Annotated in this window: 48 protein-coding genes (2 of these 48 running past the window's edge); 17 read left to right on the top strand and 31 right to left on the bottom strand. The window is 48.9% G+C overall.

The genetic code is table 11. The features are described 5' to 3' along the window. A protein-coding gene (locus tag ACO0LI_RS12310; protein ID WP_423032781.1) for an error-prone DNA polymerase crosses the window boundary here: on the top strand, positions 1-1,912 show its 3' portion. It extends 1,253 nt beyond the left edge of the window; only the last 1,912 of its 3,165 coding nucleotides appear in the window; the start codon falls outside the window, past its left edge; it ends in the stop codon at positions 1,910-1,912. A 37-nt stretch (positions 1,913-1,949) separates the two neighbouring features. Here the strand turns inward: ACO0LI_RS12310 and ACO0LI_RS12305 are convergent, their stop codons facing one another. From ACO0LI_RS12305 to rpsB, 18 genes are all read right to left on the bottom strand, one after another. Further along, a complete protein-coding gene (locus ACO0LI_RS12305) occupies positions 1,950-3,251 on the bottom strand; it encodes an AAA-associated domain-containing protein (RefSeq protein ID WP_423032780.1) in 1,302 nt (433 codons plus the stop codon). A 42-nt stretch (positions 3,252-3,293) separates the two neighbouring features. Next, entirely contained in the window at positions 3,294-5,027 is a 1,734-nt protein-coding gene (locus ACO0LI_RS12300) for an ABC transporter permease (protein WP_423032779.1), read from the bottom strand. A 351-nt stretch (positions 5,028-5,378) separates the two neighbouring features. Next, on the bottom strand, positions 5,379-6,065 hold the full coding sequence (locus ACO0LI_RS12295) for an ankyrin repeat domain-containing protein (RefSeq protein ID WP_423032778.1): 687 nt from the start codon (positions 6,063-6,065) through the stop codon (positions 5,379-5,381). Positions 6,066-6,073: 8 nt separating this feature from the next. Continuing rightward, entirely contained in the window at positions 6,074-6,853 is a 780-nt protein-coding gene (locus ACO0LI_RS12290; protein ID WP_423032777.1) for a TatD family hydrolase, read from the bottom strand. A 62-nt stretch (positions 6,854-6,915) separates the two neighbouring features. Next, positions 6,916-8,076: a lipid-A-disaccharide synthase gene (lpxB, locus tag ACO0LI_RS12285; protein ID WP_423032776.1), complete on the bottom strand. Its 1,161-nt coding sequence runs from the start codon at positions 8,074-8,076 to the stop codon at positions 6,916-6,918. 6 nt (positions 8,077-8,082) lie between these two features. Next, entirely contained in the window at positions 8,083-8,871 is a 789-nt protein-coding gene (gene lpxA, locus ACO0LI_RS12280) for an acyl-ACP--UDP-N-acetylglucosamine O-acyltransferase (RefSeq protein ID WP_422949883.1), read from the bottom strand. A gap of 3 nt (positions 8,872-8,874) precedes the next feature. Next, entirely contained in the window at positions 8,875-9,336 is a 462-nt protein-coding gene (fabZ, locus tag ACO0LI_RS12275) for a 3-hydroxyacyl-ACP dehydratase FabZ (RefSeq protein ID WP_422949882.1), read from the bottom strand. Beyond that, entirely contained in the window at positions 9,329-10,390 is a 1,062-nt protein-coding gene (gene lpxD, locus ACO0LI_RS12270) for a UDP-3-O-(3-hydroxymyristoyl)glucosamine N-acyltransferase (RefSeq protein WP_422949881.1), read from the bottom strand. The genes fabZ and lpxD overlap by 8 nt, the downstream gene beginning before the upstream one ends. A gap of 5 nt (positions 10,391-10,395) precedes the next feature. Next, complete coding sequence (locus tag ACO0LI_RS12265) at positions 10,396-10,872, bottom strand: OmpH family outer membrane protein (protein ID WP_422950015.1); 477 nt, start codon at positions 10,870-10,872, stop codon at positions 10,396-10,398. A 91-nt stretch (positions 10,873-10,963) separates the two neighbouring features. After that, entirely contained in the window at positions 10,964-13,312 is a 2,349-nt protein-coding gene (bamA, locus tag ACO0LI_RS12260; RefSeq protein ID WP_423032775.1) for an outer membrane protein assembly factor BamA, read from the bottom strand. 69 nt (positions 13,313-13,381) lie between these two features. Continuing rightward, a complete protein-coding gene (gene rseP, locus ACO0LI_RS12255) occupies positions 13,382-14,755 on the bottom strand; it encodes an RIP metalloprotease RseP (protein WP_423032774.1) in 1,374 nt (457 codons plus the stop codon). Then, a complete protein-coding gene (gene ispC, locus ACO0LI_RS12250) occupies positions 14,752-15,936 on the bottom strand; it encodes a 1-deoxy-D-xylulose-5-phosphate reductoisomerase (protein ID WP_423032773.1) in 1,185 nt (394 codons plus the stop codon). The genes rseP and ispC overlap by 4 nt, the downstream gene beginning before the upstream one ends. Positions 15,937-15,941: 5 nt before the next feature. Beyond that, positions 15,942-16,760 carry a phosphatidate cytidylyltransferase gene (locus ACO0LI_RS12245; RefSeq protein ID WP_423032772.1) on the bottom strand — a complete coding sequence of 273 codons (819 nt, stop codon included), beginning with the start codon at positions 16,758-16,760 and terminating at the stop codon, positions 15,942-15,944. Then, a complete protein-coding gene (locus ACO0LI_RS12240) occupies positions 16,760-17,539 on the bottom strand; it encodes an isoprenyl transferase (protein WP_423032771.1) in 780 nt (259 codons plus the stop codon). The genes ACO0LI_RS12245 and ACO0LI_RS12240 overlap by 1 nt, the downstream gene beginning before the upstream one ends. A 34-nt stretch (positions 17,540-17,573) precedes the next feature. Then, entirely contained in the window at positions 17,574-18,134 is a 561-nt protein-coding gene (gene frr / locus ACO0LI_RS12235) for a ribosome recycling factor (RefSeq protein ID WP_110253515.1), read from the bottom strand. A gap of 85 nt (positions 18,135-18,219) precedes the next feature. Next, on the bottom strand, positions 18,220-18,936 hold the full coding sequence (pyrH, locus tag ACO0LI_RS12230) for a UMP kinase (protein WP_422949875.1): 717 nt from the start codon (positions 18,934-18,936) through the stop codon (positions 18,220-18,222). 253 nt (positions 18,937-19,189) lie between these two features. Further along, positions 19,190-20,071: a translation elongation factor Ts gene (gene tsf / locus ACO0LI_RS12225; protein WP_422949874.1), complete on the bottom strand. Its 882-nt coding sequence runs from the start codon at positions 20,069-20,071 to the stop codon at positions 19,190-19,192. Between the two features lie 136 nt (positions 20,072-20,207). After that, the gene (rpsB, locus tag ACO0LI_RS12220; RefSeq protein ID WP_110253518.1) at positions 20,208-20,954 is read right to left on the bottom strand and encodes a 30S ribosomal protein S2; all 747 of its coding nucleotides are present in this window, start codon (positions 20,952-20,954) and stop codon (positions 20,208-20,210) included. Between the two features lie 397 nt (positions 20,955-21,351). Between rpsB and map the strand changes: the two genes are divergently transcribed. From map to ACO0LI_RS12205, 3 genes are all read left to right on the top strand, one after another. Then, entirely contained in the window at positions 21,352-22,161 is an 810-nt protein-coding gene (gene map, locus ACO0LI_RS12215; protein WP_422949873.1) for a type I methionyl aminopeptidase, read from the top strand. 49 nt (positions 22,162-22,210) lie between these two features. Then, positions 22,211-24,763, top strand: a complete 2,553-nt coding sequence (locus tag ACO0LI_RS12210) for a [protein-PII] uridylyltransferase (RefSeq protein ID WP_422949872.1) — start codon at positions 22,211-22,213, stop codon at positions 24,761-24,763. Between the two features lie 87 nt (positions 24,764-24,850). Then, complete coding sequence (locus ACO0LI_RS12205; protein ID WP_423032770.1) at positions 24,851-25,597, top strand: pseudouridine synthase; 747 nt, start codon at positions 24,851-24,853, stop codon at positions 25,595-25,597. 78 nt (positions 25,598-25,675) lie between these two features. Here ACO0LI_RS12205 and def read toward each other — a convergent pair whose 3' ends face one another. The 5 genes from def to smc all read right to left on the bottom strand — a co-directional run bounded on the left by def (position 25,676) and on the right by smc (position 33,836). Beyond that, positions 25,676-26,209: a peptide deformylase gene (gene def / locus ACO0LI_RS12200; RefSeq protein WP_423032769.1), complete on the bottom strand. Its 534-nt coding sequence runs from the start codon at positions 26,207-26,209 to the stop codon at positions 25,676-25,678. A gap of 73 nt (positions 26,210-26,282) precedes the next feature. Continuing rightward, complete coding sequence (galU, locus tag ACO0LI_RS12195; protein WP_422949869.1) at positions 26,283-27,161, bottom strand: UTP--glucose-1-phosphate uridylyltransferase GalU; 879 nt, start codon at positions 27,159-27,161, stop codon at positions 26,283-26,285. Between the two features lies 1 nt (position 27,162). Beyond that, entirely contained in the window at positions 27,163-29,220 is a 2,058-nt protein-coding gene (ligA, locus tag ACO0LI_RS12190) for an NAD-dependent DNA ligase LigA (RefSeq protein WP_423032768.1), read from the bottom strand. Positions 29,221-29,232: 12 nt separating this feature from the next. Beyond that, a complete protein-coding gene (locus tag ACO0LI_RS12185; RefSeq protein WP_422949867.1) occupies positions 29,233-30,315 on the bottom strand; it encodes a cell division protein ZipA C-terminal FtsZ-binding domain-containing protein in 1,083 nt (360 codons plus the stop codon). Further along, positions 30,312-33,836 (bottom strand): chromosome segregation protein SMC, encoded by a 3,525-nt coding sequence (gene smc / locus ACO0LI_RS12180; protein WP_422949866.1) that lies wholly within the window; start codon positions 33,834-33,836, stop codon positions 30,312-30,314. The genes ACO0LI_RS12185 and smc overlap by 4 nt, the downstream gene beginning before the upstream one ends. Positions 33,837-34,140: 304 nt before the next feature. On the opposite strand from smc, the gene dapC reads away from it, so the two are divergent. The 7 genes from dapC (at position 34,141) to ACO0LI_RS12145 (ending at position 42,013) form a co-directional block, all read left to right on the top strand. Further along, positions 34,141-35,373, top strand: a complete 1,233-nt coding sequence (gene dapC / locus ACO0LI_RS12175) for a succinyldiaminopimelate transaminase (RefSeq protein WP_423032767.1) — start codon at positions 34,141-34,143, stop codon at positions 35,371-35,373. A 77-nt stretch (positions 35,374-35,450) separates the two neighbouring features. Continuing rightward, the gene (gene dapD / locus ACO0LI_RS12170) at positions 35,451-36,278 is read left to right on the top strand and encodes a 2,3,4,5-tetrahydropyridine-2,6-dicarboxylate N-succinyltransferase (protein ID WP_110253528.1); all 828 of its coding nucleotides are present in this window, start codon (positions 35,451-35,453) and stop codon (positions 36,276-36,278) included. Positions 36,279-36,337: 59 nt separating this feature from the next. Continuing rightward, positions 36,338-37,480 (top strand): PilT/PilU family type 4a pilus ATPase, encoded by a 1,143-nt coding sequence (locus ACO0LI_RS12165; RefSeq protein ID WP_422949864.1) that lies wholly within the window; start codon positions 36,338-36,340, stop codon positions 37,478-37,480. Positions 37,481-37,483: 3 nt separating this feature from the next. Then, complete coding sequence (locus ACO0LI_RS12160) at positions 37,484-37,855, top strand: ArsC family reductase (protein ID WP_423032766.1); 372 nt, start codon at positions 37,484-37,486, stop codon at positions 37,853-37,855. Between the two features lie 2 nt (positions 37,856-37,857). Next, a complete protein-coding gene (gene dapE / locus ACO0LI_RS12155) occupies positions 37,858-38,985 on the top strand; it encodes a succinyl-diaminopimelate desuccinylase (protein ID WP_423032765.1) in 1,128 nt (375 codons plus the stop codon). A 31-nt stretch (positions 38,986-39,016) separates the two neighbouring features. Continuing rightward, positions 39,017-39,919: a 50S ribosomal protein L3 N(5)-glutamine methyltransferase gene (gene prmB / locus ACO0LI_RS12150; protein WP_423032764.1), complete on the top strand. Its 903-nt coding sequence runs from the start codon at positions 39,017-39,019 to the stop codon at positions 39,917-39,919. A 108-nt stretch (positions 39,920-40,027) separates the two neighbouring features. Next, entirely contained in the window at positions 40,028-42,013 is a 1,986-nt protein-coding gene (locus tag ACO0LI_RS12145; protein WP_422949860.1) for an ATP-binding cassette domain-containing protein, read from the top strand. A 44-nt stretch (positions 42,014-42,057) separates the two neighbouring features. Here ACO0LI_RS12145 and ACO0LI_RS12140 read toward each other — a convergent pair whose 3' ends face one another. After that, complete coding sequence (locus ACO0LI_RS12140) at positions 42,058-42,864, bottom strand: zinc-dependent peptidase (protein WP_423032763.1); 807 nt, start codon at positions 42,862-42,864, stop codon at positions 42,058-42,060. A 221-nt stretch (positions 42,865-43,085) separates the two neighbouring features. Between ACO0LI_RS12140 and ACO0LI_RS12135 the strand changes: the two genes are divergently transcribed. The 3 genes from ACO0LI_RS12135 to ACO0LI_RS12125 all read left to right on the top strand — a co-directional run bounded on the left by ACO0LI_RS12135 (position 43,086) and on the right by ACO0LI_RS12125 (position 45,064). Beyond that, positions 43,086-43,637, top strand: a complete 552-nt coding sequence (locus tag ACO0LI_RS12135; RefSeq protein ID WP_423032762.1) for an NUDIX hydrolase — start codon at positions 43,086-43,088, stop codon at positions 43,635-43,637. Next, on the top strand, positions 43,637-43,861 hold the full coding sequence (locus ACO0LI_RS12130) for a DUF6500 family protein (protein ID WP_110254221.1): 225 nt from the start codon (positions 43,637-43,639) through the stop codon (positions 43,859-43,861). Before ACO0LI_RS12135 ends, ACO0LI_RS12130 begins: the two co-directional genes overlap by 1 nt. 87 nt (positions 43,862-43,948) lie before the next feature. Further along, a complete protein-coding gene (locus ACO0LI_RS12125; protein WP_423032761.1) occupies positions 43,949-45,064 on the top strand; it encodes an NADH:flavin oxidoreductase/NADH oxidase in 1,116 nt (371 codons plus the stop codon). Positions 45,065-45,118: 54 nt separating this feature from the next. Here ACO0LI_RS12125 and ACO0LI_RS12120 read toward each other — a convergent pair whose 3' ends face one another. From ACO0LI_RS12120 to ACO0LI_RS12110, 3 genes are all read right to left on the bottom strand, one after another. Next, a complete protein-coding gene (locus ACO0LI_RS12120; RefSeq protein WP_423032760.1) occupies positions 45,119-45,589 on the bottom strand; it encodes a DUF1870 family protein in 471 nt (156 codons plus the stop codon). Positions 45,590-45,634: 45 nt separating this feature from the next. Continuing rightward, the gene (locus ACO0LI_RS12115; protein WP_423032759.1) at positions 45,635-48,307 is read right to left on the bottom strand and encodes a polysaccharide deacetylase family protein; all 2,673 of its coding nucleotides are present in this window, start codon (positions 48,305-48,307) and stop codon (positions 45,635-45,637) included. A gap of 111 nt (positions 48,308-48,418) precedes the next feature. Then, positions 48,419-49,111, bottom strand: coding sequence for a DNA alkylation repair protein (locus ACO0LI_RS12110; RefSeq protein WP_423032758.1), 693 nt, complete (start codon positions 49,109-49,111; stop codon positions 48,419-48,421). A gap of 185 nt (positions 49,112-49,296) precedes the next feature. On the opposite strand from ACO0LI_RS12110, the gene ACO0LI_RS12105 reads away from it, so the two are divergent. Genes ACO0LI_RS12105 through ACO0LI_RS12095 form a run of 3 tightly spaced genes read left to right on the top strand, consistent with a single transcriptional unit; the run spans position 49,297 to position 53,222 of the window. Further along, positions 49,297-51,387, top strand: a complete 2,091-nt coding sequence (locus ACO0LI_RS12105) for a ferritin-like domain-containing protein (protein ID WP_423032757.1) — start codon at positions 49,297-49,299, stop codon at positions 51,385-51,387. 27 nt (positions 51,388-51,414) lie between these two features. Beyond that, positions 51,415-52,335 (top strand): DUF692 domain-containing protein, encoded by a 921-nt coding sequence (locus ACO0LI_RS12100; RefSeq protein WP_423032756.1) that lies wholly within the window; start codon positions 51,415-51,417, stop codon positions 52,333-52,335. Continuing rightward, on the top strand, positions 52,332-53,222 hold the full coding sequence (locus ACO0LI_RS12095) for a DNA-binding domain-containing protein (protein ID WP_423032755.1): 891 nt from the start codon (positions 52,332-52,334) through the stop codon (positions 53,220-53,222). Before ACO0LI_RS12100 ends, ACO0LI_RS12095 begins: the two co-directional genes overlap by 4 nt. Positions 53,223-53,247: 25 nt before the next feature. Here the strand turns inward: ACO0LI_RS12095 and ACO0LI_RS12090 are convergent, their stop codons facing one another. The 4 genes from ACO0LI_RS12090 to ppsA all read right to left on the bottom strand — a co-directional run. Continuing rightward, on the bottom strand, positions 53,248-55,191 hold the full coding sequence (locus ACO0LI_RS12090; protein WP_423032754.1) for an SPFH domain-containing protein: 1,944 nt from the start codon (positions 55,189-55,191) through the stop codon (positions 53,248-53,250). Positions 55,192-55,333: 142 nt separating this feature from the next. Continuing rightward, entirely contained in the window at positions 55,334-56,284 is a 951-nt protein-coding gene (locus ACO0LI_RS12085; RefSeq protein ID WP_110253544.1) for an SPFH domain-containing protein, read from the bottom strand. A 60-nt stretch (positions 56,285-56,344) separates the two neighbouring features. Next, positions 56,345-56,839 carry an NfeD family protein gene (locus ACO0LI_RS12080; protein ID WP_423032753.1) on the bottom strand — a complete coding sequence of 165 codons (495 nt, stop codon included), beginning with the start codon at positions 56,837-56,839 and terminating at the stop codon, positions 56,345-56,347. A gap of 262 nt (positions 56,840-57,101) precedes the next feature. Next, on the bottom strand, positions 57,102-57,671 hold the final stretch of the coding sequence (gene ppsA, locus ACO0LI_RS12075) for a phosphoenolpyruvate synthase (protein ID WP_423032752.1). 1,848 nt of this gene lie beyond the right edge of the window; only the last 570 of its 2,418 coding nucleotides appear in the window; the start codon falls outside the window, past its right edge; its stop codon occupies positions 57,102-57,104.

Genomic DNA, 57,671 nt, shown 5'->3' with positions numbered 1-57,671 from the left:
TGCCATAGCTGCGGCAGTGCACACTTACCACCCGCGTGGCGCCTTGCGTGATGTGGGGAAAGCTCTGGGCGTAGATCTGGCCATCGTCGATGCCGTGGCAAAATCGCATCGCTGGTTTGATAGCAAACAAGAATTATTCAAGCGATTCACTGAATGTGGCCTGGACACCAACTCTCCTATCGCCCAGCAATGGGCATTATTAACAGGAAAATTATTGCGCTTCCCACGTCACCTATCCCAGCATAGCGGTGGCTTCGTCATCGCACGCGGCAAATTATCCAGGCTGGTGCCGATAGAAAATGCAGCAATGGAAAAGCGCAATGTGATTCAATGGGATAAGGATGATCTTGAATCTTTGGGCTTGCTCAAGGTCGATGTGCTGGCCCTTGGCATGCTGTCTGCATTACGGCGGGCTTTTGACTTGATGGCCACCTTGCCAGGCAAACCTAAGTGCATGCAGGATGTGCCACGCGAAGATCCGCTGACTTACGACATGATCTGCAAGGCAGACACCGTCGGGGTGTTCCAGATAGAATCCCGGGCGCAGATGAGTATGCTCCCACGCTTGAGGCCCAGAGAATTCTATGATCTGGTAATACAAATTGCCATTGTGCGGCCCGGCCCTATACAAGGCGGCATGGTGCACCCTTATTTACAAAGACGCCAGGGTAAGCAGCCTGTAGAAATACATGAAAATCCGGGAATGCGGGCTGCGCTGCAACGCACTCTGGGGATACCTATTTTCCAGGAACAGGTCATGCAGATTGCCATGCATGCGGCAGATTTTACGGCGGGAGAAGCGGACGGCTTGCGCCGTGCAATGGCAGCCTGGAAACGGAAAGGCGGCCTGGAGGGGTATAAGGAGAAAATCGTGAACGGTATGCTTAAGAATGGTTATGAAGAAATTTTTGCTAAAGCGATTTTTGAGCAAATGAAGGGTTTTGGTGATTACGGCTTCCCTGAAAGCCATTCAGCCAGCTTTGCCATCCTCGCGTACTTCAGTAGCTGGATCAAGCGTCATGAGCCTGCGGTGTTTTTATGCTCGTTATTGAATTCCCAACCCTTGGGGTTTTATTCACCTTCCCAATTGATACAGGATGCCCGTCGCCACGATGTGCAAGTCAGTGCCATCGACGTGACTTGTAGCGACTGGGATTCTTCACTTGAGACAGAGATGAAACTCAATAGATTTACCGAAACTCTGCAACCCACCGTGCGCATGGGTTTCTCTTTGTTATATGGCATGTCCAAGGAAGCTGCCATACGTATCATGCAGGCGCGCCAGCAGCAGGCTTTTATTGATGTACATGATCTGGCAAAGCGCGCGCAGTTGAGCCAGCATGATTTGCATGTACTGGCTGCCGGCAATGCCTTGTCAGCGCTGGCCGGACATAGAAGGCAGGCTTTGTGGCAAGCAGTAGGTGCCATGCCGGACAAGGATTTGTTGCGTGTTACCAGCATACAGGAGCAAGTGCCGCAACTGAAAGCCCCTTCAGAAGCACAGGAAATTTATAGCGATTACCATGCCACAGGATTCAGTCTGCAGCGCCATCCTCTTGCTTTGCTACGACCACAATTGCTGGCCAAGCGTTTTTTGCCCGCAGAAATGCTGAATACTTTTCAGCAAGGGCAATTTGCGCGCGGCTGCGGCCTGGTCACGGTAAGGCAAAGACCGCAGACGGCCAAGGGCGTCATCTTCATCACCATAGAGGATGAAACCGGCCCGGTGAATGTGATTATCTGGCCAAATGTACTGGAAAAACAGCGCAGTGAAGTCTTGAGTGCGCCACTGCTGGGCGTATATGGTATCTGGCAATGCGAAGCCGAAGTCAGGCATCTGGTTGCCAAACGCCTGGTGGATATGTCGCATCTTCTGGGGCAGCTGGAAGTGGGCAGCAGGAACTTTTGCTAAGTTCCCCTGCCCTGCTCCAGATAGAAATATGCAGCAATTACTCTGGATTCCCTTCAGGCAAAGTCAGGCGACCAGTGTGATAATCATATTCATACACCTCGCCGTAACGTCCCCACTCAATGGCAACCTCAAGTACGCGTTTTGCTTCGTCAGATTTCAAAAACTCTTCCAGCAAATCTATCAGTGGTTCTTCAGACAAGCTGCCACTGGTTTCCGTTTCCAGATTACGACGTATATGTGCCGCCAAGGGGACATGAGTCAGCAGTTGCTGGCCAAACAATTCCTGCTTTTGCGCCTGCTCTGCTTCTACATATTTTTTACCCAGTAGCGTCAGCATGATGTCGCCTTTTTCCAGTACGGCAAAACCCAACAGGCTCAGGGCTTCATAGGTCGGGAATAATTCTTCATCCGACAATTCAGCTTCTTCTGCCAGTTGCGGCAAGTCGGCACGGCCATTGAATGGTGCCTCTGCCAGCAAATCGAGAATACCTTCAATACGGCTGACATCCGTCTCAGGCAGGCGATAACCCAGGTGGCGCGTATTGGGTGTATCCGCCGCAGCTTCATGCGTCGCGCGCATGGTCATCAAGCCATATACTTCATCAATCAAGGCGCGCACTTCCAGCGAATCGACATTACGCGGCCTCGGTAGGTCTATCTTGATCTCACATCTGACCGAGCCTGGGTCGCTGGACAGGATAATGATGCGGTCTGCCATCATGACGGCTTCTTCAATATTATGAGAAACGATGAGGATGCCCTTGGTGGATATACGGTCTTCTTCCCACAATTCCAGCATGTCATTACGCAGGGTTTCACCTGTCAGCACATCTAGGGCAGAAAAAGCTTCATCCATGAGCAGCACATCAGGATTGGTGACCAGTGCCCTGGCTATACCAACACGTTGTTTCATGCCGCCAGAAAGCTCACGTGGCAAGGCACCGCCAAAACCAGCCAGGCCTATCAATTCGAGAACTGCATCGGCTCTTTGCTCGCGTTCTGCTGCTGGTACACCCTGGGCTTCGAGCCCCAGTTCCACATTCTGCTGCACAGTCAACCATGGGAATAAGGCAAAGGACTGGAACACCATGGCTATGCCTGCCACTGGCCCACCAATTGCCTTGTCGCGATAAGCCACTTTGCCTGCATCAGCCGGTATCAAACCAGCCATGATGCGCAATAAGGTGGATTTGCCAGAACCGGATTTGCCCAGCAAGGCGACGATTTCGCCATCTTTGAGTTGAAAATCAACCTTGTCCAGTATCAGGCGCGATTTACCATCTGCTGCTTTAAAGGATTTTGCGACCTGATTCAGATCGAGTAATAAATTTTGAGTCATCTTGAACTCCTTGATGAATAATCCAGGCGTAAGCGCTATGGCTCAACGCAGATGGTCTTCGGCCAGCAAATACAATTTGCGCCAGAAAAAACGGTTCAGCAGCATGACGAATATGCACATCACGCCTATGCCCAAGGCGATACGGTGAAAGTCCCCCGTCTCCGTCATTTGCTTGATATAACTACCCAGGCCATCGGCCACCAGCGTAGTTTTACCCCAGGTGACATACTCAGCCACGATACTCGCATTCCATGAGCCGCCACTGGCTGTGATTGCACCCGTGATATAGCTGGGGAAAACAGCAGGCAAATATACGCGCTTCCACTTCAGCCAGCCTTTCAACCCCAGATTGTCTGCAGCCAACCGCAGTTCATTGGGAATGGTGGCAGCACCAGCCACGACATTGAACAGGATGTACCACTGCGTACCAAACACCATCAAGGGGCTGAGCCAGATATTTGGTGTCAGGTTGAAAGTCACCATGGCAAATACCACCAGGGGGAACATCAGATTGACAGGAAATGCCGCCAAAAACTGCGCCATTGCCTGCACTTTTTGCGAATACTGTGGGCGCAAACCTATCCAGACTGCCACCGGCACCCAGAACAATGAAGCGAGGGCAATCAACAACATGACGCGCACCAGGGTAATCAAGCCCAGACCAAGCACATGCGCCACTTCAGCCCAACCCACCACACTGTGTATGAAAATGAACAGGCTGTACATGGCAAAAACAGAGGCCAGCAACAAAACGGCATCCAGGACTTTAGGCCAGGCAGGATGGGTGAAACGCTGATTTACCTGTACGGTAGTACCATCACCTTGCACACTAAACCATGACAAGCCGCGCCCAAGGAAGAGCCAGAACCTGGCTATCCAGGCGCGGAATAAACGGCTGCTGCGCATCCAGTCCAGCAACCATGATTGCTGCGCAGTGTCACCCTGGGTCTCTTCAAAGCGGAACTTGTCGGCCCAGGCCAGCAAAGGACGGAAAAACAACTGGTCATACAGCAAAATGCCTATCAGCATGGCAGCAATTGCCCAGGTGATGGCCAGGCCGTCCCTGGCTTCAATCGCTACAGCAATATACGAACCTATACCCGGCAATTTAATGTCTTGCCCAGCCACAGAAATTGCCTCGGCAGCGACAAGGAAAAACCAGCCACCGGACATGGACATCATCATATTCCAGAGCAGGCCTGGCATGGCGAATGGCAATTCCAGACGCCAGAACCGCTGCCAACCAGACAGCCTGAATATCTGCGCCGCTTCTTTCAATTCAGGTGGAACATTGCGTATGGATTGATACAGGCTGAATGCCATATTCCATGCCTGGGAAGTGAAAATTGCAAAAATAGCTGCGCACTCCACACCCAGCAAATTACCGGGGAACAAGGCAATAAAAGGGGCAATCGCAATCGCCTGAAAACCGAGAATAGGCACAGATTGCAAGATATCCAGCGCCGGTATCATGACTTTTTCAGCAGCGGCATATTTGGCAGCGATGGCTGCAAATATCAGGCTGAAGACCAGGGAAAAAGCCAATGCCGTAAACATGCGCAAAATGGTGCGCAATAAATAGTAAGGCAGATAGGCAGGATCAAGACTGATCTGCAAAGCCTCGCCCACGGCGAAAGGACGGCTCATCTGCATGGCGGCAAATGCAAAAATACCCAATACAGCCAAAACCAAAGGGAGCAGAGCCCAGTCCCAGCGATTTGGGCCTTTACTTTCAGTGACTACATCACGTGCCTGGAAACGGAACAATTCAAACATGAATACTCCTCAGATCAAGCGAAGTGATAACAAAAAAACGGCACATAGCATACCTCCTGTCACAAACATCAAGTCTGGACAAAGATGAACTGCGCGGCTGCGCACATGCATACTGGCTATAGCCAGCGCCACGCAAGATTTAAAACAGGGGTAAAAGTAGAGAGCAGCATGACTGCTGCGAAAGACTACTACCCGCCAAATGGCAAGGTAGCAAGAGAAAATCTGTGCTTACATTGCCAAGTTGAGTGATGATCGACAACTATAACTGTCCACAGATGTGCTCCGAAAATGAGATGCGCGAACTTTAACATAGACTTTGTTTTGCAAGCAAGATGTTGCAGCGCAAAAAACTTATTTTTTTGTAGCTTGCATACGTTCTCTCAGAACAGCAGCAATTTCTCTTTGCTCAACTTCAACCGCAAAATCAAGAGCGGTTAAACCCAGATCATTCTTGAGAAATGGGTCCGCCCCCTCTTCCAGCAAGAGATTGACGATAAGATGCTTGCCCGTACGGGCAGCCATCATCAACGGGGTGGTTTTGTTGGGGGATTCAGCGTCTATATAGGCCGATTTTTCCAGTAACAAGGCAACAATATCCTTATTGCCGCCAGCAGCAGCATAGTGCAAGGCACACCAGCCAACTTGATTGATCTCTGCATCATGATCGACCACTGCTTTAACGAAGGGAAAATTTCCAAGATAGCTGGCCAACATCAAAATAGTGTCGCCATTACTGGCCCTGGCTTCGAGTTTGATATCTTTGCGATCAAGCAAGAATTGGAAAACTTTTTTTGAATCTTCGCGCAAAGCAATCATTAACAGGGTTTCGCCACGAATTGCCTCTGTGATATTGACACTCACACCACGTTGCAATAACTCATTCACCTTATCAACCTGATCAAAGCGTACAGCAAAAATCAAATCTTCCTGTTCATCAGCAAAAGCGCAGGTAAAAGATAGCCACAATAACAAACAAGCCAGGCAACGCAGATGAAATTTTCTTGATAAAAACAATGCAGATGGCAGGGCTGTTTGCATATCAGACCTTAATGGGCAAATTGAAACAGTTGGAAGAAATTTCTGGTCGTGGTCTCTTGCACTTCTTTGACAGAGATACCTCTCAAATCTGCCAGGAATTCACCCACATGCCGCACAAAACCAGGTTCATTCGTTTTGCCGCGATGTGGCGCTGGTGCCAGATAAGGTGAGTCAGTTTCTATCAAAATGCGGTCCAGCGGCAAAGCTTTTGCTACTGCCTGCAAATCTTTGGCACTTTTGAAAGTCAGAATGCCGGAGAATGAAATATAAAATCCAAGCTCCACTGCTGCCTGCGCAACTTCCAGCGACTCAGTAAAGCAATGCATAACACCGGCCACACCACCCTGCCCTGTGCCTGCGCCCTCTTCTTTCAGTATGCGTATAGTATCTTCAGAGGCTGCACGGGTATGAATAATCAGTGGTTTGCGGCAAATACGCGAGGCACGGATATGCTGCCTGAAACGTTCACGCTGCCATTCAAGGTCACCCTTCAAGCGAAAGTAGTCAAGCCCGGTTTCACCGATGGCGATAATTTTGTCGTGATCTGCCAATTGGACTAATTGCTCTGCCGTTGGTTCTTCTGTTTCTTCATAATCAGGATGCACACCTACGGATGCATAGATGTGCGGATATTGTTCAGCCAGTGCCAGCACCTGAGGAAAATCTGGCAGGTCAACCGAAACGCACAACGCATGGGTCACGCCATTTTCCTGCATCTTGCCCAATATCTCCGGCAAACGCTCAGCCAGCTCGGGAAAATTGATATGACAATGAGAATCAACGTACATGCTTGCTACTCTTAAAGAAATTGGGTGCAGTGATAGTCAGTAAATACCTGAGGCAAACTGCCTCAGGATGCTGAGATCAATTGTAATACGGCTTGCGCCGAGACGTTGGCAGTGTCGCGCAAGAGGGAATGATGCATATCGACGAAGCGTTGTTTCAGGCGTTCCTGCAAGGCTTCGTCACTTAACTGCTGCCACAATGCATCTGCCATTGCATCTGGTCTGGCGGCTGATTGCAAAAATTCTGGCACCAGGAATTCTCGTGCGAGGATATTCGGCAAACCTATCCACGGCTGGTAACCCATGTGCCGCAAAATCTGCCATGAAGCTTCCATCATCTTGTAGGCAATCACCATGGGCTTTTTGAACAGCGCCACTTCCAGTGATGCAGTGCCTGAAGCAACCAGTACCGTATCCGCTGCCGCAATGGCGGTGTGTGAACGGCCATCAATCAGCAGCACTGGCACGTTATCGAGCTTGGCATCAACCACCAGCTTGATGTAATAACTGCGCTGCTTTTCGCCGGCCATGGGCACGACGATTTGCAAATGCGGGTCACGCTGGCACAATATCTTGGCAGTCTGGATAAAGGCTTCAGTATTGTATTTGATCTCGGACATGCGGCTGCCCGGCAAGATCGTTACCACCCTGGCATTCTTGTCCAACCCCAGCTCATCCCTGGCAGCTGCCATGTCGGTTTCCATGGGAATAACCTGGGCCAGTGGATGGCCCACATAAGTCACAGGTATGCCAGCCTTGCGGTAAATCTCTTCTTCAAAGGGAAACACCACCAGCATGTGGGAAACTGCTTCAGCGATCTTTTTGATACGCCCACCACGCCAGGCCCAGATCGATGGGCTGATGTAATGCATGGTAGGAATACCAGCACGCTTTAACTGGATTTCCAGATCCAGATTAAAGTCTGGCGCATCAACACCGATGAAGACATCCGGTTTTTCCAGCAATAACTGTTCACGCAATTGCTTGCGTATGCCGCTGATTTCACGATAATGCGCCAGCACTTCAAACAAGCCGCGCACGGATAGCTTATCCATCGGCCAGTCATTGATGAAACCGTGCTCAGCCATGCGCGGGCCACCTATGCCATGCATGTGAGCATCAGGCAAAGCCGGACACAGGCCGGACAAGAGGCGATTGGCTAGCATGTCGCCGGAAGTTTCTCCGGCAACCATCGCAATAATTGGGCGATTTGCTTGATTTGTCACAGCAGCTTAACGGACTATGCCGCGTGTCGCAGCATCCAGGAAATGGCGCATAGATTGCACATGAAGCGCTACATCGGCTTCCAGCGCGGCAATCTGTTCATCTATTGCTGTCTTGGCTTCTTCCAGAGTCAGGCCAGATTTATAGATGAGTTTATAGGACTGGCGTATCGCTGCAATTTGTTCACGGCTAAAACCACGGCGCTTCAAACCTTCGACATTAATGCCATGGGCTGCAGCCGGATTGCCATTCAACATGACGAACGGCGGCACGTCTTGCAATAAGGACGTACCCATGCCACACATGGCATGTGCACCTATCTTGCAGAACTGGTGGACATTGGTAAAACCACCCAGTATCACCCAGTCACCGACATGCACGTGACCAGCCAAAGCGGCGTTATTGGCGAATATGACGTTGTTGCCAACCTGGCAGTCATGTGCCAGATGCACATAGGCCATGATCCAGTTATCGTTACCCAGGCGGGTAACGCCGTTGTCCTGAACCGTACCCAGATTGAAGGTGCAAAATTCACGAATGACGTTATTATCACCAATTTCCAGGCGCGTAGGTTCGCCCGCATATTTCTTGTCTTGCGGTGCTGCCCCTATGGAAGAAAACTGATAGAAGGTATTGTTACGGCCTATTGTCGTATGCCCTTCAATGACAACATGCGGGCCTATCTTGGTACCCTCAGCTATCGTCACATTGGGGCCGATAATGGAATAGGCACCCACTTCAACCGTGCTGTCCAGCTTGGCTTTAGGGTCTATCAGTGCGCTTGGGTGGATATGCATGATCTAGCCCTCCTTGGCTTCATCTTTCGTACGCATGGTGCACATCAGTTCGCCTTCTACTGCCAATTGACCATCTACTGTCGCCCTGGCCTTGTATTTCCAGATACCGCGTGCGACCTTGATGATTTCGACTTCCATCTTCAACTGGTCACCAGGTTCAACCGGGCGCTTGAAACGTGCGCCGTCAATGCCAAGGAAATACACGATGGTATTTTCATCCGGCTTTTGGCCCATGGTCAGAAATGAGAGTATGGCAGCAGTCTGCGCCATCGCTTCTATCATCAATACACCGGGCATGACAGGTTTATTTGGAAAGTGCCCGTTAAAAAATTCTTCATTCGCCGTGACATTCTTGATGGCGGTAATGGTCTTGCCATTTTCCCAGCTCAGTACGCGATCCACCAGCAACATCGGGTAACGGTGTGGCAGGTATTCTTTGATTTGATTAATGTCCAGGCTATTCATGATCTTTTTCAGTCAGTGTTTTCATTGTTTTTTCGAGGTAGCGCATTTTTTCACGCATACCCGATAAATTACGCACGATGGCAGCAGTTTTTTCCCAGTCAGCATTTTTTGCCAAGGGATAGAAGCCAGTGTATTGCCCCGGCTCCAGTATGGAGCGCGACACCATGCTGGCAGAAGAAATATGTACATTATCGACGATGGTCAGATGGCCCAGCACCATGGCTGCGCCACCGAATGTGCAATATTTGCCTATCTTGGCACTACCCGCCACGCCTACGCAGCCAGCCATGGCAGTATGCGCGCCTATATGGCAGTTATGGCCTATCTGTATCTGGTTATCCAGCTTGACCCCTTCTTCTATGATGGTGTCAGCCAAAGCGCCACGGTCTATACTGGTGTTCGCGCCGATTTCAACATCGTCACCGATCAGCACCCTGCCCGTTTGCGGGATTTTTATCCATTGGCCTTTTTCATTGGCAAAGCCAAAGCCATCAGCGCCTATTACAGCACCAGAATGGATAATGCAACGCTGCCCCAGAACACAATAGTCATAGATGCTGACATTTGCATGAATCAGACTATGGTCGCCGATCACTACGCCACGGCCTATCACGACACCTGGCTTGATGACAACATGCTCACCAATCACTGCTTCAGCATCGATGCTGGCATTAGCCCCTATGCTGGCAGTGGCAGCGACTATCGCGTGGGGACTGACCCATGCTGCAGGATGCACGCCGACTGTTGCGGGTATTGCATTGAGTGACGCAAAGTACTGCGCCGCACGGGCAAAATACACATAAGGTTGCGGGACAATGAGACAAATGCCAGCATAGTCTTTGCCAATTTGCTCGAAATCGGTTTGCGTCAAAATCAATGCAGCAGCCTGGGTAGCCGCTGCCTTGTGACGGAACTTGGGATTGGACAGAAAGGTAATATGCTGTTCACTGGCCTCATCCAGAGGGGCAATGCCAGTGACAGTGATATCTGGTGAACCAGTCAATTGACCACCGAAGCGATCGACCAATTCACCCAGCCGAATGCTTGCGGTCATAGGAATTATTTGGAGAGTGCTTTGAGAACTTTATCAGTGATGTCGATGCGGGCGCTGTGATACACAGAATCTTGCAAGACCAGATCAATTTTTTCGGCTTCTGCGATTTGTTTGATCACTTTTTGCGCACGTTCTACCAATGAGGCAATTTCTTCATTCTGACGCTGGCTCACATCTTCATTATAAGAACGTTGTTTGCGCTTGAAAGCCTGGTCCAGCTCAGTAATTTCACGCTGACGGACAATACGGTCAGATTCTGACAATAAAGGCGCATCTTTTTCATACTTTTCAGCTGTCGCCTTCAATTTTTTTGCCAGGTTTTCCAGTTCTTCACCACGCTTTTGAAATTCAACTTTCAGTTTAGCCTCAGCCGCTTTTGCCGGAACGGATTCGCGCATCACTCTTTGAGAGTCAAATATCGCTATTTTGGTATCTTGCGCCTGAGCTTGAGCAACGCTGAAAACGCAAGCCGCACAAACCATCAAGCGTTGCAACAATTTGGTCGGGGTAGTATGTTGACTCAAAATAATCTCCGTAACACGTACTAAAACAAAACACAGCCAACATAAGCAATTAGAAACCAGTACCCATCTGGAACTGGAATGTCTGCTTCTTGTCGTCTGCCTTGGCATTCAAAGCCTTACCAAAACTCAGCTTCAATGGGCCAACTGGGGATATCCAGCTTATACCTATACCAGCAGAAAAACGTAAGTCTTTCATCCGGATTTTTTGACCTTCATCAAATACATTACCACCATCCACAAAAGTGAACCAGCGCAAGGATTTGTCGGCACCCGGGAAAGGAATCTGCAATTCCACATTGGCCAGCAAGCGGGTTGCGCCACCAAGAGCATCACCATTTGGATCTTTGGTACCCAAAGAAGATGGTTCATAACCGCGTACTGAGCCGATACCACCGGCATAGAAGTTCTTAAACAATGGATAAGGCTTGCCACCTAGACCATGTCCATAGTCAATTTCACCATTCAATGCCAAAACCACGGAGCGATAAACAGGCTGGAATAATTGTGCATTATAAATTGCACGATAATATTTAAAGCTTCCTACTGCTGCCAGTTCCAGATTGGCGCGCTGATAACGACCAATTGTTGGCGTCAACACGCTATCGCGACTATCCCTTTGCCAGGCTGCAGTCAATGGGAATGAATTAGTTACAGCTTCACCAATACCATAGTCAATCGCCGCCGTATCCTTTGAACCAGTACCGTAATCCGAAACATATTTCAGGTAACGGTATGGGCTGCCGTAGTAAGTTTCAACCTTGGTACGCTCAAAACCGACACCAAAAAACACCGTATCCACTTCAGAGAATGGTACACCGAAACGCAACGCGCCACCGGTAGTCTGAATTTTATAGTCGCCTACACTACCGATAATCGGACGCGTTGTACGGATATAAGCTTCCACATTGCGGCTAACGCCATCGTCCGTGAAATAAGGATCGGTGTGGGACAGCGCAATCGTACGGTTTTGGCGGCTGGTATTGATATCCAGGCCTATCGTATCACCACTACCAAACGCATTGGCTTGCTGGATAGAGCCAGTCAACGTCAATCTTTCGGCACTGGAGTAGCCAGCACCAAACATCAGGTTACCGGTAGGTTTTTCAGTGACAGTCAGGTTCACATCGACCTGATCAACGCTGGTTGGTACTTCAGGTGTTTCTATAGTGACATCTTTAAAATAACCAAGGCGCTCTACACGGTCACGTGATGTTTTGATTTTCTCACCGTCATACCATGAGCTTTCAAACTGGCGGAATTCGCGGCGGATAACTTCATCACGTGTGCGGGTATTACCTGCGAGGTTAATGCGGCGCACATAAACACGCTTGCCCGGATCAACAAATATCGTGAAAGCAACTTCTTTCTTTTCCTTGTTCAGGTTAGGATTTGCATTCACGTTGGCAAACGCATAACCAAAATTACCCATACGTTCAGAAATACGCTTGGTGCTTTCAGTCAGACGAGCTGCATTATAAATATTGCCTTTTTTGAGCAGCAACAAAGAGGCCAACTCCTCTTCCCTGCCCATGGTATCGCCTTCAAGCTTGATATCGGAGACGGTGTATTTATCACCTTCATCAATATTGATGGTGATGTAAATGTCTTTTTTGTCTGGAGTGATGGAAATCTGCGTGGATAAAATCTGCATTTCCAGATAACCACGGTTTTGATAGAACGAGCGCAAGGTCTCGATATCACCCGACAGTTTTTGCTTGGAATATTGATCTGCCTTGGTATACCAGGTAAACCAGCCTGGTGTCGTCAAGGTCAACAAATCACGGATTTCACCGTCAGAAAAATCTTTGTTGCCGATGATATTAATCTGGGCGATCTTGGCTACTTCCCCCTCATCCACAGCAAATGTAACGTTCACACGGTTACGTTCTATCGGCGTAATCGTGGTCGTGATTTGCATGCCATACAAGCCCTTGGACAGGTATTGGCGTTTGAGCTCTTGTTCGGCACGATCTACTGTTGCCTTATCGAAAATACGTGATTCACCAACGCCTATGTCTTTCAAGGCTTTAACGAGTGCATCTTTTTCAAATTCCTTTGTGCCAGTGAACTCCACACCAGCGATGGTAGGACGCTCTTCCAGCAAAACGATCAATACGCCGTCCTGCACTTCAATCTGAACGTCCTTGAAGAAACCCGTTGCATACAGGGATTTGATCGCAGTTGTACTTTTTGCGTCATCAAATTGCTCACCGACTTTGACAGGCAAATAGCTAAATACCGTACCAGCCTCCGTCCGTTGCAAGCCTTCTACACGTATGTCCTTGACGGTGAAGGGCTCAATCGCCAATGCGTTTCCGGTGCAAAGTGCTAATGCAGCCAGAGATAAAGCATGACGACGAAAATGGGCTAAAGTGAACTGCTCGATATGTAATTTCATTGGGTATAAATTTCTTTCAATACTCTCAATATTGCTATCTAAAATGAGTTTATGTCATCAAGCCAGCTATTATGACATTAGTCGGGCAATGTCATTAAAAAAAGCTATTGCCATCATCGTCAATAACAAAAAAAATCCGGCACGCTGTCCCATTTCGACATAACGGTCCTGCAAAGGTTTCCCGGTCAAAACTTCCAGCGAATAATACAACAAATGCCCCCCATCCAAAACGGGTATTGGTAGTAAATTCATCACGCCAAGGCTAATGCTGATCACCGCAATGAAGCCAAGATAAACAACCATGCCTATTCTGGAAGTCTGACCAGCGTAATCGGCAATGGTCAAAGGGCCAGTAATATTCTTCAGGGAAACACTGCCAGTCAACATCTTTCCCATCATTTTGAGGCTGAAGATACTGGTATCCCAGGTCTTTTCCACTGATTTGGCAAATGCTTGCAACAAACCAGCCTGCACTACAGTCATCTCAGGGACCATGGGCTTATATGTTACTTTCATCAGCCCTACAGTCTGACCATTAACTTCCTGACTTACTGGTGTGACTTCAACTTCGAATTTATTGTTTTTTCTTTCAATCAATAGCTTCAACGGCTTGTCGGCACTGGCGTTGACGATTTGCCGGAAGTCTATTATATCAAGCAGGGGTTTGTGATCGATTTCAAGAATGCGGTCACCTGCCTGCAAACCGGCCCGCTGTGCCGGGCTGTCCGGCAAAAAACCATCGAGAATAACTTCAGTGCTACCCGCAAGATTCAAGCCAAGATGCTGCAAAATATCATTGTCAGCTTCCTTTGAACTCAGTTGCTGGAGAGAGATTTCTACAGAAATTGGGGTATTTCCACTAATTTCCCTGGTGCCAGCCCGCTGTACTTCGAGTACCGGATTACGCCTGTTAACACCAGCCTGCAGCATCTTCCAGCGAAACTCCGTCCAGCTTTGCACCTGCTCACCATTCACTGCTGTCACCAGATCACCGTAGCGCAAGCCCGCCTTGTATGCGACTGAAGAAGTCGAGCCTACGCGCACTTTGGCAACTGGCTCTGGCACACCATGCACAAACAAAGCGGTATAAAGGAAGATAGCCAATAAAAAATTGGCAATGGGGCCAGCAGCGACGATAGCAATGCGCTTCCAGACAGATTGCTGGCAAAATTCACGGGAAAGCTCATCTGGGGCTATTTTTTCCGCCCCCATCTCGCGGGCGTCCAGCATTTTGACGTAGCCACCTAACGGCAACAGGGAGATAGCCCATTCAGTCTGGTCTTTACCCAAGCGCCTGGAGTAGATAACCTTTCCCATTCCCAGGGAAAAACGCAGAACTTTAACGCCACACCAGCGGGCCACAATATAGTGTCCAAATTCATGGATGGTGACCAGTATGCCCAGGGTCACCAGAAAGGCCAATGCGTTTTGTAGCCAGGTCATAAGGAGATCATCGCCTCTGCAACCCGGCGTGCTTCAGCGTCGCAGGCGAGTATGCTTTCCAAGTCTGGTGCCTCACTCGCAGCAAGTTTGCTCAGCGTATGCTCTATGACCTGATTGATCATGCGGAAGCCTATTCTCTTGTCTAAAAACGCTTGGACAGCAACTTCATTACTTGCGTTCAATATGGTTGCAGCAGACTTTCCCTCTTTCAAGGCATCATAGGCGAGTTGCAAACATGGGAAACGCTGGAAGTCTGGTTTGATGAAATTCAGGCTGGCGACCTTCAACAGATCCAGCGGCGCAACTCCTGAGCCTATGCGTTCTGGATAGGCCATACCGTAAGCGATAGGGATACGCATGTCAGGGTTACCCATTTGCGCAATCACTGAACCATCCATATAAGACACCATGGAATGAATCACACTTTGTGGATGGATGACCACCTCAATCTGTTCTGCCGGCGTAGCAAACAGCCAGTGCGCCTCGATGACCTCAAGCCCCTTGTTCATCATCGTCGCTGAATCGACAGAGATTTTACGACCCATGACCCAGTTGGGGTGAGCCACGGCTTGTTCAGGCGTGACATCATCCAGGGTATTGACATCCCTGTTCAGGAAGGGGCCGCCAGAGGCAGTCAATAATATTTTGTGTATGCCATGCTGGCCGGGTTGGCGGTTATAGTTGCCGGGCAAGCATTGAAAAATAGCGTTGTGCTCGCTGTCAATAGGCAACAAAGCAGCACCACTGTCTTTAATGGCATCAATAAACAGCTGGCCAGACATGACCAATGCTTCTTTATTCGCCAGCAAGACTTTTTTACCAGCCTTTGCAGCAGCCAAAGACGCAGGCAAACCGGCAGCACCAACAATGGCTGCCATCACGCTATCACATTCACTGGCGCTGGCAACGGCACACAAGGCCTCTGGGCCAGACAATATCTGGATGTGAGGCAAATTTAATTCTTTTAACAGAATCGCCAGCTCATCAGCAGCCTGCGCAGTACCAACCACTGCAACCTGAGGTAAAAACTGCGCGCATTGCTCAGACAGTTTTTTTACCTGGGTATGTGCGGTCAAAGCAAAAACACCATAGCGCTCAGGATGACGTGCGACCACATCCAAAGTCGATACGCCTATGGAGCCGGTAGAACCTAATATGCAAAGCTGCTGTTTTTTCTGCATGTATTTTATTGCCACAAATCGACCAGAGCTGCCAGGGGAAGCACAGGTATCAATGCATCTATCCTGTCGAGTACACCACCATGCCCGGGCAAGAGATTGCTACTGTCTTTCATGCCGACGCGGCGTTTTAATGACGATTCAAACAAATCGCCTACTACGCTGGCCGCAGTAATCAAAGTCATGGCACCAACAAAGATGAGCCAGCCTTTTCTGGCAACTAATTGCGCAGTGAAAGTATTTTCCAAAGCAGGGATAAAGCTGGTCGCTGCCGCCAATAGCAATACGCAGATCCAGCCACCGATAGCACCTTCCCATGACTTGCCCGGAGAAATTGTGGGAGCGAGTTTGCGCTTGCCAAAAGTTTTACCAGAAAAATAGGCGCCAATGTCAGCAATCCAGACGATGGCCATGACAGAAAACAGATACATCGGTGAACGCTGGAAGAACACCGCAATCGCGATAAAGCAGGCAAAAATACTGATGCCATACAAAGTACTCAGCATGCCACTGGAAAAATTATGCGTTTCCGGCAAGCCCCTGGCTAGTGTGGGAACCAATCTTAAAGCCCAGAATGCTGTGCTCAGCGCAAACAACAAGGGGTGAGAAAAGTCTGTCAGGTGAAATAAACAATAAATCAGCAAGCCAACCCAAAGCGCTGCCATGATGATGGGGCCAGGCTTTTTAAACAAGCGCTGGCATTCCCACATGGCAGCAGCAAAAAACACCACCGCCAGCACAGAGAAAGCATAAAAATTGGCCGAATACAGCACTGGCAACAAAATGGCCAGCAGAACCAGAGCAGTCAGGACACGGGTTTTAAGCATTACTTGCTTTCTTGCTGGGCAGATTGTTCTGACACCTGGGCACTGGTGCGTCCAAAGCGACGTTCACGGTTTTGATATGATGATATGGACAAATCCAGAGCAGCCGCATCAAAATCAGGCCAGAATGTATCGGTGAAATACAACTCACTATAAGCCAGTTGCCAGAGCAGAAAATTGGAAATGCGTGTTTCACCGCCGGTACGGATAAACAAATCTGGCTCAGGTGCATAGGCCATCGACAAATACGCAGCAAGCTGGTCTTCTGTTATTTCCTGATCAGCCTGCCCTGCAGCTCCCCGCTCTTTTTGCAGGCGATTCATGGCCTGCATGATGTCCCAGCGGCCACCGTAATTGGCACAGACCGTTACAGTCAGCCCCTGATTATTGGCGGTTTTTTCCTCTGCAGCGGCTATCATTTTCTGCAATTGCGGGTCAAAACGAGTCAGGTCACCGACCACTTTCAAGCGTATATTATTGGCGTGCATTTTCGCCACTTCTTTTTCAAGAGCGGTCACAAACAAACGCATCAATAATGAAACTTCTTCGGCGGGGCGCCGCCAGTTTTCTGAACTAAAGGCAAAAAAGGTCAGGTAAGAAACACCGCGGCGGGCACAGGCTTCAACGATGCCCCTGACCGCCTCAACGCCCTTTACATGCCCGGCGACACGCGGCAAAAAACGCTTGGTTGCCCAGCGCCCGTTGCCGTCCATAATAATAGCGATATGTTGAGGAATTGCGCCAACTGCCGGAATTTCCTTGGTGGAACTTGTATGGGTCATGTAAATCCAGAATGTGTTGATACGCGGGCGACGACTATACTGTCAACACTTCTTTTTCTTTGTCAGCCAGCAGCTTATCGACTTCGGCAACAAACTTGTCCGTCAACTTCTGGATATCATCCTGCGCACGGCGCTCATCATCTTCAGAACATTCTTTCTCTTTCAGCAATTTCTTCAGAGACTCATTGGAGTCGCGGCGAATATTGCGGATAGCGATTTTGGCGCTTTCACCTTCAGTTTTAACCAGCTTGACCATTTCCTTACGGCGCTCTTCCGTCAGCGGTGGCGTTGGCACGCGTATCAGCTCGCCTTGCGAGGATGGATTCAAACCAAGATCAGCATCACGAATCGCTTTTTCAATTGCATTCAACATTTTCTTTTCCCAAGGCTGCACACCAATCGTGCGCGCATCGATCAAAGTCACATTGGCAACCTGAGTAATATGAGTAGGTGTACCGTAATAATCAACCTGGACATGATCCAGAATGCCGGTGTGGGCACGGCCAGTGCGTACTTTAGACAAATCAGCCTTCAAAGTCTCAATAGACTTTTGCATACGCTGGTCAGAACTTTTCTTGATATCTGCTACGCTCATCGCGCTCTCCTGTACATCTGGGCACGAGCGACGGCTGTGGCCGCGCTCCTTGCCGAATTAATATGAAACAATCCGAAGTGCAGGATTATACGTGCACTAAGGTGCCTTCGTCTCCCCCCAGAATGACATTCTTCAATGCACCCGGTTTAATAATGGAAAATACCTTGATCGGCAGTTTCTGATCACGGCAAAGCGCAAAGGCAGTCGCATCCATGACTTGCAGGTGACGGGCAATAGCCTCATCAAAAGAAATCGTTGTATAACGCGTTGCTGCAGGATCTTTTTTAGGGTCGGCTGTATAGACGCCATCAACCTTGGTTGCCTTCAAGACGATTTCAGCGCCGATTTCCGAACCACGCAAAGCAGCTGCAGTGTCGGTAGTAAAGAAAGGATTGCCTGTACCTGCAGCAAATACAATGACTTTACCTTCTTCCAGGTATTGCAAGGCTTTTGGGCGTACATAAGGCTCTACAACCTGGTCAATGGCGATAGCTGACATGACGCGGGAAGTCAGGCCGACCTGGCGCATGGCATCGGATAAAGCCAGGGCATTCATAACTGTCGCCAGCATACCCATGTAGTCTGCAGTTGCCCTGTCCATGCCTTGTGCACCAGGCGCAACACCACGGAAGATATTGCCGCCACCGATAACGATGGCCAACTCTACACCCATCCTTGATACTTCGGCCACATCGGCCACCATGCGCTCTATCGTCGCACGGTTAATGCCAAACGGATCATCGCCCATCAGGGCTTCGCCAGAGAGCTTCAAGAGCACACGCTTGTAAGCAGGTTTTGTCATGATAGGACTCCTTCTGGTAGTTTAAATAGTTTAAAAGAAATGCGTACTGGATGAAACAGCCTGGATAAGACTCTTCAATAACCATTTGATTTGTAAACTAGCCCGGTCAGGCAATATACAAAGCAAATGGAGCACCACTCCCTACCCGCTCATATTTACACCTGAATACATAAATTTGATGCTCAGACACAAATACTTACAATCGCTGGATTTAAAAAAACGGGCCTTTCGGCCCGTTTTTTTATTTCGCCAATTACGCTTGTTTTGCTGCAGCCACTTGCGCGGCCACTTCAGCGGCGAAGTCATCTTGCTTCTTCTCAATACCTTCACCAACAACAAACATGGTGAACGCTTTGACAGTTGTATTAACAGATTTCAACATCTGCTCAACTGTTTGCTTGTCATTCTTAACGAATGTTTGATTCAGCAAAGAAACTTCTTTCAGGAATTTCTGTACGGAACCTTCAACCATTTTTTCAGCGATATCTGCTGGCTTGCCAGATTCAGCTGCTTTCAGAGCTGCTACAGAGCGCTCTTTTTCGATCAGTTCAGCAGGCACCTGGTCAGAAGACAGGGATACTGGCTTCATCGCAGCGATATGCATCGCTACGTCTTTACCAACTTGCTCATCTGCGCCGTCAAATTCAACAACCACGCCGATACGTGTGCCATGCAGGTAAGAAACCAGTTTGGCAGTTGTGTCAAAGCGGACAAAGCGACGGAAAGACATGTTTTCGCCGATTTTACCAACCAGTGCTGCGCGCACTTCTTCAACTGTCTTGCCATCCAGTGGCAATGCACCCAAAGCTGCGATATCAGCAGGATTGTGTTCAGCGATCAGTTTTGCACAAGTATTTGCCAGCGCCAGGAAATCATCATTCTTGGTCACGAAGTCTGTTTCGCAGTTAACTTCGATCAGGGAACCAACATTGCCGGAGATGTAGGATGCGACAACGCCTTCTGCCGTAATACGGGAAGATGCTTTAGAAGCCTTGCTACCCAGTTTTACACGCAGAATTTCTTCCGCACGGTCCATATCGCCTTCTGCTTCTGTCAGCGCTTTTTTGCATTCCATCATTGGCGCATCTGTTTTTGCGCGCAGTGCACCTACCAAAGCTGCTGTAATCGCTGCCATGTCATTCTCCTAGTTCAAAGGTGTTTAAAAAACACCGATATCAAATTTTGTTTAAAAAAAAGGGCGAACGACTGTTGCCCCATTTTTTGTTTCAAGCCGCCACTGGCAGCTTGAAACCATGTGCCAGAACAGGCAATTAAGCTTGTTCTACTTCTACAAACTCATCAGAACCTGGTTTAACAGCTTCCAAAACTTCGTTTACTGCGTTTGCACGGCCTTCCAGGATGGAATCGGCAACACCGCGAGCATACAAAGCGATTGCTTTGGAGGAGTCATCATTACCTGGGATGATGTATGCAACACCTTCTGGGGAATGGTTAGTATCAACCACGCCGATAACCGGGATACCCAGTTTCGCTGCTTCAGTGATTGCACCTTTGTGGTAGCCAACATCGACCACGAAAATTGCATCAGGAACGCCGCCCATATCCTTGATACCACCGATGGATTTTTGCAGTTTGATCATTTCGCGCTGGAACATCAGGGCTTCTTTTTTGGACAGTTTCTCAACAGAACCGTCTTCGATGGAAGCTTCCATGTCTTTCAGGCGTTTGATGGATGTTTTGACTGTTTTGAAGTTAGTCAACATACCACCCAACCAGCGTTGATCAACGAAAGGCATGCCAGCACGTTGTGCTTCTGCTGCGATGATGTCACGGGATTGACGCTTGGTGCCAACCATCAACACTGTGCCGCGATTGGAAGACAATTGACGGATGTATTTCATCGCGTCCTGGTACATTGCCAGTGTTTTTTCCAGGTTAACGATATGAATCTTGTTGCGATGGCCGAAGATGTACGGTGCCATTTTTGGATTCCAAAAACGGGTTTGGTGACCAAAGTGCACACCAGCCTCAAGCATTTCACGCATTGTTACAGACATAATAACTCCAGGGTTAGGTCTTGAATCCAGCCAGTGATCTGAGCGAATTAATATTTACTATTAATTTAAACGCTGCAAGACACCCTTTTCGACCGGATTCGATTGATAAAATATTAATTAGCAAGTATCGCATTTCTATACATCTACAAGCTAACCATCTATTCTACTATGAAAATCGCATTCCCCTCAAGTGCTGTCTTCAGCCGCATGGTATAGCAAGCATGTCAGGCCGATACGGCAGCGCCCTTCATGGACTATAATTCCGGTTCTGCAACACTTTCGCAATTTTACTCAAACCAAGATTTTAGCGGACAAGCAAACCTGAGCCTGGCCAGACATACGTAGGGGCCACGCCATTTGCTTGTTACGCAAATCCTGGTCAACGACAAGAAAACGTATGGAAGCTATTACTATCAAAACGCCGGAAGATATCGCCGGCATGCGCATCGCTGGCAAACTGGCTTCGGAAGTTCTCGATTACATCACGCCTTTCGTTAAAATTGGCGTGACAACTGGTGAACTAGACCGTTTATGTCACGAATTCATGACTAATGTGCAAGGCACCATCCCTGCCCCGCTGAATTACTGCCCGCCAGGCTATACACCTTATCCCAAAGCCATTTGCACATCGGTCAACGATGTTATTTGCCACGGCATACCGGGCGACAAGGTTCTCAAGGATGGCGACTCCGTCAATCTTGATATTACCGTCATCAAAGATGGCTACCATGGCGATACCAGCCGCATGTTCCTGATTGGCGAACCCAAGATCATGGCCAAACGTCTCAGCGAAATCACCTATGAATGTATGTGGCTGGGTATAGACAAGATCAAACCAGGTGCACACCTAGGTGATATCGGACACGTCATACAGCAGCATGCCGAAAGAGCTGGCTACAGCATAGTGCGCGAGTTTTGCGGCCATGGCATAGGCAAGATATTCCATGAAGCACCGCAAGTCATGCATTACGGCAAACCTGGCACCATGGAAAAACTTTTGCCCGGCATGATTTTTACGGTAGAGCCCATGGTCAATGTCGGCCGCCGCGAAATCAAGGAAATGCCGGATGGCTGGACCATCAAGACCAAGGACCGCAGTTTGTCAGCGCAATGGGAGCATACGGTGCTGGTGACGGAAACCGGTTATGAAGTACTGACTTTGTCGGCAGGCTACCCGCCTATTCCAGACTTCATCAAACTCGCTTAAATCAAACTTAAATCAAACTTAAATCAAACCCGATTAAAATCCTGGCCACATGCAGACACCGGCACTCTCTTTCAAGGAAGAACTGAAATCAGCGCAACTGATCGTCATCAATGCGTTCAAGGAGAATCACAAGGCAGAACAACTGCTGCATGATTTGTGCCGCAACGTCGATCAGCAACTCAGTAAAATCTGGCGTCACTTTGAGTTTCCGAAAGAGGCGGCGCTGGTCGCCGTAGGTGGCTACGGACGTGGTGAGCTTTTTCCCTACTCTGACGTTGATGTGTTGATACTATTGCAGGAAAGGCCGGACGCCGCCTTGCGAGAGAAGCTGGAAAAACTGGTGCAGCTGTTCTGGGACATAGGTCTTGATATTGGTCACAGCATACGTACCATTGATGAATGCCTGCAGGAATCTGCAGCTGACATCACCGTGCAAACCAGCCTGCTGGAAGCACGCCTGGTTACGGGCAGCCGTAAATTGTTCAAGGAAATGCAGCAACGCTATACGGAAGCCCTGCATCCACAAAAGTTCTTCCAGGAAAAATTACTGGAACTACAACAGCGCCATGTCAAATACGAAGACACACCGTATAGTCTGGAGCCCAATTGCAAAGAGAGCCCGGGTGGACTCAGGGACTTGCAAGTCATACTCTGGGTGGCCAAGGCCGCCAATCTGGGTAACTCATGGCGCGAGCTGGCAGAGCGCGGCCTGATCACCGATGTCGAGGCTCGTCAGTTAAAGCGCAATGAGCGTGCCTTCAAGGATATACGGATCCGACTGCATATTTACGCAGGACGCCGTGAAGACCGTTTGATTTTCGACGTGCAGACAGCAATAGCAGAAACCTTTGGGTTCAAGACCACAGAGTCGAGGCGTGCCAGCGAGCACTTGATGCAGCGCTATTACTGGGCAGCCAAGGCAGTAACACAGCTAAATACGGTGCTACTGCAAAACATAGAAGCCGTATTGTTTCCGCAGCCCTCTGTGCCACGCCCGATCAATGAGCATTTCAATGAAGTAAATGGCTTCATCGACATCGCCAGGGACGATACCTTTGAAGCCAATCCATCGACCATACTGGAAGTATTTCTGGCAATGGCCAGGCATGGAGAGCTCAAGGGCATGACGGCCAGGACCTTGCGTGCACTATGGCATGCACGCCTGTTGATTGATGCTGAATTCCGCCACGATATCTTCAATCGCTCATTGTTCCTGCAAATCCTGCAGTCGCCACAAGGGATCACCCATGCCCTGCGGCGCATGAACCAAATGAGTATCCTGGGGCGTTATTTGCCTAATTTCCGCCGTATTATCGGTCAGATGCAGCACGATTTGTTTCATGCCTATACAGTAGATCAGCACATCCTGATGGTAGTGCGCAATTTGCGTCGCTTCACCATGCCTGAGCATGCACATGAATACCCGTTTTGCAGCCAGTTGATGGCAAATTTTAATCAGCCATGGGTTTTGTACATCGCAGCCTTGTTCCATGATATTGCCAAGGGCCGTGGTGGCGACCATTCCATTCTTGGCATGGCTGATGCAAAAAAATTCTGTTATGACCATGGGCTCAGCAAAGCCAATACCGAGCTGATTATCTTCCTGGTACAAAATCACCTGACCATGTCGCATGTGGCGCAAAAGCAGGACTTGTCTGATCCGGACGTGATACAAAATTTTGCCAACATCGTTAAGGATGAACGCCACCTGACAGCACTGTATTTGCTGACGGTATCCGATATACGTGGCACCAGCCCCAAGGTCTGGAATGCATGGAAAGGCAAGCTGCTGGAAGACCTGTACCGCATGGCTTTAAGGGTACTGGGCGGAGAGGCGCCGAGCAAGGACAGGGAATTAAAAAATCGTCAGGAAGATGCGTTGAAAGCCTTGCGCCTGTATGGCCTGGCACCTGACGCGCATGAAAAATTCTGGCATCAACTTGATGTTGCTTATTTCCTGCGCCATGATGCGTCTGATATCGCCTGGCAAACACGTGCTTTGCACGATCGCATCGATAGCCAGACACCTGTGGTGAAATGCCGCCTCTCACCTATCGGTGAAGGCTTGCAAATCACAGTCTATGTCAAAGACCAGCCCGACCTGTTTGCGCGCATTTGCAATTATTTTGACGGCAAGAATTTTGGCATTCTTGATGCAAAAATTCATACCAGCAAAAATGGCTATGCCCTTGATACTTTCCTGGTCATAGAACCGGCTTTTGCAAATAATTATCGTGACATCATTAATTTGATAGAACACGAACTGACAGAGATACTGACGCGTCAGACTCCGCTTTCTCCACCTAATCGTGGACGCCTGTCGCGCATGTCACGCACCTTCCCTATCGTGCCCACAGTCGATTTGAGGCCTGATGACCGTGGCCAGTATTATTTACTGTCGATCTCTGCGAATGACAGAAATGGCTTGTTATACGCAGTGGCAAATATACTGACCAAGTATAAAATCAATTTGCATACAGCAAAAATCATGACCCTGGGCGAAAGGGTAGAAGACGTTTTCATCGTCGATGGCCAGGCCTTGCAAGGTGCACGCAGCCAGATACAGTTTGAAACCGACTTGCTGGACGCACTCAGAATTTAAACGCTGACAACGCAATATTACAACCGAATAATCAACACCCTCGCCTGATCCGCAACTACTCTCAGGCAAGACTACTCTAAAAGCATCATGACTGAACTTGTAAGACTCTCCAAACGCATGTCCGAACTTGGCCTTTGCTCCCGCCGTGAGGCCGATGAATGGATAGCACGCGGCTGGGTCAGGGTTGATGGCAATGTCATCTCCGAACTGGGTAGCAAGGTATTGCCCCATCAAAAAGTGACTGTGGAGAGGCAGGCCGCTGCAGAGCAATCCAAACGCGTCACGGTCCTCATCAACAAGCCCGTTGGCTTCGTCAGTGGCCAGGCTGAAGATGGTTATACACCAGCAATCGCCCTGATCAAGCCAGAGAACCGCTGGGCGGAAGATGAAGTCGATACCCAGTTCCACCCTACCCAATTACGCAGCCTCGTGCCTGCTGGCCGCCTGGACATTGACTCGGTTGGTTTGCTGGTATTAACCCAGGATGGCCGCATCGCCAAGCACCTGATAGGTGAAACCACCGTGGTGGAAAAGGAATATCTGGTGCGCGTGCAATACAGTAAACCTGGTCGTCTGCCAGATGCAGATTTACGTCGTCTGAATCATGGTCTGTCACTGGATGGCAAGAAACTACTGCCTGCCAAAGTCACCTGGCAAAATGAAGATCAGTTGAATTTCATCCTGCGTGAAGGCAAGAAGCGCCAGATCAGGCGCATGTGCGACATGGTAGGATTGAAAGTGATAGGCCTGAAACGCGTTCGCATAGGCAAGATCAAGCTGGGTAAATTACCGGAGGGGCAATGGCGTTACCTCCGGGAAGATGAGCAATTTTAATTAGCACTCTATAGCACTCTTCAAAAAACAAAAGGGCAAGAATTTCAATTCCTGCCCTTTTGTTTTGGAATCAATGACTCAATCATCGTCGTTAGGATCAAGCTCTGGAAACAAAACTTCAGTAAAACCAAATTGTGTCAGATCGCGTATGCGCATGGGATACAAAATGCCATTCAGATGATCGCACTCATGTTGCACGACGCGGGCATGGAAGCCATCTACGTCACGTGAAATTCGTGTACCGAACTGATCATAGCCTTCATACCGCAGAGCACTCCAGCGCGGCACCAGGCCTCGCATGCCTGGCACAGACAAACAGCCTTCCCATGCATCATCAGTCTCTTCAGACAAAGGTGTCAGTACAGGATTGATGAGCACTGTCTCAGGCACAACAGGTGCATCAGGGTAACGTGGATTATTTTTGAAACCAAAAATCACCAGTTGTAAATTCACACCAATTTGCGGCGCTGCCAAACCAGCGCCATTGGCAGCAATCATGGTCTCGAACATATCCTCGATGAGCTCATGCAATTCTGGAGTATCAAACGCAGTGACTTGCTCGGCAACCCTTAACAGTCGTGGATCGCCCATTTTCAGGATAGGATGAATCATGGTGCACCAAATGTAATAAGAGTAAATGACTTAATGTAAATACGGCCAGTTTATAGCTGGCCGCAGAATTGCATTATTTATTCAGGGATTGCAGGAACTCGGTAAATTCTGCACTGGTTTCCTTGTGTTTCAAACCGAGAGCAACACTGGCTTTCAGATAGCCGAGCTTGGAGCCGCAGTCATAACGCGTCGCATTTGGGCGGAAGGCATAGACCGGGAAGTCTTTCAACATGGCAGCAATACCATCCGTCAATTGAATTTCACCACCGGAGCCCTTACCCAGGGTTTCCAGATAAGAGAAAATACGGCCAGACAAAATATAGCGACCAACCACCGCCAGAGTCGATGGGGCAACGTCAGGCATAGGCTTTTCTATTATGCCCTGCACTCTTTCGAGGCTCTCGGTATATGGTGTGCCACTGACAATACCATATTGACGGGTAAATTCACGGGGTACATTTTGTACTGCGATGATGCTGCCACCTTCGGCTTCGTACTGACGTGCCATCTGTGCCATGACAGATGGCTGACCTGCATCCGCGTCCATCAGATCATCTGCCAGCAAGACAGCAAAAGGATCATCGCCAATTACCGGACGGGCGCACAATACCGCATGGCCCAAACCCAGAGCTGCTGTCTGGCGGATATAAATGCAGTTGATGTTCTTGGGAATGACGTTCCTGACCAGATCCAGCAAGGCTTCTTTGCCTGCTGCTTCCAGTTCGCTTTCAAGCTCATAGGCTTTATCGAAATGATCTTCAATTGCACGCTTGTTGCGGCCAGTAATAAATACCATTTCTGTAATGCCTGCCTCAACTGCCTCTTCAACCGCATATTGAATCAGCGGCTTATCAACGATAGGCAACATCTCTTTAGGTTGTGCTTTCGTGGCAGGCAAGAATCGGCTACCCAGACCAGCTACGGGGAATACTGCTTTTGTAATTTTTCTCATTTCAGCTCCTGGAACAAAGTTGAAGCAATTCTGCTTCTGTCAATATAGTTAAACCCAATTCTTGCGCTTTTACCAGCTTGCTTCCCGCATCATCACCAGCAACCAGATAGCTGGTTTTTTTTGATACTGAACCTGAAACCTTGCCGCCCGCTTTTTCTATGATCTCTGTCGCCTGATCACGGCTTAGCGTAGGCAAGGTACCTGTCAATACCAGCGTCTTGCCAGCCAATACCTGCTCACCTTTTTCCTGGACTTCTATCTCCGGCCAATGTATGTCAGATGCCAGCAATTGCTCCACCAACTCCACATTAAGTGGATCAGAAAAGAAGCGGAGTATAGACTTGGCAACCACAGGGCCGACATCCGATACTTCCAGCAACTGCTCTTCCGTCGCTTTCATCAATGCATCCGTATTACCGAAATGCGCAGCCAGATCTTTTGCCGTAGATTCACCAACATGGCGTATACCCAGTGCATAGATAAAGCGCGGAAAACTGGTCAGTTTCGATGTTTCCAGCGCACTCAATACATTTTGCGCAGATTTCTCTGCCATGCGGTCCAGTTCAACCAGCGCGCGCAGACCAAGCTTATACAAATCTGCAGCAGTTGTAACGACATTCTTATCGACCAACTGATCAATGAGCTGCTCTCCTACACCATCAATATTCATTGCCTTACGTGAAGCAAAGTGCGACAGGCCACCCTTGCGTTGCGCAGTACATTTTATCCAGCCACCGCTGCAACGGGCAATCGCTTCATCTTCCGGCTTTTGTATGGGCGAGCCACAAATCGGGCATTCCACCGGCATGACAAACTGGCGCGAATCTGCCGGACGTTTTTCCAATATGCTGGCAACGACCTCAGGTATGACATCACCTGCGCGGCGTACAGAAACCGTGTCACCTATCCGTATATCCTTGCGCTGTATCTCTTCTTCATTGTGCAAGGTGGCGTTGGTTACAGTCACGCCACCAACAAAAACAGGGGCCAACCTGGCGACAGGTGTGATCGCCCCGGTTCTACCGACTTGCACTTCTATATCCAGTACAGAAGTTAAAGCTTCTTGCGCCGGGAATTTGTGAGCGATTGCAAAACGTGGCGCGCGTGATACAAAACCAAGCGACTGCTGGCTGGCAAAGTCATTGACTTTATAGACCACGCCATCAATCTCATAATCCAGGTTATCGCGCCTGGTTTGAATAGACTTGTAAAATTCCAGCAAACCAGATGCACCACTGACCAAGGCATTTTCTTCGCAGACAGGGATGCCTGCCTGTTTATACCAGTCCAGTAAAGCGCGATGAGAAGGAGGCATGCTCATGCCTTCCAGCAGGCCTATGCCATAGGCAAAAAAACGCAGGCTACGCTGAGCAGTAATTTTTGAATCAAGTTGACGCAGGCTGCCAGCAGCAGCATTACGCGGGTTGGCAAACTCTTTGGCACCCGCATCACGCTGGCGCTGATTGAGTTTTTCAAAATCGCGCTTGAACATCAATACTTCACCGCGCACATCCAGTATCTTTGGCGGATTGTCTACCCGCAAGCGCAAGGGGATGTTACGTATGGTGCGAATATTTTCGGTAACATCTTCGCCTGTGAAGCCATCGCCCCGCGTCGCTGCCTGCGTGAAAACGCCGTCGACATAGCGCAGATTAATGGCCAGGCCATCAAACTTCAAATCTATTGCATAGACAATTTCATTTTGAATATCCAGCCCTTCACGGGCGCGGCGGTCAAAATTGACGACATCATCATCTTCAAAGCCATTATTCAACGACAACATGGGCACAGCATGCTGCACCTGGCCAAATTCTGGCAACGGTGCCCCACCTACCCTGCTGGTGGGTGAATCGACGGTTTTTAATTCGGGATGGGTTTCTTCCAGCCGCTGAAGTTCTGAAAACAATCTGTCATATTCAGCATCGGGCACACTGGGATTATCCAGTACGTAATAGGCATGTGCATACCGGTTCAACTCTGTGCGCAAGTGTTTTGCTTGTGCCGCTAGTGTTGAAGTATCTGCCGCCTTGGCGGCAGCATCCAAAAGATCATTCTGCATGTCTGGAATAAATTAACTAAATAATCGCTGGGCACGCAAAGAACCAGCAGGAATCTGCGCCTCTGCCATTGCTGCATAAAATTCATGAACCTGGCCGGATATCTCATCGAGTGCCAATTTGGAAATGGGCTGATTGCCGTCATCCACGACTGTGCCACCCAGACGAGTCGCTAAAGAGCGTGCACAAGCTGCCATGGCACCAAAGCCATCGCGTGCAGGGGCAACACAAGGCACATCCAGCAACAGGGTCAGACGCGAAGTCATGGTCTCGCTGACGCTGACATTGGTCGATAAAGTGAACAGACTGCCACCATCGCCATCAGGCATCATCAAACGACCATCAGGACGCTGATCAAAGCCCATTTTCTCCAATGCTGCGAGCAAAGTATTCAAGGCCCATGGTGCACCGTTGGCAGCGATATTCACGCTCAGCTGTGCGTCATGCTCGGCGACGAATTGATGCAATTCGCGGGCGTTGACCATGACCTTGTTCATATCCGGGATATCCGGGTGTGCACTGAGATTGTCAGCAATCGCCCGCAGTTTCATGATGAATTCAGAATATTCCAATTCATTCAAAGGGCCATTGCGGCTGACCATTTGCACGCCTGCAAACAGGCAGGTGTAAGCCCCACCAACGGCAATCACATCGCGCTCACCGCTGTGGCTTTGGCCTATGAAATGCACGGGTTTTTTACCCACATATTTAAGGTCTGCAATTTCTGCCAGAATTTTTTCACCACGTACCGGTGTTTCAAACTCCAATGGAATCACGCAATCGATTAATTCATCAACTGGCAATTCCTTATCCTGTATTGCTACTGGGGCTTCCATTTCAGTGGCAGTATCTGCATGCATGGGCTCATGATGTTGCGGCACATCGTCAACAGGCTGCACATCGCCATCCAGGCTAGGCTCATGCCTGACTATGGATTCAGCGGGCGCATCAGGATTCATAAGGACATCATCATGTCCATCGCCAAATGCATTTTCAACAGTTTTCTTGGCTTTGTATTCTTGCCATTTATTAAAAATCAGGACGCCGACCACCAGCGTTCCACCTATCGCTAACAAACTAATTTGTAGATCTGTCATGCCGCTTGAACCTCAGTAGCAAAATTGACGGCAGATTCCATATCTACCGCCACGATTCGTGAAACCCCCTGTTCTTGCATGGTGACACCAATCAATTGTTGTGCCATTTCCATCGCAATCTTGTTATGGGAGATAAATAAAAATTGTGTGTTTGCCGACATGCGTTTCACCATATTACAGAAACGCTCGGTATTTGAGTCATCCAGCGGCGCATCAACCTCATCGAGCAAACAGAACGGCGCAGGATTCAACTGGAACATGGAGAATACTAGCGCAGTTGCTGTGAGGGCTTTTTCACCACCAGATAGTAAGTGAATGGTTGCATTCTTTTTGCCAGGAGGCTGCGCCATGACTTGCACGCCAGAATCCAGAATTTCATCGCCCGTCATGATCAGTTTCGCCTGACCACCGCCGAATAAAATCGGGAAAAGCTCAGCGAAATGGTGGTTCACCTTGTCAAAGGTATCTTGCAACAAATCGCGTGTTTCAATATCAATCTTGTGAATGGCATCCTGCAAAGTCGTGATTGCCTCAGTCAGATCAGCATGCTGTGCATCCAGGAAAGTCTTGCGCTCAGTTGCCTGCGCCAACTCATCAAGAGCGGCCATATTCACGGCACCCAAAGCAGCAATCGCATTGGTCAGGCGGGTAACTTCGCCCTGCAAATAAGACGGCTTGAGATCATCATGCAGTTTTTGCGCCAGGACTTCTTCATCGACTTCAAAATTGCGTAATTGTTCCGAGAATTGTTCCTGGCTCAGACGTGCAGCCTGTTCTTTCAATTGCAATTCAACGATACGGTCACGTTGTGGTTGCAGGCTACGCTCCACCTGCATTTTGGATTCTTCGTGATGACGCAGCTGCTGCGTCAGTTGATCCAGCTCATGACGGGCATTTGCCAGCGCCACTTCCTGTGAGCTGCGTCTGTCCAGCAAATCTTGCAAACCAGCTTGTGCAGTCTGGTCGTCCATGGATTCCAGCTCAAGCTGCCCCTGCTGCATGCTGGCAAATAGCTGTGCGGATTGTTCCAGCGCGGTCGCGATACTGCGGCGCAATTCTTCCATCTTGCTGCGGTGGGATTTTTCTGCAAAAGCAGCTTCTTGCGCAGCAAGTTCCAGATCGCGCAGACGCTGTCTGGCTTCATTCAATTGCTGCTCTTTTTCCAGATAAGCGGTCTGGCCTTCTTCATGGGTTTCCTGCAGCTCCGCCAGGTCCATGTCCAGTTGCTCAAATTTTTGCTCGGACTCGGCACGGATTTGCTGCTGTTCACCCTCTTGCGCAGCGATTTCTGCCAGATCACTGCCTATCTGGGTGCTGCGCTGATTAAAGCGTTCCTGCACTTCAGACAATTTCATGAATTCGATTTGCAGACTATGGGTAGTCTGTGTAAGGCTACCCACACGCTGGCGCAAGTCTTGCAATTGCTGCGTAGCTTGGGTGTAAGCAGATTCCGAACGTACGGCACGGGTTTTGGACTCGTCCGCCAGCATGTGCTTGGCGCGGCATTGCTTGGTGATGTTTTCTATCTCTTGTTGACGTCCCAACACGCCATCTTGCTCAGAATCCGCGGCATAAAAACGCACACTGGAGCGGGCAATGACATGGCCCTGTTTGGTGATAAAACAGGCACCGGCTGGTAACTTAACCCTGTCCATGAAGGCGGATGTAATATCGTCAGCGATGTACACCTGATGTAACCAGTCTTGCATCAAACCACGCAAGCCTGCATCATTGAGTTGCAACAAATCGATGAAAGGCTTGAAGCCAGCCAGAGGAGTAACTGTTTCTGCCACGATAGTCGGTGCACAGACAGCCAGCTTGGCAGGTGGCGCATCACCAAAAAAGGCCTTTGCCCAGTCCAGGTTCGACATTTCCAGCGCTGCGGTACGTTCGCGCAAGATGGATTCCAGAGCAGTTTCCCAGCCAGCTTCGATATGCAGTTTTTGCCAGATTTTTGGCAAACCACTCAATTCGTGCTTTTCCAGCCATGGCTGCACCTTGCCCTGACTCTGTACTTTTTCCTGTAATTGCTTCAGGGCTAGCAGGCGAGCTTCCAGTTGCGCATATTCAGCACTGTCCTGGTTCACTTGCTGTTGTGCCTGTTTGCGCTCATCTTCCAGCAAAGGTAAGCGCTCTTGCGCTTCTTCCAGCTGCATGGTGAGCTCTTCCAGCACCTGCTTTTTTTCTTCCAGTTGCATCGACAAATTGTCCAGATGCGTCGTATCCGGCAATACCAGGCCCTGTTTTTCCTGCATCAGGCGCTCGCGTCGGGTTGCCAGGGTGTTCAGGATATTTGACGCATTACGCTGATGCGCAGATTCCAGCTCTATCTGCTGCTGCATCTGCATGATTTTGGCGCGTGATTCTGTCGTCTTCAGTTGCGACTCACGCCATATTTGCTCCATCGCGGGCAGCTTGTCTTGCTGTTGCTGGCTGACTTCCAGTGCCTGCTCGGCGCGCATGGCCAGCTCCTCAACATGGATTTCGCCTTCAGACAAATCATCCTGGAATTGCCGACTCTGGTTTTGCCATTGATCGCGCTGCGCAGTCAGTGACTGCAATTGTGATTGCAAACGGCTGCGAGATTCGATGACGAATTTGATTTGCGCTTCCAGGCTGCCAATCTCGGCATTGGTCTGGTACAAATGACCTTGCGCCTGATGCATGCGGTCGCCGACGGCATAGTGGGCCTGGCGCATTTGTTCCAGCTCCAGCTCGACATGGCGCAGCTTGGCTGTTTGTTCTTCGAGGTCGGTTTGGGTCTTTTCTATCTCGGCGAAATGCTTTTTTTGTTCGTTTTCTGCTTCTTTTTTACGCAGCAACCACAACAATTTTTGCTTTTCTTCCTGATCAGTCTGCAATTCGCGGAATTTATTGGCAACAACAGCTTGTGCACCTAACCTGTCCAGGTTGTTATTCAATTCGCGCAAGATGTCTTCCACACGCACCAGGTTTTCATGGGTGTCGTGGATACGGTTCTCTGTCTCGCGGCGGCGCTCTTTATAGCGGGAAACACCGGCAGCCTCTTCAAGGAAAATCCTTAACTCTTCCGGGCGTGCTTCGATGATGCGCGAAATCATGCCCTGACCGATGATCGCATAAGCGCGCGGCCCCAGACCAGTACCAAGGAAAATATCCTGAATATCGCGGCGGCGCACTGGCTGACCGTTGATGTAGTAAGTAGACGTGCCATCACGCGTCAAGGTACGTTTGACGGCAATTTCACCGTATTGGCTCCATTGGCCTGCGGCTTTGCCCATGCTGTTATCAAAAACCAGCTCGACGGATGAACGGCCAGCGGGTTTGCGGTGGGTAGAACCGTTAAAGATAACGTCCTGCATGGATTCGCCGCGCAACTCGGAAGCCTTGGATTCACCCAAAACCCAGCGCACAGCATCAATAATATTGGATTTACCGCAACCATTAGGGCCGACAACACCAACCAGTTGGCCAGGAACCTGAAAATGGGTGGGATCTACAAAAGATTTAAATCCCGCTAATTTAATAGAAGTTAATCGCACTTTATATAATTTTATTATCTTTTGCAGTCAAATCTACCGCGTATCGTATATATGCCAAGGCCATCAATGCCAGCCGCGTTCCTGTATCGCTGCATCATACCATCGTAAGAGCAAAATTTTCAGTTTTCAAACTTATGACACAATTTACATATTAATCAGTATTTCACGCAAGTACAGGTGAAAGCCTTTCTCTATAGAATCCTCAGGACGCTATAATACGGATTGCAATTAAAAAGCAGCAAATTCAAGCAGACCAGAGAAATAAGCTAAAAAAGCCTGTTTAGCGTCGACAACAATTCGAAAAATGACATTTAATCCCTATCTCAGTAAGTTGCAGCCGTATCCGTTCGAGAAACTGAAGCGCCTGTTTGCCGATGTTGTGCCAAATTCCAAATTTCCAGCCATCAGTCTGGGCATAGGCGAACCCAAGCACCCTACTCCCGCTTTGATCAAGGATGCCATTGTCGACAATATGGCAGGCTTGGCCAGTTACCCATCGACTGCTGGCTCTGATGCCTTGCGCAACTCCATTTCGGCGTGGCTGGGGCGCCGCTACAATATACCGCCGCTGGATGCAGCAACTCAAATTTTGCCTGTCATCGGTTCACGCGAAGCTTTGTTCGCCCTGGCACAAACCGTTATAGACCCCAGCGCCTGCAAAAATGGACCACCATTAGTGGTATGCCCTAACCCTTTTTATCAGATTTATGAAGGCGCAGCCTATCTGGCCGGGGCTGAGCCCTATTTTGCCAATGCTGACCCGGACCGCAATTTCGCACCTGACTACAAGAGCATCCCTGAATCAGTCTGGCAGCGCGTACAACTGCTGTATATCTGTTCACCGGGCAACCCCACTGGCGCAGTATTGAATCTGGATGACTGGAAAGAGTTATTTGCCCTTTCAGACCGTTATGGTTTTGTTATTGCTGCAGATGAATGCTATTCCGAGATTTATTTCAAGGCCGAAGCACCGCTGGGCAGCTTGCAAGCCGCACGGGGACTGGGCCGGAACGATTATCAACGCCTGATTACCCTGTCCAGCCTGTCAAAACGCTCGAATGTACCTGGCATGCGTTCTGGTTTCGTCGCGGGCGATGCGGAAATTATCAAGAAATTCCTGCTGTACCGGACTTATCATGGCAGTGCCATGAGTCCCAACATACAGGCTGCCTCAGTCGTGGCATGGAATGACGAAATGCATGTACAAGAAAATCGCGACAAGTACATACGCAAATTTGCCCAGATCACACCGATTTTGCAAGAAGTGCTGGACGTGAAACTGCCTGATGCTGCCTTTTACTTGTGGGCAAAAATTCCTGACGCTATGGGTTTGTCGGATACAGAATTCGCCCGTCGCCTGTACGAGGAATATAATGTGACAGTTCTGCCCGGCAGTTATCTGGCGCGAGAGGCCCATGGCATCAACCCTGGGCAAAACCGTATACGCATGGCTTTGGTGGCTGAGCCCGAAGAATGCCTGGAAGCAGCACAAAGGATAGTCAGCTTTTGCAAGAATTTTACTCCGGCAGCAGTCTGATACTGCAGCCAAACAGCAACCAGACACAAGATTATTTCGGTTTTTATTTTTTACAATTTCATTTGAAGACACTCAACATGACTCAACAATTACAGCAAATCATTGATCAAGCCTGGGAAGACCGCACAAATTTCTCGCCAAAATCTGCCCCTGCAGAAATCCGCGAAGCAGTTGCCCATGTATTGAGCGAACTTGATGCCGGCACCTTGCGCGTTGCGCAAAAGATTGAAGGTAGCTGGCAAGTCAATCAATGGATCAAAAAAGCTGTATTGCTGTCTTTCCGCCTGGAAGACAATATCACTATGCCTTCTGGCGAGCACATGCAGTTCTTCGACAAAGTGCCAACCAAGTTCGCCAATTACACGGCTGAAGACTTCGTCAAAGGCGGCTTCCGCGTAGTACCACCTGCAGTTGCACGTCGTGGCAGCTTTATCGCAAAAAACGTGGTGTTGATGCCTTCTTATGTCAATATCGGTGCTTATGTCGATGAAGGCGCGATGGTTGATACCTGGGCGACAGTCGGTTCTTGCGCGCAAATTGGTAAAAACGTGCATTTGTCCGGCGGCGTTGGCATAGGTGGCGTACTGGAACCTATGCAAGCCAACCCAACCATCATTGAAGACAATTGCTTCATCGGTGCACGTTCAGAAATCGTAGAAGGCGTGATCGTTGAAGAAAATTCCGTGATTTCCATGGGCGTGTATATCGGCCAATCCACCAAGATTTATGACCGCGCGACAGGTGAAGTCAGCTATGGCCGCGTACCGTCAGGCTCTGTCGTAGTTTCTGGCAATTTGCCGTCTGCTGATGGCAAATACAGCCTGTATTGTGCAGTGATCGTGAAACGTGTCGATGCACAGACACGCTCCAAAACCAGTATCAATGAATTGTTGCGCGGCGCTTAAGCACTTTTGCGTTTTTTTGTATTTTTATTTTAATAATTAGCTCAGCTTAGGGACACATCATGGCAGCGATGGAGAGGTTATTTCAATTGATGAAGGAAAAACATGCATCTGACATGTTTTTCGCGATGAATTCGCCCATACACTTGAAAATCAATGGCAATCTGCTCCCTATCAATCAGCAGAAAATGGATCAGGCAAACATCCTGTCGCTGCTCAGCGAGGTAGTAGAACCTGAACATATGGAGCAACTGGAAGCTGAAAACGAGCTTAATGTCGGTATCGGCGCTGCTGGCATAGGCCGCTTCCGTCTTTCGGCGTTCCGTCAGCGTGGCTCTATCTCTGCTGTGTTCCGTTATGTGCCCGGTGATATTCCCAAGCTCGACACCTTGCATCTGCCGCCAGTACTGGCTGAGCTGATTATGGAAAAACGTGGTTTGATCTTGCTGGTCGGCTCTACCGGCTCAGGCAAATCAACCACGATTGCATCCATGCTGGATCACAGGAATGAAGTCAAGACTGGTCATATCCTGACACTGGAAGACCCGATAGAATTTCTGTTCCGCAGTAAAAAATCCATCGTCAACCAGCGTGAAATTGGTAGCGATTCTGAAAGTCTGAAAACTGCGCTGAAGAACTCATTGCGTCAGGCACCTGATTGCATCCTGATTGGTGAGATCCGCGATCTCGAAACCATGATGGCAGCGATTGCCTATGCACAGTCCGGCCATCTGGTATTGGCGACCCTGCATGCGAATAATAGTTATCAAGCTTTGAACCGTATCATCAGTTTCTTCCCCATGGAAACACGCAGTGCATTGTTGCTGGATTTGTCGTCTTCCATACGCGCGATTATCTCGCAACGCCTGATACGCGCTATAGACGGTGGTCGTGCACCGGCGGTCGAAATCATGCTTAATACCCGTTATGTGGCAGAGTTGATAGAACAAGGCGATATCTTCCAGATCAAGGAGGCGATCGAGAAAAGTTTGTCACCTGGTTCGCAAACATTTGAGCGCGCCCTCATGCATTTGATACGTGAAGGCCTGATCACGCAGGAGGAAGGCCTGGCCAATTCTGATTCTGCCAATAACCTGTTATGGCTGCTGAACAATGAAGCATCCACTGCCGTAGCAGCAAAGCCAGAACCAGAACCAGAAACCAAAGAAGAAGCTTCTTTCACAGAATTTACCCTGAACGTATAAAGTATGATGCGAAGCATTACCCTGTTTGGCATTCCAAACTGTGACACCGTTAAAAAAGCCCGTACCTGGTTGCAAGAGCAGGAACTGGCTTTTGAATTCCATGATTTCAAAAAACAAGGCCTGGACCGTGCCGCCATACAAACTTGGCTGGAGCATCAAGGTCTGGATGTACTGATCAACCGCAAAGGCACAACCTGGCGTGCGCTCAGCGATGCAGAAAAAGCCTCTGCCGAAGATACAGAACAGGCCATCGCACTCATGCTGGATAAACCATCTGTGATCAAACGCCCGGTATTGCTGATCAATAACGACGGCAAATCGCAAGTGAATGTCGGTTTCTCAGTGCCACAGTATCAGTCCATTTTTCATAAGTAAACATGAGTAAAACACTAGCCCTGACCGAACAGCTGATTGCGCTGGATTCGGTCACACCTGAAGATAAAGGCTGTCAAAACACTTTGATCGCCCTGCTGGAACCTCTGGGTTTTCAGTGCGAAACCATACAGTCTGGCGATGTGACCAATCTGTGGGCCAGACGTGGTCAGGCCCAGCCTTTACTGGTGTTTGCTGGTCATACTGACGTCGTACCTACTGGCCCCGTTACACAATGGCAGTCTGCTCCATTTATACCTACTCACAGAGATGGCAAGCTGTATGGTCGTGGTGCGGCTGATATGAAAACTTCGATTGCCGCTTTTGTGGTGGCAACAGAAGAATTCGTCGCTGCTCACCCAGATCATAAAGGCTCTATCGGCTTCCTCATTACCAGTGATGAAGAAGGCCCTGCTACGGACGGCACAGTTGTTGTCTGCGAAAAGCTCAAAGCTCGTGGCGAACAGCTTGATTACTGCATCGTTGGCGAACCAACATCCGTAGATAAACTGGGTGACACCATCAAGAATGGCCGTCGCGGCACCATGTCAGGCAAGCTGATCGTCAAAGGTGTACAAGGCCATATCGCCTATCCGCAACTGGCAAAAAACCCAATTCATCTGGCCGCCCCTGCCATGGCTGAACTGGTGGCTGAAGTCTGGGATGAAGGCAATGAGTATTACCTGCCTACTTCCTGGCAAATGTCGAATATTCATGCCGGCACAGGTGCTTCTAACGTGATACCTGGCGAAGCGGTTATCGATTTCAATTTCCGTTTTTCCACCGCCAGTACAGCTGAGGGCTTGCAGCAACGTGTGCATGCCATACTAGACAAACATGGCCTGGAATATGAGTTGAAGTGGACAGTGGGTGGCCATCCTTTCCTGACACCCAAAGGCAGCCTCAGCGACGCACTGGGTGATGCGATACGTGCTGAAACTGGTATAGAAACTGAACTCTCCACTACCGGTGGTACATCTGACGGCCGCTTCATCGCCAAGATCTGCCCACAAGTGGTTGAATTTGGCCCACCAAATGCCAGCATCCATAAAATTGACGAACATATAGAGCTGCAATACATAGACCCGCTCAAGAACATTTATCGCCGCACTCTGGAAAACCTGCTGACCTGATCAGCTTACCACTGGCCGATATGGAAACAATATGACTACACCCGCTACTACCTTTCTGACCCTGCGCGATCTGTTGCGCTATGCTGTCACCCGTTTCAACAAAGAAAAGCTGTTCTTTGGCCATGGCAGCGCCAATGCCCTGGATGAAGCAGCCTATTTGCTGCTGCATACCCTGCACCTGCCACTCGACAAGATAGAACCTTTTCTGGATGCGCATTTATTGCCATCAGAAATAGATGCCGTATTGCGCGTGATTGACAAACGTGCAGTCGATCGCGTGCCCGCCTCCTACATCACCAATGAAGCCTGGCTAGGCACTTATAATTTCTACGTAGATGAACGCGTCATCGTGCCGCGTTCATTCATCGCTGAACTGATCCCTGAGCATTTTTCACCATGGGTGACAGATCCAGAAGCCATCACCAACATCCTTGAACTGTGCACCGGTTCTGGCTGCCTGCCCATCATGCTGGCAGATATGTTCTCTGAGGCGCATGTGGATGCAGTCGATATTTCCAAAGATGCGCTGGAAGTGGCAAAGCGTAACGTGGCAACCTATGAATTGCAGGACCGCATTACCCTGATCGAGTCTGACCTGTACAGCAATGTGCCGGACAAGAAATATGACCTGATCATCACCAACCCACCCTATGTGAATTCCGGCTCAATGTCCAAGCTGCCCAAGGAATACACGCACGAACCACAAATTGCCCTGGCAGGTGGTGATGATGGCATGGACCTGGTACGCAAGATAGTTGCAGGCGCTGCACAACGCCTGACTGAAGATGGCTTGCTGATGGTAGAAATTGGCAATGAACGTGCCTTTGCCGAAGCCGCTTTCCCGGAACTGAACCTGACCTGGTTGAGTACCAGCGCCGGTGATGACATGGTATTTTTGATAGAGGCTGAGCAACTGAGCAATTTCACTGCATAAATCAGTGTAGTACAGTGCAATAAACATAATGAAGACGGGCAAAACCAGTTTTGCCCGTTTTTCCATTTTTTCGCATCAACAATAGTATTACCCATTAATTAAGTTTATATGATACGTCTTCAACAAGTCGTCCTGGCGCGCGGCATCAAACCATTATTTGACAGCGTCGATGTGACGCTCAATCCCGGCGACAAGATAGGCTTGATCGGCTCCAACGGCGCAGGCAAATCCAGCCTGTTTGCCATGTTGCGTGGTGAATTGCATCCTGACCAGGGCAGCATCGATTTCCCGGCCAAATGGCAGCTTGCCCACGTTGCGCAAGAAACACCACCACTGGAACGCAGCGCCATCGATTACGCAATAGATGGCGACGTTGCATTGCGCAAACTGGAGGCACAACTCGCTGAACTGGAAGCCCAACCAGAGAGCTATGAAAATGGTATTGCTATCGGCAATATGTATGGTGCTCTGGCCGATGCCGATGCCTACACCGTGCGCCCGCGTGCAGAACAATTGCTGCTGGGCCTGGGGTTCAAGATCAATGAACTGGAACAATCAGTCGCCAGTTTTTCTGGTGGCTGGCGTATGCGTCTGAACTTGGCACAGGCACTGATGTGCAAATCCGATTTGCTGCTGCTTGATGAACCAACCAATCACTTGGATCTGGATGCCATCATCTGGCTGGAAGACTGGCTCAAGCGCTATGAAGGCACACTGATCATTATTTCCCATGACCGCGACTTCCTCGACGGCGTGGTAAATGTCATCGTGCATATTGATGAGCGCAAGCTCAAGCGCTATGGTGGTAACTATTCCGGTTTTGAACGCCAGCGTGCAGCGCAACTTGAACTGGCGCAGGGCATGCTGGAGAAACAAAACCGCAAACGCGCCCATTTGCAATCCTTTATTGACCGCTTCAAGGCCAAGGCATCCAAAGCCAAACAGGCACAGAGCCGTATCAAGGCCTTGGCACGCATGGAAGAAATGGCGCCTTTGCGGGCAGCTGCCGAGTTCTCTTTTGAATTCCGCGAGCCACTGAGTGCGCCGAATCCCATGCTGGTGATGGAAGATGTGGATTGCGGCTATCGTACAGAATCAGAAACTGATCACAGTTTCACCGAGAAAAAAATCGTGGGCGATGTCAAGTTCACGCTGCAAATCGGTCAGCGCATTGGCCTCTTAGGTGTGAATGGTGCAGGTAAATCTACACTCATCAAAACCATCGTCGGCGACATCGCACCATTGAACGGTGTCATGCAAACTGGCAAGGGTTTGTCGATCGGCTACTTTGCTCAGCACCAGGTAGAAATGTTGCGCCATGACGAATCACCACTGTGGCATTTGGCCCATATCGCCCCTGATGTACGTGAGCAGGAGTTACGCAACTTCCTGGGTGGCTTCAACTTCCCTGGCACCATGGTGAGCAGCCCGATCAAACCATTCTCTGGCGGTGAAAAAGCCCGTCTGGCACTGGCAATGATAGTCTGGCAGCGCCCCAACCTCTTGCTGCTCGATGAACCAACCAACCATCTGGATCTGGAAACCCGCGAAGCCCTGACTGATGCCCTGGCGCAGTTTGAAGGCACGCTCGTCGTTGTTTCACATGACAGGCATTTGCTGCGTGCAACTACGGACCAGTTCATCATTGTTGCTGACGGCAAGCTGCAACCATTTGATGGCGATCTGGACGATTACAAAGACTGGCTGTTCAAAAACAAACTGGAAAAAGCCAACCCTGCCCTGCCAGAAAAAACCAAGGCGCAGGAAGCTGCTTTGCCACAAGCCAAACCCATCCCCGTTGTCAAGGTCGATGACAAGGAACAACGCAAACGCGATGCCGACGAACGTACACGCCTCGCCAATCTGCGCAAACCAATAGAAACACGCATCAAACGTCTTGAAGAACAGATGGCCAAGTTGAACATCAAAAAGAAAGACATTGATGCACAGTTGGAAGATGGTGATATCTATAACGATGCCAATAAGGAAAAGCTGAAGACACTGTTACTTGACCAAGCTTACGTCGTCAAGGAGTTAGGGCAGATAGAAGCTGACTGGCTGGAACAGCAGGAATTTCTGGAAGCAGTAGAATAAAGCAAAGGGGCGCATACAGCGCCCCTAGTTTTTTGATTCAAGGATTAAACCCAATCACATGGGTCAACCTGGTAATAGACCCGCAACTGTTCATACAAGGCTGGATGATATTGAGCAAGGTCGCGGCTTTTCTTGAAGAAGGCTTCAGTCACGACAGCAAAAAACTCTGCCGGATTGGTCGCACCATAAGGATCAATGACGGTAGTAATATCATTGGCTATCGCATGATGCAGTAGTGCATACTCTCTTTCCATCAACGCCGACCATGCCTTGTAAGCTGCGGCAGACTTTAAAGCTGGAGCGCCATTGGTCGTTCCCGTTTCGCTATCAAGCTGATGAGCAAATTCATGGATAACCACATCCTGCCCCCGCGCTTCATTGTCGGGATTATGCGCTGCCTGATCCCAGGCAAGGATGACACGACCATCACTCCATGATTCACCGCTCAATCCCTGATTGGTATGCGTGACGATGCCGTCGCTATTCATTTGAGTCCGGGGCGCCACGAATGCTGATGGATATACCAGGACATGCGTGAGCTGCGGATACACATCTGATTCACGATTCAGCAACAGGAGGCAAGCCTTGCCAGCAATCGTCACCCTGATTTCATCCGTGATAGTCAAGCCACCACAACCAACAAAAGTTTTTTGATAGAGAAACTGACGTATGCGCTTCTTCAACTGCATTTGCAAGTCAGTCGGCATACGCGTATAGCCAGGCAGGTTTTTGCGCAAAATTTTAGAATAATTCAAGGGAAAGGCCTGGGACAACACATGACGCAAGCGCAGCCTGGGCAAGACAACGATGCCAAGTACGAGTAAAACAATAATAAGGACTAACCATTCCATATCGACAACCTAATCAGGATTGCGAATGTGATTTGCATCTAACATTCGTTGATCAGACGCAAATGGGCGCGACGAAGTCAAACTCAATAGCAATTAATATATAAGCTCATGACCCTTGAAAATCAGCTTATCAGATCACATGGCATTAAATAATATGAATAAGATAATTTCGTGAGAAGATATGATGGATTGATTTTTCCTTCGCAAGCCTGGACCTTACTATGAAACCTTGGGAAACCTTAAGCTCAAAGATACTAATCAGCGATAACTGGTTAACACTGGCCGCAGATACATGCAAGCTCCCTAAAGGACAAATAATCGAACCTTATTATGTACTTCATGAAGCAGACTGGGTGCATGTATTTGCTCAGGCAGATGATGGCCGCATATTGACGGTAAAGCAGTTTCGTTACGGCGTAAAAAAGGTTTGCATAGAATTACCGGGTGGTGTCATTGATGAGGGTGAGACAGCTCTCCTTGCCGCACAAAGAGAATTATTGGAAGAAACAGGCTACACCGCCACTCATTGGCAATCTTTAGGAACCATGTATGCCAACCCGGCCCGTCAAACCAATACCATTCATTTGTTTTTTGCTACCGGGCTTAGTTTAAAAAATGAACAGCAACTGGATGTGTCTGAAGATATAGAATTCGACTTTCTGGCTATTCCTGAAATACAGCAAAAAATAGAAACCAATGAGTTTTCACAAGCACTGCACGTAGCCTCGTTTTACCGAGGACTGCATGCATTAACCCTGAATACGAATAAATAATGAGAAGCACTCTGAAAAAAAAGATCATCGAAGTATGCAATAACAAAATAGAGCAAAAAGGCAGCAATGTTGGCCTGTCCTTTTATGCCTTCTTTGCCAACAAAAACGATGACCCGCAATTACTGATGGAAGCTGCCACATGGTGGATTATGGAAAACAAGTTTGATCACTTCGAAAAGGCAGTCAAAATCAAGACCATCGTTGAAGCTCTGGAGGCAAGCTGAACAATTAGCAGCTCCCTGCAACAATAGAAAAGCGCAGGCATAATAAAGAAATCAAACAACTTCTTCATTCAGGCATTTCTCCAAGACATGAGCGCTCTCTTCTCCCCCATCAAGCTTGGTTCGCTAAGTTTAAAAAACCGCATCATCATTGCCCCCATGTGCCAGTACTCTGCAGAAAATGGCAAAGCGACCGACTGGCATCTTATTCATCTGGGTGGACTTGCTCTGTCAGGTGCCGGTTTATTGATACTTGAAGCCACCGCTGTAGAAGCGATAGGCCGCATTTCTCCTGGCGACCTGGGTTTATGGTCAGATGAGACTGAAGCTGCGCTGGCGAAAGTGTTGACTTCGATACGCCAGTATTCTGCCATACCCATTGCGATACAGCTCGGCCATGCTGGACGCAAAGCCTCGAGCCAGGCACCATGGCATGGTGGTCAATTAATTGCACCGGAAGACGGTGGCTGGCAAATGGTAGCACCATCGGCTGTGCCGCATGCGAAAGCTGAGCGTGCACCATTGGCATTGGATGATACCGGCCTTCAACGCGTGAAACAGGCTTTTGTTGATGCAGCGGTACGCGCGCACCGCTTGGGTATTGATGCAATTGAGATACATGCAGCACATGGTTATTTGCTGCATCAATTTTTATCTCCCATTTCCAATCAGCGCACAGATCAGTATGGCGGTTCGGTCGAAAACCGTTTACGGTTTCCCCTGGAAGTATTTGATGCCGTCCGGGCGGCAGTTCCCGAAGACAGCATGGCAGTTGGCCTGCGCTTGTCAGCAACAGACTGGGTGGACGGTGGTCTGGATATCTCGCAAAGCAAACTCTTTGTCCAGCAATTGCAGGAGCGTGGCTGTGACTTTATCCATGTTTCCAGCGGCGGGGTTTCACCTGCCCAGAAAATCCCGCTGGGGCCTGGTTATCAGGTTCATCTGGCAGAAGAAATCAAACAGCATTGCAGCATACCGGTCATTGCCGTGGGCCTGATCACGGATGCTCATCAGGCAGAAGAAATTATTACTGCCGGCAAAGCCGACGCCATTGCCATCGCCCGTGGCATTTTGTATGACCCGCATTGGCCCTGGCATGCAGCGGCGCAATTAGGCGCGACAGTGGATGCGCCAAAGCAGTACTGGCGCTCTCAACCGCGTGATCAGAAAAACCTGTTTGGTGATACCCGCATAGGGCAAAGATAAACAAGAAGTAGGTGACGTCACAAAGCTGGGGCAATGCAGCTTTGTGATGCGTGATCAGGCGCTTACCTGCTCTTCTGCCCATTGATTACGCATAGAGTCACTATCCGGGCGTCGGCCCAGCCAGGCTTCATAGGCGCCTGTATCAAACTGTACAACGTTGCAGTTTTCTACCGAGATCAGATGCGCAACCACAGACTGCTGTGGCCTCCACATGATCGATTCACGATATGGCAAAGTGCACCAATCCTCAAAGCTGTCATACCAGACTAATGCTACTGGTTTTTTGCTGACTCCGGGCGGCATTTGCTGGTAGTAGGTTTTTATCGCTGCCTGCGTATCTGTAATTGCCTTCTTGCGACACACCATGAGGTAATTAATCATGGATATCACATCTTGCGGTATCTTTTGCGCACCTGCTTCCCAGTTACTCCAGGTGCGTACTGAGACACCACCAATCAATTCTGCCGCTTCATGCTGGCTGAAATGCAGCAGACTGCGCATTGCCTTCAAACTTACACCATTCATATTTATTTTTTACTCAAAATTTAATTGCTGCTAATGAATAAAACCTCAGTTCAATTTTTTTAGCGCTTCTTTGACATAATTGGCATTCGAACTATTTGGTGATAATTCCAGAAAGCTTGTATAAGCTTTTTTGGCTTTCTCATTCTCATTCAATAACGCCCTGGCATCACCCAGGTTCAGGTAAGCAATTGAGCGGGAAGGATCAATCTGCAAAGTATTTTCAAACCAGCGCGCTGCCTCTGCATATTTTTGCTGTTTGAAATAGACAAAACCAAGGTTGTTTGCCGCCAGACCAAAGTCAGGTCTGTATTTCAGAGCCTCAGTAAATGCAGCTTCTGCCTGAGCATATTGCTTCTCTTTATATAATTGTAGCCCATGGTCATTGGCTCTTTGTGCCAGTTGCCTTGATGAGCCATCTACCATTTTAGGTGCAGCAATTTTTTGTTCGCCACCATTGAGGTTCTTGATGACGATGGGCGTGTCACTACCTGCTTTGCTCACCGCACCATCAAGCTTGTTGTTGAGAGCAATGGCATCAGCTGATAGCTGGTTGGTTTTGGCATTCAAAAATTCGCCTTCACCACGTATTTCAAAAACAAACTCCCCGCCTTCAGAGCCTGGCAAACTGCCAAATGCAGGCGTTTGTTGCGATACGCTTGATACCGCAGGCGCAATATAGGCTGCCAACTCTGTCGCGGTGATCATGCCATCACCATTCATGTCGGCCTTGCCACTCAGTGCCTGTAGCAAGGTCCAGGTAAAGACAGAATGACCATTAGGTCCGCCGTCAGCAACCAGTTGATCGGCACCACCTGCCGTCAGCATCTGGCGTCCCAAGCGCTTGCTATTTTCACGCAGGAATGCGCTGGTGCCACCACCACGCGTCAGCCCCAGCCCGCTATAACAGGCATCCATAACAAACAAAATATGTTTGGCATTGAGGCTCTCGGCAATGTTCTGCAAATCTGTCATGGGAATGGCATCGACAGACAATTGCTCAGGGTCAGAATCAACGGGGATGATATAACCCAGGTTACGGCCAGAACTCAGCTTCCTGGTTGCACCATGGCCTGCAAAGAAGACGAAGACCCTGTCATCTTTTTTCAATTGCCCATGCCCCAGTTTTTCATGGAACAAGGCCAGGATATTATTGCGGGTCGCATCGGCATTGGTCAGTGTCAATACCTTGTCATTGGCGAAACCCATACGATTGATCAGGGTGTCGCGGATAGCATTGGCATCCTGCACTGCATATTGCAGCTTGGGCCATTTTGCATAGTCGTTGATACCAATGACGATAGCCCAGCTATTTTGATAATCGGTACTGATACTGACTTTTTCTGGCGTAGGCTTGCCACCCTTGGCAATTTTGAAGTCCGTGCCATCCCATGATGCAAAGCTATAGCCATCAGCAATCAGTTTATCGAGTACCAGCGGCAAGGCCTTAACCGTGCGTTCGTGGATATCGTGGAAGAGGATAATGCCGCGTTGCTCTTTCTCCAAAGTGCCAAGTACACGTCCGGCAATCGAATTAGGCACAGGATCAGCCCAATCCAGCGAATCAATATTCCACATGACTGAACGCAAGCCCAGTTTGTGCAGGATTTGCATGCCTTCTTTATTCTTTGCACCATAAGGGAAGCGGAACAAGGATGAACGTGCAGGGTCTATCGCCTTCAGCAATTTATCTGTCTGCTCAATTTCTGCAGTCAGATTATTGCCGCTTTGCTTGGACAGCAAAGCGTGGCTGAAACTATGATTAGCCAGCACATGGCCTGCACTCAATAGTTTCTTGCTGGTTGCAGCATTTTTATTCAGCGATTCCTTGCCCTGTGCATCAACACTTCCGACGTTCTTACCCACCTGGAAGAACACGCCTGGCACATTGTATTGCTTGAGTATCGCTGCAATTTCATCGGTATAGGTAGCGTGTGGGCCGTCGTCGAAAGTCAACACGACGGTTTTTGGTGGCAAGCCCTGACCGAAAATTTCCTTGTCCTTTTCGTCGGCTGCTTCCGGTTTTTCCGGGTAAGGCAGGATGAAGCCATAATCCTTGAGGATTTGTTCGCGGTTATACAGCTTGCGCAGTTTGGCGATGTAGTCATCCCAGCGCTCACGCTTCAGTTCTATGGAGCGGGATTCAAAACGCGAGAAAATTTCTTTAAGTTCTTTGTCGTATTCTTTTTCGATTTCACTGAGTGCATTCAAGTCGTCAGTAACGCGCTTGTGCAGCTTGATAGCTGGCAGCGTTTGTTCTGTCGCTATCAATGTTTGCATCTTCAGCAAAACTTCGCGGAATGCGAGACGGTCTGCATCGTATAAATCTTCACCAGATTCTATATAGGTCAGGATGGTGTCAAAGCTGGCTTCGCGCTTGGCATTGCTGAGTGACTTCAATTTACTGAAAAAAGCGTCCAGATCATTGAGCCTGACCAGATTCTCATGGAACAAAGCCTGCCCTACCCGGTTCGCCTCATTGCGCTCTTTGGGATTAAGTTTTTTCTCATCGGCCAGCAAGATGATGATTTTGCGATAAGCAACCAACAAGCCATTCAGGTCTTCTGGCAATTTGGCTGGATCAAATGCATCTTTTTGCTCAAGCTGGGAGATTGCCGCTTTGCTCTCTGGAGACTGATTAGATTTTTGTACGACAAAATAAGAGGCGACAGTCACGCCGATGACGGCGATGGCAGACAAGATAAGTTTTTGAGGTTTCATCAGGAAAAATACAGACTGGCAATTAACAAACAAGCGATATCATATTGCAAATGCCATGCAGCATGGTTGCTTAATGTGCTGCTGCGGAAGGAACTACACAATTTTTTTAAACTATTTTCCTAATTTCTCCAGGTTTTTAGCAGCTTCGCGGTAGGTCAGCCCAGAAAACAGGCTCTGATTTTCTTGCAAAAAGTCTCGTATGGCAGCGGGATCATGCCAGGCATAGTCACGCAAGGCCCAGCCTATCGCTTTACGGATGAAAAACTCTTTTTCATCTGCCAGCGCCAGGGCATAGGTAAATAATCCGTTCACGTCGGTCTGTTCGCGCCAGCCTAACTGATGCAATAAGGCGATGCGCCTTACCCAAAAATCGGGATGCCCAAGCGCTTTGTCCATGCCAGCTTGCATATTCCGGCTCGCCGTCAAATTTTGCTGCAATACGTCGCCGACGATACCGGCCAGACCATCGACAGTATCCCACCAGGATTTTTGCTGTACCAATACGAGCAAGGCTGGCACATCTTCCAAACGTAAGCGCCGGTAATGCCTGGCCAGGATATCCACTGCCAGATACTGATATTCGCGCTGTTCACAGTCCCACAAGGCATTTGCGATCTGTAAAAGTTCATCCGCATCAACCGTTTTCAATTGCCGGATAATATCTACACACGTCTTGCGCCTTTCAGGTGCGGGAATACCCAGAAATTCAAAACGATTTTTCATATAGGCACGCATGGCCTGTGCCCTTACCGGGTTTGCAAGCGACGATAAGCTAAGCTGAGATTGACTGATAATTTCTTTCATACCGATTGCTCCAAAAGTTGTGAAGATGCCGCAAAAAAACAAACCTTCTTAAAAGAATAGGTGCACTCAAATACTTTCAAGCACATATTCTTTTATGTTAAAGTCATTGCGTTTTGTTCATTTTTTACTGCCGCATTTCGTCTGCACATCCCCCAATCATATCAAGCCAGCGCAGGAGTCGTCTCATGTTCGCAGCCATACCTGAAGCACCGCAGCACGCCATCAAGAATCGTCCCCTGTCAGAATTAAACACCGATGTAGCCGCCGTAAGAGCCGTTGCTCAGGCGACTGTCAGCGTAGAATTGTTTACGATACCGTTGTACATGAATTCCATGTATTCGATCTACGGCACGCATCAGATCAATTCCAAGGGTAACAATTATTATAAAGGCCGCCAATGGCCAGGAATGGCGACCACGGCAGACGCCAGTACAGCTAATGAGCGTGCCTTCAATGTCATCTTCAGCGTATTCATACAGGAAATGCTGCATTTGCAGATGGCAGCGAATATCGCCACGGCGATTGGTGTCAGTCCCAGTTTTACTGAAAATTCAGGTCTGCAAAACAGTGAGCGTGGCTGGATTTGCTACGGTCCGGACACACACAAAATACCCTGCATAGTTGATCTCAGAGATACCAATAGTTACAAGGATGTCAGGGTCAATCTAGAGTCGCTGAATAACAACCAGATAGAACTGTTTTTGGCAATCGAGCAGCCAGAAAAGCAGGCTCGCGAAGAATTGCGCCACAACGCCGACAAGTATTTCCCGGATATACCTTTGGCGAACTGGACTCCGGACAAGGGCTTTGCTGACTTGCCACTGTTCGGCACCATTGGCTATATGTATGAATGCTATGCCAAATACATCAGCATGGAATATACGGATGGCCAGACACTGTGGCAAAAACTGTTTGATAACAATGCGGTGCAAAAAGACATGTTCAATGTCCACAGCACACCTAAACAGCCAAACGAAAGTCACCCCAAAAAAGAATATCCGCAATTTGATACTTTGTTTGGCCCCGAAGATCTTGATGGCGGGATGGCAGGTTCGCAAAACAAGGCCATCGACATGATGTGCGCGATTACTGATCAGGGTGAAGGTAATTCTGCAGGGATCAAACACTACCGCCGCACTCAATTACTGCGTGCCGTACAGCCTGATTATCGCGAATCGGATGAAGGCTTGATCGCTGATTATCCTGCGTATGACGGAGATGGCAATAAGGCGGCATCCAGGGATGCTGCGGCACGCTTCCACAGTGCAGCATTTGATCACTATGAGCGCTTCCAGGATATCCGCAAGGAGATGGAACATCCTGGTGAGACCGCCGCTGATCATTTGCTGACCTGGGAGCAATGGCATGCAGTTGCAGGCAATCACTGGACAGCTGCCATGCTGACCAATAAGGAATATGATGCGGCGTCAGCGCCACAAAATATCCCTACACCTGATGACGTTGCCGGTGCACTGAATCGCCTGAAAAGCGAAGGCGCAAAAACCGTACAGATGTTAAGCAGCGTATCTGCAGGCGCCATTTATGGTATTACCTCGGTACTGGACGAGTACTGGGCAAACAAGGAAACGAACTTCCCCTATCCATCCATGGTTGGGTCAGGCGACCGCATGTCGATTTGCTGGGCGATCACAGGTTGTTCACCAGATTTGTCAGTCAGTGTTCCGCTGCCAGACAAGAATATTTTGTACCACTCTTGCCAGGGACTGGATTTCAACGCCAACAAGGTAACGGAATCAGAAGAAGCAAATAATCAATGTGCTGCAATTGCGGTTTATCATAGTTGCCGTGGTTCAAACGGTTGCAAGGCCCAGGGTGGTTGTGGTTTTGCCCAGATAGATATGGTTGTTAAGCCGGAAAAAGAAGCGGAAAAAGAAGCAGACAAAGAAGCGCTTGTAGCCGCAACTCCAGACCGTGGTTCGCATGGTATTTGCGGCGCTCCTCCAGGACCGCCGCCCACAGGCACCTTATATAGCGCAGCTAGCGACAACCGCTGTAAAACCTATGGTGGCTGTGCCGTGCCCATCTCTGCATCGCAACTGTTCCCTGCAAGCGGCACAATGAATTTGTATACTTTTGATGATGCGCCACCACATGCAGAGCATCTATTGAACAAGAACATCAAATTCAAGCAAGGTGACAGTGTGTTTGACACGGCCTGGGCGGCCTACAGCACGGTGATGACGACCCGCCACAAAAACCCTGGGGAAATGCCCAAGCCAAATGATTTGCGCCTGGCTTTGCCTCCTTCAACCTGATGATTAAGCATGCCTGAGCAGTACACTATGCACACTTTGCAGCCACGTCTGGGCCTGCCCAACCTGGGCCTGGGCGTTGGTCTGCGCAATACGCACTTTGAGCACATACTTGAACACGGAGCCGGAGTAGCCTGGTTTGAAGTGATTACAGAAAACTTCATTGATAACCATGGTTATGCACGCCACGTTCTGGAACGCATAGCGCAAACCTGTCCCATTGTCATGCATGGTGTTTCGCTGTCGATAGGTAGTACAGATGGCCTGGATTTCAACTATCTAAAAAAGCTCAGGCAACTGGCAAAGGAATTACAACCAGTTTGGGTATCTGATCATTTGTGCTGGACAGGCGCAGCAGCAATGAATACCCATGATCTGCTGCCACTACCCTTGAATGAGGCCACGCTAGCGCATGTAGCTGAACGAGTACGCATAGTGCAGGATTTTCTGGAACGTCCACTGATTATAGAAAACCCCAGTACCTACGTAGAATTTGAACAGTCAAACATGGCGGAGGATGAATTTCTAAGTCGGTTAACCGAAAAAACCGGTTGTGGGCTACTGCTGGATGTCAATAATGTCTATGTGTCTGCCTACAATCACGGCTTTGATGCTGAACGTTATATACGCAACCTGCCTGCGAACCGCATCGTGCAAATTCATCTGGCGGGACCAAGTCATCATGGCGACTATATGATAGATACGCATGATCAGCCTGTGCCAACTCCGGTCTGGCATTTGTATGCACTGGCGCAGACATTGACGGGTGGTGTTTCCACGCTACTGGAATGGGATGCCAATATCCCGGCTTACCCAGATTTACTGGCAGAACTGTACAAGGCACAATTGGTCATGACTGGTCATTTTCCAGAGATGAAAATCAATGCTGCATCGGGCACAAGCATTTCTACGCCTGTGCATTTTCAACTGGAAGAACTCAGCACTTCATGAGCCAGTCTGCACCTGATCCGTCGCTATCGCAATTGCAGCACTGGTTTTTAACGGTAATGACTGCGCCTGGTGGCCTTGCGAGAGGCTTGTCGCTGGCGCAGGAGCATCTGGGGCTGGAAGAATCAAGCGTAATCAAGATCACGCCGGGCAAGCAATCGCGCATGCATATTTATGCCCATGGCTATATCCTGCGTTTGCAGGAATGCCTGCAAGCTGATTTCCCGGTTCTACATCGTTTGATGGGCGATGAATTGTTTAATTTTTTTGCCCACAACTATATCTGGCGACATCCTTCCCGTGCGCCGTCTTTGTATGATTTAGGTGCTGGTTTTGCCAGTTTCCTGCTGCAGAGTCAACCGAAAAATACAGATGAATTAAAGACTGGCGAAGCAGACCTGCTATTGCAGTTTCCGGTAGAGATAGCAAGAATGGAACGGGCATTTACCGAGGTAATACGGGCACCTGGACTGGAGAATAATCGTAAAATCAAAACCCACAATGCGTTTGACTTGCTGATGGGTTCACATGCAGACATCCATATCCCGGCCTGTGTACGGCTACTGAAAACCAGCTTTCCTTTACTGGCGTACTGGGAACAGGCCAAACATGCGCCTGCCGACCAGGATTTACCAGCACCGCCAGATCCAGAAACCAGTTACATCGCATTTACCCGACAGAATTACCGTGTGCAATTGGTCCCCCTGCTTCCATGGCAATATTATTTTTTACAAGCTGCTTGCAACAATCCGGATATACATGAGTGCGCAGTAAAGTCAGCACAAGAAACCGGTCTGGATATTAAAGCACTACTGGCAGATATTTGTCTGTGGCAGCCACAAGCCCAAGCGCTTGGCCTACTGACGACAGAAGAAGTGGCTTTGACCTGATCAAAGCCACTTCTGAAATGCAAAATTAACCGGCATTTATAATTGCTGTCCTGCCCTCCCCTTTATTCAGCAAGTCTTTTGCAGCCAGTGCCAGAAAAGCATCGACGGCAGAGCTGCTGCCATTGCCACCAGTCTGTATGCTGGGCACCATGGCGATGTGGCCTTTTTCTATCGCTTCAGCAAAGCGCAGCAAGACTGTTTGCTGGAATTGCAGTTCTGGACCACCGTAGGCTTCTACGTTCAATTCAGTCGCTTTCGCCTGCGCCTCACCTATCTGCTGGATTTGGTAAGCCTCAGCATTGGCAAGGGTACGTTTTGCATCTGCCGCACCAGAAGCAACCTGACGCGCTTCTTCCGCCGCCTTGATTGCTTTTTGGACGGCAGCACTACCGTGATTTTCTGCAATCTTGACGGCCAGTTCTGATTCGGTAATGGAAGTTTGCTGTTTTGCGCGGGCTTCTGCTTCGCGCAAAATACGTTCTTGTACTGCCGCAGTTTCCTTGGTTTTATAGGTTTCCAGTTGCTCTCTTGATACCTGGCGCTCACGCAATTGCTTCAGGATAACTTCAATCTGGGTATCACCATTTTTAGCGCGCGGCGTGCCTATCAAGACTTCATTCAGGGTCAGGTTATAGCCTTCAAAATTCTTGCGCATTTCTGCTTTTGCACGCTCTTGTATGTCTGAACGTTCCTGCAGCAATTCGATCAGTGTCTTGCCCTGGCCTATGTTCTTGAAATACGCAGCCACCATCGGATCCAGGGTTTGCTCTACCAATTTCTGGATGTCACCAAATCTTTGTATGACCAGCGGTGCCATTTTGTAGTCGATATTAACGACAACTGACAGGGGCAGATCTGGCTCGAACGCATCTTTGGTAATCAATGACACTTCGCTCAAATGTTTGTCGAGTTCATGTGACCCCACCTGACCGGACTGCCATTTCAAGATGAAGTTGGTTGTTGGCACATCAATGACACGTTTTGCATAGGGGTTCAGCGCATATTTGCCTGGTAACAGTGGAGATACTTGTACACCTTTTTCATCACTACTGACCAGTTCGCCGTGGCGGTATGCGTCCCCTGTCACATCATTCCCTGCCTTACCGGTGTAAGACACGACAACGCCGACATAGCCAACCGGCACTACGCGTTTCTCTACTATTTCATAGCTGGCAAAACGTGCGTTCAGATAATAAGTACCTTCCACCAGCACCTGCAACTGACGACCTTTGTAACCACCAGCTTCGATAAACACCTCAGGATTTTGGAAGTCATGATGATAGTTGCGACCTTCATGCGGATCAGCGCCCACCACCGGGGCAACGATAGTACCCTCGGGCAAAGACTGTCCTTCATGCGTGGTGATGACTGCCAGTTTATCGTCACGTATCACCAAGGGCAGGAAACCATTACGTGTGCGCAGTTCATCAAGCATTTCTGCCAGTTGGCCAACCACAATACCATCGTTACTGATATTGCCATCACCAGGCAAAGGCAAGGCATAGACACGCTCAGCAGTCAGCACCACAAATTGTGCCAGGTTGATCGCGTAAGTACCTTCACGCAGTATCTTGCGTTGCAAACCTTTTTGACCAGCATTGGTCAGGAAGCTGCGGACATCGGTAAAGTCATTGGCCTCCTTATTGCAAGCCAGGTTTTGTGTGGGTGCCATGGCTTGCCCATCGCGGGCAAATACATAAGCCAGAGTACCTTGCTGTATGGTCACCAGATCATGCCTATGTATGGAATATTGAAACGGGAAAAACATATGGAAGCCACCACGCAAGACTTCAGGCTGGAAACCAGCCTCGCCATTCAGTGCAATAAACCCATGCTGGACAGAACCACTGGCTGACCATTTCTTTTCAACGATACCGATTTTTTCATTCGAGATATATACGAGCACATTACTGCTATACAACAGCAAAATAAGAACAACAACGATGCTTGCCAAAATAATTTCAAACATACTTAGCCTCTTCTTTTTTAAAATTCCGGTTTGTTCCGGACATGCAGCAGCGCTACTGGCATCTGGTAGATGCCAGCAGTACAACGGGGATTTGTGTGGGTAGTGTTACGATAATGAGGAGCCTGTCACACTCCTCATTAGATTAGACGGGTCGTCGCGGCGACTCGATGACGGTAGGTTTTTGAGACTTGACAACTTGCATGGCTGTCGCGATCAGGCCACTCATATCACCCAGGTTAGCTGGAACAATAATTGAGTTATTGGTTTTAGCCAGGTTACCAAATGCACTGACATATTGTTCTGCGACTTTCAGATTAACGGCATCTGCACCACCGGGTGACTGTATCGCTGCGGCTGTCTTGCGGATAGCTTCTGCACTGGCCTCTGCAATCGCCAAAATAGCTGCCGCCTGACCTTGTGCGCGGTTGATCGATGCCTGTTTTTCACCTTCAGATTTGGCTATCGACGCTTCACGCTCACCTGTCGCAATATTGATCTGCTCTTGCTTGCGGCCTTCTGACGCAGCGATCAATGCACGTTTTTCACGCTCAGCAGTAATTTGCGCCTGCATCGCATGCAAAATTTCTTTTGGTGGTGTCAAATCCTTGATTTCATACCGCAAGACCTTGACACCCCAGTTGGCTGCAGATTCATCAATCGCATTCACGATCGTGGTATTGATGTGGTCGCGCTCTTCAAAGGTTTTATCCAATTCCATTTTACCGATAACAGAACGTAAGGTGGTTTGCGCCAGTTGTGTGATCGCCGCAATATAGTTTGAAGAACCATATGAGGCGCGCATGGCATCGGTAATCTGAAAATATAAGATACCATCTACCTGCAACTGCGTATTGTCCCTGGTGATACAAACCTGCGGCGGTACATCCAGTGGGATTTCTTTCAGTATGTGTTTATAAGCGATGCGATCAACAAAAGGCACCACGATATTTAAGCCTGGCCCCAGCGTGGCATGATATTTACCCAGACGTTCCACTACCCAGGCATGCTGTTGTGGTACGACATTGATGGTCTTGAAAACAAATACCATTGCCAACACTAATAAAACCAGAGCGACGCCACCTATATTTTCCATATCCTTACCTTTATTGTTATTTAGACTGTCTTGTATCGATCTATATTGATTTTTGTACTGCTATGAAGGTTTCACTATCAAACGGCTACCTTGTATTTCTTCAATCACATAAGCACCGGGATAGCCTACCGAGTGCTGTAATTCCACATCCCACATGGCACCGCGATACATGGTTCTCGCGGCAAACTTGCCATTACCTAATTCTTTCCATTCATTGACTTGCAAGGTTTGACCGATATCCATATTCACATTCGGGTCACGGGCTGCATTGGCATTTTCTTTCCAGCCGTATTTACTCTTGTGCAAAGCCGCAGTCGCAAGCGCGCCAACAACAGCCGCTACGATCATTTGGCTTTCTGTACCCAATTGAAAAACAGCAGCAACAGCCCCTGCCACCAGACCAATTGAAATCATCAATAAGTAAAACGTACCCGTGAACAACTCAAATATCACGACTACGCCAGCCAGTATCATCCACATCATCCATCCGCTCATATTCTTATTCTCCTTATCAATTTTTGTATTTATAAATTCTGCTACTTTTGCATTTTCCACGACTGGCTTATATTTTTCATCGGTAATCGCCGTAGAAATTTACCCACAAAAAAGCCCCCGTTACCTAGCGTGGTAACGAGGGCTTTTCCAGGAATTTTGTTGAAGTATTGATTTTCTTTTTCTTTAGTTTCGACAAGGGTAGTCTAGTCTTAATTTTAAAATATACAAGGGTCTCAATCAATTTATGTTGCGGCGCACCAACAAGAAAAAACGGGAATTCTTTTGCAAGAAATTCCCGTTTTTACTTCAAGACCAAAACTATTTATTTTCCAACCGCGGCCAATTTCTGCCAGGTATCAATCACAGAATCAGGATTCAGGGAAATTGATTCTATTCCTTCTTTCATCAGCCATTCAGCAAAGTCAGGATGATCAGATGGGCCCTGGCCACAGATACCAACATACTTGTCGAGTTTGCGGCAAGCCGCAATGGCGCGTGACAGCAAGGCGCGCACTGCAGGATCACGTTCATCAAAATCTGCAGCCAGCAATTCCATACCAGAGTCGCGATCCAGACCCAGGGTCAACTGCGTCAAGTCATTGGAACCGATAGAGAAGCCATCAAAGAATTGCAGAAATTCTTCTGCCAGAATTGCATTCGATGGTACTTCGCACATCATGATCAGGCGCAAGCCATTTTCACCACGTTTGAGGCCATTTTTTGCCAGCAGGTTCACGACTTTTTCAGCCTGGCCCAAAGTACGTACGAAAGGAACCATGATTTCTACATTGGTCAGACCCATCTCATTACGTACACGTTTCATTGCCTGGCATTCCATTTCAAATGACTCGGCAAAATCCGGTGCCAGATAACGCGCAGCGCCGCGGAAACC

It is taken from the genome of Undibacterium sp. Tian12W (assembly GCF_049339405.1).
In the GTDB taxonomy this organism is placed as follows: Bacteria; Pseudomonadota; Gammaproteobacteria; order Burkholderiales; family Burkholderiaceae_D; genus Undibacterium.
Note: the sequence above shows the minus strand (reverse complement) of the source record. Positions and strands in the feature narration are given on the sequence as shown.

What these genes read in the sequence shown, in the direction of transcription:
- ACO0LI_RS12305 (WP_423032780.1), bottom strand. Translation starts at nt 3,251, where the DNA reads ATGACTCAAAATTTATTACTCGATCTGAATCAGGTCGCAAAATCCTTT.
- ACO0LI_RS12300 (WP_423032779.1), bottom strand. Translation starts at nt 5,027, where the DNA reads ATGTTTGAATTGTTCCGTTTCCAGGCACGTGATGTAGTCACTGAAAGT.
- ACO0LI_RS12295 (WP_423032778.1), bottom strand. Translation starts at nt 6,065, where the DNA reads ATGCAAACAGCCCTGCCATCTGCATTGTTTTTATCAAGAAAATTTCAT.
- ACO0LI_RS12290 (WP_423032777.1), bottom strand. Translation starts at nt 6,853, where the DNA reads ATGTACGTTGATTCTCATTGTCATATCAATTTTCCCGAGCTGGCTGAG.
- lpxA (WP_422949883.1), bottom strand. Translation starts at nt 8,871, where the DNA reads ATGCATATCCACCCAAGCGCACTGATAGACCCTAAAGCCAAGCTGGAC.
- fabZ (WP_422949882.1), bottom strand. Translation starts at nt 9,336, where the DNA reads ATGAATAGCCTGGACATTAATCAAATCAAAGAATACCTGCCACACCGT.
- lpxD (WP_422949881.1), bottom strand. Translation starts at nt 10,390, where the DNA reads ATGACCGCAAGCATTCGGCTGGGTGAATTGGTCGATCGCTTCGGTGGT.
- ACO0LI_RS12265 (WP_422950015.1), bottom strand. Translation starts at nt 10,872, where the DNA reads ATGGTTTGTGCGGCTTGCGTTTTCAGCGTTGCTCAAGCTCAGGCGCAA.
- bamA (WP_423032775.1), bottom strand. Translation starts at nt 13,312, where the DNA reads ATGAAATTACATATCGAGCAGTTCACTTTAGCCCATTTTCGTCGTCAT.
- rseP (WP_423032774.1), bottom strand. Translation starts at nt 14,755, where the DNA reads ATGACCTGGCTACAAAACGCATTGGCCTTTCTGGTGACCCTGGGCATA.
- ispC (WP_423032773.1), bottom strand. Translation starts at nt 15,936, where the DNA reads ATGCAGAAAAAACAGCAGCTTTGCATATTAGGTTCTACCGGCTCCATA.
- ACO0LI_RS12245 (WP_423032772.1), bottom strand. Translation starts at nt 16,760, where the DNA reads ATGCTTAAAACCCGTGTCCTGACTGCTCTGGTTCTGCTGGCCATTTTG.
- ACO0LI_RS12240 (WP_423032771.1), bottom strand. Translation starts at nt 17,539, where the DNA reads ATGACCCATACAAGTTCCACCAAGGAAATTCCGGCAGTTGGCGCAATT.
- frr (WP_110253515.1), bottom strand. Translation starts at nt 18,134, where the DNA reads ATGAGCGTAGCAGATATCAAGAAAAGTTCTGACCAGCGTATGCAAAAG.
- pyrH (WP_422949875.1), bottom strand. Translation starts at nt 18,936, where the DNA reads ATGACAAAACCTGCTTACAAGCGTGTGCTCTTGAAGCTCTCTGGCGAA.
- tsf (WP_422949874.1), bottom strand. Translation starts at nt 20,071, where the DNA reads ATGGCAGCGATTACAGCAGCTTTGGTAGGTGCACTGCGCGCAAAAACA.
- rpsB (WP_110253518.1), bottom strand. Translation starts at nt 20,954, where the DNA reads ATGTCTGTAACAATGCGTGAAATGCTTGAGGCTGGTGTGCACTTTGGT.
- map (WP_422949873.1), top strand. Translation starts at nt 21,352, where the DNA reads ATGGAAGCTATTACTATCAAAACGCCGGAAGATATCGCCGGCATGCGC.
- ACO0LI_RS12210 (WP_422949872.1), top strand. Translation starts at nt 22,211, where the DNA reads ATGCAGACACCGGCACTCTCTTTCAAGGAAGAACTGAAATCAGCGCAA.
- ACO0LI_RS12205 (WP_423032770.1), top strand. Translation starts at nt 24,851, where the DNA reads ATGACTGAACTTGTAAGACTCTCCAAACGCATGTCCGAACTTGGCCTT.
- def (WP_423032769.1), bottom strand. Translation starts at nt 26,209, where the DNA reads ATGATTCATCCTATCCTGAAAATGGGCGATCCACGACTGTTAAGGGTT.
- galU (WP_422949869.1), bottom strand. Translation starts at nt 27,161, where the DNA reads ATGAGAAAAATTACAAAAGCAGTATTCCCCGTAGCTGGTCTGGGTAGC.
- ligA (WP_423032768.1), bottom strand. Translation starts at nt 29,220, where the DNA reads ATGCAGAATGATCTTTTGGATGCTGCCGCCAAGGCGGCAGATACTTCA.
- ACO0LI_RS12185 (WP_422949867.1), bottom strand. Translation starts at nt 30,315, where the DNA reads ATGACAGATCTACAAATTAGTTTGTTAGCGATAGGTGGAACGCTGGTG.
- dapC (WP_423032767.1), top strand. Translation starts at nt 34,141, where the DNA reads ATGACATTTAATCCCTATCTCAGTAAGTTGCAGCCGTATCCGTTCGAG.
- dapD (WP_110253528.1), top strand. Translation starts at nt 35,451, where the DNA reads ATGACTCAACAATTACAGCAAATCATTGATCAAGCCTGGGAAGACCGC.
- ACO0LI_RS12165 (WP_422949864.1), top strand. Translation starts at nt 36,338, where the DNA reads ATGGCAGCGATGGAGAGGTTATTTCAATTGATGAAGGAAAAACATGCA.
- ACO0LI_RS12160 (WP_423032766.1), top strand. Translation starts at nt 37,484, where the DNA reads ATGATGCGAAGCATTACCCTGTTTGGCATTCCAAACTGTGACACCGTT.
- dapE (WP_423032765.1), top strand. Translation starts at nt 37,858, where the DNA reads ATGAGTAAAACACTAGCCCTGACCGAACAGCTGATTGCGCTGGATTCG.
- prmB (WP_423032764.1), top strand. Translation starts at nt 39,017, where the DNA reads ATGACTACACCCGCTACTACCTTTCTGACCCTGCGCGATCTGTTGCGC.
- ACO0LI_RS12145 (WP_422949860.1), top strand. Translation starts at nt 40,028, where the DNA reads ATGATACGTCTTCAACAAGTCGTCCTGGCGCGCGGCATCAAACCATTA.
- ACO0LI_RS12140 (WP_423032763.1), bottom strand. Translation starts at nt 42,864, where the DNA reads ATGGAATGGTTAGTCCTTATTATTGTTTTACTCGTACTTGGCATCGTT.
- ACO0LI_RS12135 (WP_423032762.1), top strand. Translation starts at nt 43,086, where the DNA reads ATGAAACCTTGGGAAACCTTAAGCTCAAAGATACTAATCAGCGATAAC.
- ACO0LI_RS12130 (WP_110254221.1), top strand. Translation starts at nt 43,637, where the DNA reads ATGAGAAGCACTCTGAAAAAAAAGATCATCGAAGTATGCAATAACAAA.
- ACO0LI_RS12125 (WP_423032761.1), top strand. Translation starts at nt 43,949, where the DNA reads ATGAGCGCTCTCTTCTCCCCCATCAAGCTTGGTTCGCTAAGTTTAAAA.
- ACO0LI_RS12120 (WP_423032760.1), bottom strand. Translation starts at nt 45,589, where the DNA reads ATGAATGGTGTAAGTTTGAAGGCAATGCGCAGTCTGCTGCATTTCAGC.
- ACO0LI_RS12115 (WP_423032759.1), bottom strand. Translation starts at nt 48,307, where the DNA reads ATGAAACCTCAAAAACTTATCTTGTCTGCCATCGCCGTCATCGGCGTG.
- ACO0LI_RS12110 (WP_423032758.1), bottom strand. Translation starts at nt 49,111, where the DNA reads ATGAAAGAAATTATCAGTCAATCTCAGCTTAGCTTATCGTCGCTTGCA.
- ACO0LI_RS12105 (WP_423032757.1), top strand. Translation starts at nt 49,297, where the DNA reads ATGTTCGCAGCCATACCTGAAGCACCGCAGCACGCCATCAAGAATCGT.
- ACO0LI_RS12100 (WP_423032756.1), top strand. Translation starts at nt 51,415, where the DNA reads ATGCACACTTTGCAGCCACGTCTGGGCCTGCCCAACCTGGGCCTGGGC.
- ACO0LI_RS12095 (WP_423032755.1), top strand. Translation starts at nt 52,332, where the DNA reads ATGAGCCAGTCTGCACCTGATCCGTCGCTATCGCAATTGCAGCACTGG.
- ACO0LI_RS12090 (WP_423032754.1), bottom strand. Translation starts at nt 55,191, where the DNA reads ATGTTTGAAATTATTTTGGCAAGCATCGTTGTTGTTCTTATTTTGCTG.
- ACO0LI_RS12085 (WP_110253544.1), bottom strand. Translation starts at nt 56,284, where the DNA reads ATGGAAAATATAGGTGGCGTCGCTCTGGTTTTATTAGTGTTGGCAATG.